44 protein-coding genes and 1 riboswitch (1 of these 45 only partly in view) are annotated in these 57,671 nt (G+C 67.5%); of the genes, 16 read left to right on the top strand and 28 right to left on the bottom strand.

Annotation, left to right across the window (positions count from 1 at the left end):
• The 3 genes from ABD231_RS18475 to ABD231_RS18465 form a co-directional block, all read right to left on the bottom strand.
• Positions 1-397, bottom strand: the start of a protein-coding gene (locus ABD231_RS18475; protein WP_344152994.1) for an ABC transporter substrate-binding protein. Its footprint begins 626 nt before the window's first position; 397 of the gene's 1,023 nt are visible here — the first part of the coding sequence; the start codon lies at positions 395-397; its stop codon lies beyond the left edge, outside the window.
• Positions 398-422: 25 nt separating this feature from the next.
• A riboswitch (cobalamin riboswitch) is annotated at positions 423-603 on the bottom strand.
• Between the two features lie 22 nt (positions 604-625).
• A complete protein-coding gene (locus ABD231_RS18470; protein ID WP_344152991.1) occupies positions 626-1,567 on the bottom strand; it encodes a hypothetical protein in 942 nt (313 codons plus the stop codon).
• Positions 1,568-1,580: 13 nt separating this feature from the next.
• Positions 1,581-2,882 (bottom strand): MFS transporter, encoded by a 1,302-nt coding sequence (locus tag ABD231_RS18465; protein ID WP_344152988.1) that lies wholly within the window; start codon positions 2,880-2,882, stop codon positions 1,581-1,583.
• A gap of 120 nt (positions 2,883-3,002) precedes the next feature.
• On the opposite strand from ABD231_RS18465, the gene ABD231_RS18460 reads away from it, so the two are divergent.
• Positions 3,003-3,806: a hypothetical protein gene (locus ABD231_RS18460; protein ID WP_344152985.1), complete on the top strand. Its 804-nt coding sequence runs from the start codon at positions 3,003-3,005 to the stop codon at positions 3,804-3,806.
• A gap of 128 nt (positions 3,807-3,934) precedes the next feature.
• On the opposite strand, the gene ABD231_RS18455 is transcribed toward ABD231_RS18460, so the two are convergent.
• Positions 3,935-4,276: a sterol carrier family protein gene (locus ABD231_RS18455; RefSeq protein ID WP_344152982.1), complete on the bottom strand. Its 342-nt coding sequence runs from the start codon at positions 4,274-4,276 to the stop codon at positions 3,935-3,937.
• A gap of 83 nt (positions 4,277-4,359) precedes the next feature.
• On the opposite strand from ABD231_RS18455, the gene ABD231_RS18450 reads away from it, so the two are divergent.
• On the top strand, positions 4,360-4,971 hold the full coding sequence (locus tag ABD231_RS18450; protein WP_344152979.1) for a hypothetical protein: 612 nt from the start codon (positions 4,360-4,362) through the stop codon (positions 4,969-4,971).
• On the opposite strand, the gene ABD231_RS18445 is transcribed toward ABD231_RS18450, so the two are convergent.
• The 7 genes from ABD231_RS18445 to ABD231_RS18415 form a co-directional block, all read right to left on the bottom strand.
• Positions 4,968-6,503, bottom strand: coding sequence for an alpha/beta hydrolase (locus tag ABD231_RS18445; protein ID WP_344152976.1), 1,536 nt, complete (start codon positions 6,501-6,503; stop codon positions 4,968-4,970). The two genes, ABD231_RS18450 and ABD231_RS18445, sit on opposite strands and share 4 nt — an antisense overlap.
• Positions 6,500-7,501, bottom strand: a complete 1,002-nt coding sequence (locus tag ABD231_RS18440) for a PSP1 domain-containing protein (protein WP_344153617.1) — start codon at positions 7,499-7,501, stop codon at positions 6,500-6,502. The genes ABD231_RS18445 and ABD231_RS18440 overlap by 4 nt, the downstream gene beginning before the upstream one ends.
• Positions 7,502-7,528: 27 nt before the next feature.
• The gene (locus ABD231_RS18435; protein WP_344152973.1) at positions 7,529-8,611 is read right to left on the bottom strand and encodes a DUF4190 domain-containing protein; all 1,083 of its coding nucleotides are present in this window, start codon (positions 8,609-8,611) and stop codon (positions 7,529-7,531) included.
• Positions 8,612-8,644: 33 nt separating this feature from the next.
• A complete protein-coding gene (locus ABD231_RS18430; RefSeq protein ID WP_344152968.1) occupies positions 8,645-9,313 on the bottom strand; it encodes a DUF4190 domain-containing protein in 669 nt (222 codons plus the stop codon).
• A gap of 109 nt (positions 9,314-9,422) precedes the next feature.
• Positions 9,423-10,592 carry a DNA polymerase III subunit delta' gene (locus tag ABD231_RS18425; protein ID WP_344152965.1) on the bottom strand — a complete coding sequence of 390 codons (1,170 nt, stop codon included), beginning with the start codon at positions 10,590-10,592 and terminating at the stop codon, positions 9,423-9,425.
• The gene (gene tmk / locus ABD231_RS18420) at positions 10,592-12,574 is read right to left on the bottom strand and encodes a dTMP kinase (protein WP_344152962.1); all 1,983 of its coding nucleotides are present in this window, start codon (positions 12,572-12,574) and stop codon (positions 10,592-10,594) included. The genes ABD231_RS18425 and tmk overlap by 1 nt, the downstream gene beginning before the upstream one ends.
• 10 nt (positions 12,575-12,584) lie before the next feature.
• Entirely contained in the window at positions 12,585-13,697 is a 1,113-nt protein-coding gene (locus tag ABD231_RS18415; protein WP_344152960.1) for a pyridoxal phosphate-dependent aminotransferase, read from the bottom strand.
• A gap of 64 nt (positions 13,698-13,761) precedes the next feature.
• On the opposite strand from ABD231_RS18415, the gene ABD231_RS18410 reads away from it, so the two are divergent.
• Together ABD231_RS18410 and ABD231_RS18405 are read left to right on the top strand one after the other, a co-directional pair.
• Positions 13,762-15,183, top strand: coding sequence for an aminotransferase-like domain-containing protein (locus tag ABD231_RS18410; RefSeq protein ID WP_344152958.1), 1,422 nt, complete (start codon positions 13,762-13,764; stop codon positions 15,181-15,183).
• Positions 15,184-15,201: 18 nt separating this feature from the next.
• The gene (locus ABD231_RS18405; protein WP_344152955.1) at positions 15,202-15,372 is read left to right on the top strand and encodes a hypothetical protein; all 171 of its coding nucleotides are present in this window, start codon (positions 15,202-15,204) and stop codon (positions 15,370-15,372) included.
• Positions 15,373-15,628: 256 nt separating this feature from the next.
• Here the strand turns inward: ABD231_RS18405 and ABD231_RS18400 are convergent, their stop codons facing one another.
• The 5 genes from ABD231_RS18400 to ABD231_RS18380 form a co-directional block, all read right to left on the bottom strand.
• Positions 15,629-18,397 carry a glycoside hydrolase family 2 TIM barrel-domain containing protein gene (locus tag ABD231_RS18400; protein ID WP_344152952.1) on the bottom strand — a complete coding sequence of 923 codons (2,769 nt, stop codon included), beginning with the start codon at positions 18,395-18,397 and terminating at the stop codon, positions 15,629-15,631.
• 67 nt (positions 18,398-18,464) lie between these two features.
• Positions 18,465-18,896, bottom strand: coding sequence for a Fur family transcriptional regulator (locus ABD231_RS18395; protein ID WP_344152949.1), 432 nt, complete (start codon positions 18,894-18,896; stop codon positions 18,465-18,467).
• Between the two features lie 11 nt (positions 18,897-18,907).
• Positions 18,908-21,676: a type I DNA topoisomerase gene (gene topA / locus ABD231_RS18390; RefSeq protein ID WP_344152946.1), complete on the bottom strand. Its 2,769-nt coding sequence runs from the start codon at positions 21,674-21,676 to the stop codon at positions 18,908-18,910.
• Positions 21,677-21,808: 132 nt separating this feature from the next.
• Entirely contained in the window at positions 21,809-22,813 is a 1,005-nt protein-coding gene (locus ABD231_RS18385) for an alpha/beta hydrolase (RefSeq protein WP_344152943.1), read from the bottom strand.
• A 116-nt stretch (positions 22,814-22,929) separates the two neighbouring features.
• Positions 22,930-24,249, bottom strand: a complete 1,320-nt coding sequence (locus tag ABD231_RS18380; RefSeq protein ID WP_344152940.1) for an alpha/beta hydrolase family protein — start codon at positions 24,247-24,249, stop codon at positions 22,930-22,932.
• A 207-nt stretch (positions 24,250-24,456) separates the two neighbouring features.
• On the opposite strand from ABD231_RS18380, the gene ABD231_RS18375 reads away from it, so the two are divergent.
• On the top strand, positions 24,457-28,107 hold the full coding sequence (locus ABD231_RS18375; RefSeq protein ID WP_344152937.1) for an NPCBM/NEW2 domain-containing protein: 3,651 nt from the start codon (positions 24,457-24,459) through the stop codon (positions 28,105-28,107).
• Between the two features lie 311 nt (positions 28,108-28,418).
• Positions 28,419-29,876 (top strand): DUF7059 domain-containing protein, encoded by a 1,458-nt coding sequence (locus tag ABD231_RS18370; RefSeq protein ID WP_425554190.1) that lies wholly within the window; start codon positions 28,419-28,421, stop codon positions 29,874-29,876.
• On the opposite strand, the gene ABD231_RS18365 is transcribed toward ABD231_RS18370, so the two are convergent.
• From ABD231_RS18365 to ABD231_RS18345, 5 genes are all read right to left on the bottom strand, one after another.
• A complete protein-coding gene (locus tag ABD231_RS18365) occupies positions 29,870-31,432 on the bottom strand; it encodes a GGDEF domain-containing protein (RefSeq protein WP_344152931.1) in 1,563 nt (520 codons plus the stop codon). The genes ABD231_RS18370 and ABD231_RS18365 overlap by 7 nt on opposite strands.
• A 10-nt stretch (positions 31,433-31,442) precedes the next feature.
• Positions 31,443-33,017: a GGDEF domain-containing protein gene (locus ABD231_RS18360; RefSeq protein WP_344152928.1), complete on the bottom strand. Its 1,575-nt coding sequence runs from the start codon at positions 33,015-33,017 to the stop codon at positions 31,443-31,445.
• Between the two features lie 154 nt (positions 33,018-33,171).
• Positions 33,172-34,116, bottom strand: a complete 945-nt coding sequence (locus ABD231_RS18355) for an ABC transporter substrate-binding protein (protein WP_344152925.1) — start codon at positions 34,114-34,116, stop codon at positions 33,172-33,174.
• A gap of 314 nt (positions 34,117-34,430) precedes the next feature.
• Positions 34,431-34,904 (bottom strand): NUDIX domain-containing protein, encoded by a 474-nt coding sequence (locus tag ABD231_RS18350; RefSeq protein ID WP_344152922.1) that lies wholly within the window; start codon positions 34,902-34,904, stop codon positions 34,431-34,433.
• 1 nt (position 34,905) lies between these two features.
• A complete protein-coding gene (locus tag ABD231_RS18345) occupies positions 34,906-36,213 on the bottom strand; it encodes a cytochrome P450 (protein WP_344153614.1) in 1,308 nt (435 codons plus the stop codon).
• A 343-nt stretch (positions 36,214-36,556) separates the two neighbouring features.
• Between ABD231_RS18345 and ABD231_RS18340 the strand changes: the two genes are divergently transcribed.
• A complete protein-coding gene (locus ABD231_RS18340; protein ID WP_344152919.1) occupies positions 36,557-37,555 on the top strand; it encodes an iron-siderophore ABC transporter substrate-binding protein in 999 nt (332 codons plus the stop codon).
• Here the strand turns inward: ABD231_RS18340 and ABD231_RS18335 are convergent.
• The 6 genes from ABD231_RS18335 to ABD231_RS18310 all read right to left on the bottom strand — a co-directional run bounded on the left by ABD231_RS18335 (position 37,546) and on the right by ABD231_RS18310 (position 44,545).
• The gene (locus ABD231_RS18335; RefSeq protein WP_344152914.1) at positions 37,546-38,337 is read right to left on the bottom strand and encodes a DUF2785 domain-containing protein; all 792 of its coding nucleotides are present in this window, start codon (positions 38,335-38,337) and stop codon (positions 37,546-37,548) included. The genes ABD231_RS18340 and ABD231_RS18335 overlap by 10 nt on opposite strands.
• 108 nt (positions 38,338-38,445) lie before the next feature.
• The gene (locus ABD231_RS18330) at positions 38,446-39,192 is read right to left on the bottom strand and encodes a hypothetical protein (protein WP_344152911.1); all 747 of its coding nucleotides are present in this window, start codon (positions 39,190-39,192) and stop codon (positions 38,446-38,448) included.
• On the bottom strand, positions 39,192-40,166 hold the full coding sequence (locus ABD231_RS18325) for an ABC transporter ATP-binding protein (protein ID WP_344152908.1): 975 nt from the start codon (positions 40,164-40,166) through the stop codon (positions 39,192-39,194). The genes ABD231_RS18330 and ABD231_RS18325 overlap by 1 nt, the downstream gene beginning before the upstream one ends.
• A 209-nt stretch (positions 40,167-40,375) precedes the next feature.
• Complete coding sequence (locus tag ABD231_RS18320) at positions 40,376-41,575, bottom strand: DUF4142 domain-containing protein (protein ID WP_344152905.1); 1,200 nt, start codon at positions 41,573-41,575, stop codon at positions 40,376-40,378.
• 65 nt (positions 41,576-41,640) lie between these two features.
• Complete coding sequence (locus ABD231_RS18315; RefSeq protein ID WP_344152902.1) at positions 41,641-43,947, bottom strand: sodium-translocating pyrophosphatase; 2,307 nt, start codon at positions 43,945-43,947, stop codon at positions 41,641-41,643.
• A 238-nt stretch (positions 43,948-44,185) separates the two neighbouring features.
• Complete coding sequence (locus ABD231_RS18310) at positions 44,186-44,545, bottom strand: STAS domain-containing protein (RefSeq protein WP_425554189.1); 360 nt, start codon at positions 44,543-44,545, stop codon at positions 44,186-44,188.
• Positions 44,546-44,728: 183 nt separating this feature from the next.
• Between ABD231_RS18310 and ABD231_RS18305 the strand changes: the two genes are divergently transcribed.
• The 9 genes from ABD231_RS18305 (at position 44,729) to ABD231_RS18265 (ending at position 55,768) form a co-directional block, all read left to right on the top strand.
• Entirely contained in the window at positions 44,729-47,035 is a 2,307-nt protein-coding gene (locus ABD231_RS18305; RefSeq protein WP_344152899.1) for a DEAD/DEAH box helicase, read from the top strand.
• A 15-nt stretch (positions 47,036-47,050) separates the two neighbouring features.
• Entirely contained in the window at positions 47,051-47,455 is a 405-nt protein-coding gene (locus ABD231_RS18300) for a hypothetical protein (RefSeq protein ID WP_344152896.1), read from the top strand.
• A gap of 404 nt (positions 47,456-47,859) precedes the next feature.
• Positions 47,860-48,627 (top strand): hypothetical protein, encoded by a 768-nt coding sequence (locus tag ABD231_RS18295; RefSeq protein WP_344152893.1) that lies wholly within the window; start codon positions 47,860-47,862, stop codon positions 48,625-48,627.
• Positions 48,628-49,224: 597 nt separating this feature from the next.
• The gene (locus tag ABD231_RS18290; protein ID WP_344152890.1) at positions 49,225-50,643 is read left to right on the top strand and encodes an extracellular solute-binding protein; all 1,419 of its coding nucleotides are present in this window, start codon (positions 49,225-49,227) and stop codon (positions 50,641-50,643) included.
• On the top strand, positions 50,643-51,566 hold the full coding sequence (locus ABD231_RS18285; protein ID WP_344152887.1) for a carbohydrate ABC transporter permease: 924 nt from the start codon (positions 50,643-50,645) through the stop codon (positions 51,564-51,566). Before ABD231_RS18290 ends, ABD231_RS18285 begins: the two co-directional genes overlap by 1 nt.
• On the top strand, positions 51,563-52,384 hold the full coding sequence (locus tag ABD231_RS18280) for a carbohydrate ABC transporter permease (protein ID WP_132412556.1): 822 nt from the start codon (positions 51,563-51,565) through the stop codon (positions 52,382-52,384). Before ABD231_RS18285 ends, ABD231_RS18280 begins: the two co-directional genes overlap by 4 nt.
• The gene (locus ABD231_RS18275; protein WP_344152881.1) at positions 52,384-53,640 is read left to right on the top strand and encodes an ABC transporter ATP-binding protein; all 1,257 of its coding nucleotides are present in this window, start codon (positions 52,384-52,386) and stop codon (positions 53,638-53,640) included. Before ABD231_RS18280 ends, ABD231_RS18275 begins: the two co-directional genes overlap by 1 nt.
• Positions 53,640-54,884: a CehA/McbA family metallohydrolase gene (locus ABD231_RS18270; RefSeq protein WP_344152879.1), complete on the top strand. Its 1,245-nt coding sequence runs from the start codon at positions 53,640-53,642 to the stop codon at positions 54,882-54,884. Before ABD231_RS18275 ends, ABD231_RS18270 begins: the two co-directional genes overlap by 1 nt.
• Before the next feature lie 476 nt (positions 54,885-55,360).
• Positions 55,361-55,768, top strand: coding sequence for a hypothetical protein (locus tag ABD231_RS18265; RefSeq protein ID WP_344152876.1), 408 nt, complete (start codon positions 55,361-55,363; stop codon positions 55,766-55,768).
• 531 nt (positions 55,769-56,299) lie between these two features.
• Here the strand turns inward: ABD231_RS18265 and ABD231_RS18260 are convergent.
• Positions 56,300-56,920, bottom strand: a complete 621-nt coding sequence (locus ABD231_RS18260; protein ID WP_344152873.1) for a response regulator — start codon at positions 56,918-56,920, stop codon at positions 56,300-56,302.
• Positions 56,921-57,671: the final 751 nt, after the last annotated feature.

Below are 57,671 nucleotides of genomic sequence, written 5' to 3'. Positions count from 1 at the left end.
TCTTGCGGCTCCCGAAGCTCTCGTCGCTGCCACCACCAGCGCTGAACACGTCGTTGAACCCGGACAGCACGAAGTCGGGGTTCGCCGCGAGCAGCTCTTCGCGGCTGGGCAGGTTCTTGTAGTACTTCGCCTTGGCCTGCGCGCTCGCGTACTCCGGAAGCACCTCGGCATCCAGGTACGCCGTACCGACCAGGCGATCGGAGATTCCCAGCGCATGCGCCATCTCGATGGCCGGCTGGTACGCCGCGAACACCCGCTTCGGCGGACCGCTGACGGTGACGTCGATCCCGCAGTTCTGCACGGTGATGATCGATCCATGCGGCCTGGCCGCGGTGGACGTGCCACAACCGGCAAGCAGGCTCAAAAGCAGGACAGGGACAACGGATTTGCGCAGCACAGGACCGCTCCTCCAGCACCTCGTGGACGGATCACATGCCGTGGCCGGTCTCCTGGCTGACGGGACTGCATCCACCGGCCTGGTCTTCCCAGCACAGGGCCAGTGACCTCCCTCAAGAGGGACTGCCGGTGAACTCCCGATCACAGTGGCGAGGGCCGCTCCGGCATCACACCGGCTTCCCGAGCACCACGGCGCCGCCACAGTAACACCGGCGACTGAGTCGCAGGTTCAGCGGTACTGCGAGAGCATCGCGAGCGCGAACTGGGTCATCGTGTCCGGATTGACCGCCCGCGCCGGCAACGGCACCAGGTCGACCAGCTTGTTGTCGCCGAGCCGGATCGTGGTCCGCCCGGTCGCGGTGTCCACGTAACCCTCGTCCCCGAGCGGAATCGCCTGCGCGGTCGGCGTCTTCCGGATCGCGGTCATCAGCGCGACCGCGTTCGGCGTACGACGTACTGATGAAGACAGCACGCTGTTCGCGGAAACCCACCCGCAGACCAGGTCTCCGAGCTCGGTCTGACCGTCCCGGCGGATCGACGCAGGCGCCCCCATCACCTTCGCGGCGGCCGACGACCCACGCTCACACTCCGACCGAGTGATCAACGGCTCCGCCTCGGGCAGCCCGGGCGCCTGCCGAACCACCTCCTGCCCCAGTACGACGTACTTCGCGAGCGTGGCTTTCGGCCCGGAGACCTTGTACAGGCGACCGTCGAACAGGAACACCACCGACGTGTCGTTTCCGAAACCTCCCGCACCGACAACCGCGGGCTTCCCCTTGTACGCCTTCTGCGCGGCAGCCAGCGTCGCTTTCGTCGCCGCCTGCACTGACACCCCGACTCGCAGGACTGGTCCGTTCGGACTGGTACTCAGACCGAGCTGACACGTGTCATACGTCGCCGGTACGCCGAAATCGGCCGGCGGTGCCTTGGGCTGAATCTGCACGACCGGTACGGCGAGTGTCGCCTGCACCAGCGGTTGGTCCATCCGAATGCACAACGTGTCGGCCACCTTCGCGGTCGGCGGCGTGCTGGGCGTCTCGGAAGGAGGTGGTGTCGACGGAGGAGTCGTGCTGATCGACACGAGCGGCGGCACGCTCGGTGCGGTCTCCTGCCCGGGTCCCCCACACGCACTGGCGAGCACTGCGACAAAAGCGAGCGGCAGGATACGCATAGTGCGCCAAAGCCTACGCTTCGTCCGCCTCCGCCGCGGCCCGGAGATCGCGTTCGCGCACCGCGTGCTCGTCGGTGCGAGCGTCGTACCGCCAGAAGTCACGCAAGGCCGCGCCGGTGGCCGCGACGCCGGCCACGCAGAGGATGCCGCCGCTGACGATCGACGTCCGGACGCTGGTCAGGTCGGCGACCAGACCGGACCGGGCCTGACCACCGAGCGGGCCGAGCATGTAGGACAGCATCTCGATTCCGGCCAGCCGACCACGCATCTCGTCCGGGATCGTCTGGTTCCAGATCACCGAACGGAACAGGCCGGAGACCATATCCGCAGCACCAGCGAAGGCGAGGAAGACGAGCGCGAACCAGATGTTCGGCGCCAGACCGGCGATTCCGATCGCCGCACCCCAGCAAGCGGCCGCCATCACGACGGCCCGGCCGTGGTGATGGACGCGGCGGCTCCAGCCGCTGGTCAGGGTCGCGATCAGCGCGCCGACCGCCTCCGCGCTGTAGAGCGCACCGAGCAGCTTCGGTTCCTTCAGCACCTCGGTGGCGAACGCCGGGAAGAGCACGATCGGCATCGCCATGAACATCCCGACCATGTCGACGACGTACGTCCCGAGCAGGTCCTTGCGGCGCGCGGCGTACGCGATGCCTTGGCCGATGACGCGCAGGCTGGGTGGTTGGGAGTGCTCGCCGACCCGGTACGGCTTGAGTCGCAAGTACATGAGGGTTGCGATCGACAACCCGGCCAGCTCGATACCGAACGCCCAGCTGATCCCCGCCGTACCGACCAGCACACCGCCCAGCGCGGGGCCGACCAGCTGACCGGCCTGCATGGTCAATGCGTTCAGCGCCACCGCGGCCGGCAGCTCGGAGTGCTTCACCACGCGCGGGAACAGCGCGTCGCGGCTCGGCCGCTGCAGTGAGGCGGCGATCGCGTTCAGGGCGCCGCAGACGTAGATGATCCAGACCTGCGGATTGCTCAACAGCGCGTTGCTCAGCAGTACGGCGCACACCGCGACCTGCGCGATCCCGGTGAAGATGAGCATTTTTCGGCGATCCACGTGATCGGCGAGCGCGCCGCCGTACAGGCCGAAGACGACCAGCGGAACGATGTTGACCAGGCCCATCGCGCCGACCGCGAAGTTCGAGTGGGTCAGCGAATACAGCTGGTACGGCAGGGCGACGTACCCGAACATGCTGCCGAGAAAGAAGACCGAGCCGGAGACCATCAGGATCCGGAAGTCTCGCGAACTACGCCACGGAGTCAGGTCGACACGCAGCCGGGCCAGCCGCGTTCGGAAACTTGCTGCCACCGGCACATCCTGTCAGCAGATCGCCCCGGGCGAAGAACCCTTTTCTCCCTACCGTGGAACCGATTGGTTGCCCTCGGCGTCAATCTCCCTGAATATCCCCAGGACAGACGGAGAAACCGGATGATCTCGACCAAGTCGGTACGCACCAAGGTGTTCGCCACCCTCGCCGCGGGGGCCGCCGCCGGTGCCACCCTGCTTGCGCCCGTGGCCGCCCAGGCCACGACCAGCACCGTCACCGCACCCACCGCGGTCACCAAGGCCGCCGCGGTCTCGGACGTCCTCCTGCCGGGCCAGAAGCTGAAGGCCGGCAACTACATCCGCTCCAAGAACGGCCAGTACACGTTCCTCATGCAGTCCGACGGCAACGCGGTGCTCTACAAGGGCAAGACCGCGCTGTGGTCGACCGCGACCAACCGCAAGGCCTCGGTCCTGGTGATGCAGAAGAACGGCAACCTGACCGTCGTCTCCGGTAAGACCATCGTCTGGCAGAGCAACACCGGCACCAGCCCGAACGCCCGGCTGGTCGTCCAGAACGACAACAACCTGGTGATCTACAACACCCGGAACAAGCCGAACTGGAGCCGCTACATGGTGGTCGGCACGCTCGGGATGAACCGCGTGCTGAAGTACCCGGAGTTCATGACGTCGGTGAACCGCACCTACCGGGCGTACATGCAGGGTGACGGAAACTTCGTCCTCTACAAGGGCAAGACCCCACTGTGGAGCACCAAGACCCAGAGCAAGGGCGCCTTCGTGGCCATGCAGGGCGACGGCAACCTGGTCGTCTACAGCGCCGCCAAGAAGCCGCTGTGGGCCAGCAAGACCACCCGCAAGGGCTCGGTTCTGGTCCTGCAGAACAGCGGCGACCTCCAGATCGTGAACGGCCGCACGGTGGTCTGGCGCACCAACACCGCCGGCCGCTGAGAAAGTTTTCCGCCGATTTTCTTCGGTGAGTGAACTTTCTGGCTTCTCGAAGCGTCTTTACTGGTAGCCGCGGCACCCGGGGCGGGGTGTCGCGGCACCTTTATGCCCAGCAAGATTCCGGCCAGTCATCAACTGGTTACCAAGGGCAACAATGCGCTGAGGTCGGTGCGCTCTCCACTCGCCCGGAGCTTCCCGGTACTCCGCGCCTCGGGCCAGGTGGTTCGGCCGAGGGCGAGCTCGATCCACAACTCGGCCGGCAACTCGACCATCGCGCCCGGCGTACCGCGGGTGTGGCGCGGACCCTCGATGCACTGCACAGCGCCGTACGGCGGGACGCGGACCTCGACCGCATGTCCGGGCGCTTTGGCCACCAGGAGCTTCAGCAACTCCTTCGTCAGCAGTTTCAGGTCGGGCCGCTCGGCCGTGCCCGCGTCGTACCGCTCCAGGGCCTGATCAAAGGGCGTGCTCACGACGAGCCAGCGTACGCGTCAATTGTGATCGCGCCCCCTTCGTGGTCGATAATCAGAACGGAGAAACGGAAGGCGAGGTCGGGATGCTCACGCCCAGGCACCAGGCACTGCTGATGACACTGGCGGGGATGACCGTCGGTGTTGCAGTCTTCGGCACAGTGCTGGCGATCAACGGCAACGGTGACGACAAGCAGTCGAACAAGGTCGTGACCAGTCAGACGCCTCCGACCACGACGCCCCGCGGCGACGGCCTGCAGGCCGACAGCCTGCAGTACACGGCGCAGACCTTCGGCACCGAGAAGAATCCGGTCTCCGCCGAGGTCCCCTCGACCTGGAAGGTCACCCAGGACGGCCAGCGGCCGCGGTTCCTGGACCCGACCGGCGTCTGGCAGATCCGGTTCGACACCCGCGGCAGCAGCAAGTCCCCGGACCGTCAGGTGAGCGACCGCGAGCGCAGCATCCAGGAGCGGCAGCTCAACGTTCTCAGCCGCGACAACGGCACGCTCGTCTACAAGTACGTCGACGACACCCGCGGACCGCGGATGGGTCTGTCGCGCTGGATCTCCACCGACAACGGCGACAGCACGGCCGTCGAGATCACCGTCGGCGGCCGCCCGCAGGACGAGGCCGCACTGCGGGCCGTCCTCGAGCGCGCCACCCAGACGCTCCAGGTGTCGACCAACCGCCCCAGCTAGCAGCTGATATCGGCGGTCGGGGCCTGGCCCTGCAGCAAGTAGGTCTCCACGACGTTGTCGACACACTGGTTCCCGGCCTTGTAGCCGGTGTGCCCGTCGCCGTCCCGCGTGACCAGTACGCCGCTCTCCAGCTGCCCCGCGAGTCCGACGGCCCAGGCGTACGGCGTGGCCGGGTCACGCGTCGTACCGACCACGACGATCGGTTTCGCACCAGCGGCCTTGATCGCGTGCGGCTTGTCCTCCGGTTTGACCGGCCAGTTCGCACAGGCCAATGAGCCCCAGAGCAGGAACGAACCGAACCGCGGGGACGCCGCCTTGTACTTCGGCTCCTCGGACTTGGCCTGCGCGACCGAGGTGATATCCGGGCGGTCCACGCAGTTCACCGCGTAGATGACCTCGTTCTGGTTGTTCGCATAGCCGGAGCTCTCACGCTCGGTGTACTGGTCGGCGAGCGCGAGCAACCGCGCGCCCTTACCCTCCAGACCGTCGAGCACCGCGTCCTCGAGCCGCGGCCACAGGTCCTTCGCATACAGCGGATAAATGACTGCGAGTACGACGATCGCCTGCGTGACCTCGCGGTCGCCGTCCCCCGGCAGCGGGTGCGCGTCGCTGTCGTCGATCAGCTTGTCGACCTTGGCCAGCACATCGGCCTTGCTGCTGCCCAGCCGGCACTGCCGCTGCGCGCACTCCTCGGCGAACGCGTCCAGCGCGGTGTCGAACCCCTTCGCCTGCGCGATGTTGTTGTCCTGCGATGTCTTCGACGGGTCGACGGCACCGTCGAGCACCAGCCGACCGACGTTCTTCGGGAAGAGTTCGGCGTACGTCGCGCCCAAGAAGGTGCCGTACGACATGCCCAGGTAGTTCAGCTGGGCGTCGCCGACGATCCCGCGCAGTACGTCGATATCGCGGGCGGCGTCCTTGGTGCCGACGTGCGGCAGGAGCTCACCCGACTGCTGCTCGCACCCGTTGGCCAGCGTCTTGGCCTCGTCGTTCAGCTCGGTGATCTCGGCGTCGTCGTCCGGGCTGCCGTCGGCGGCGATGAACTTGTCCAGCTGCTCGGTGTCCAGGCAGTTCACCGGCGTCGACTGGCCGACACCGCGCGGATCCCAGCCGATCACGTCGAACTTCCGCAGCAGCGACTGCCCCAGCACGAACCCGGCCGAGGCGGCGAACTCCACACCCGACCCACCCGGTCCACCCGGGTTGATGAACAGGGTCCCGATCCGGCCGACGCGGTCGCGGGCGAGCACCTTACGGGCGCTCAACTCGATCGTCTTACCGGCGGGCTTCGTGTAGTCCAGCGGCACCTTGATCGTGGCGCACTGCTGGTTGTTGCCGCAGCGCTTCCAGTCCGGTCGCTGGTTGTAGAACTGCTCGAGCCCCGCGGGGATCGGACCGACCGGACCGGCCGACGGCTTCCCGCTCGGCCCACCGCCATCGGAGTCCGCATCCTGCGCCCGGCTCGCCACGCCACATCCACTCAGCAGTACCGCGAGAGCGGCCACAACCACGGTCGTCCTGCGGAATCTCACTGCTCAGGTTCTCCCTCTTCGTGGTTCAGGCGGCGCCGGCGGCGGGGTTTGCGCTGCCGCCGCTCCTCGGTCGTCTCCGCAACTGCCTCGGGTTCCACGACAGCGGGCTCGGGTTCCGGCTCCCGGCGTACGGCGGGGGCCGGCAGCTCGACCGGTACGGCGTCAGGTGTCGTCGTACTGGAGGCTTCGTACTGCTGGCGCGGCGAGCACACGTCCGCGCGGCTGCAGGCGCAGCGCCGGCCGGAAGCCGCCAGCCGGACCACGACGGTGTCGCTCGGCACGTTGTGCCCTACCACCACTCCATCACCCGCGGGGGTCTCCACGGCGGTCCCGACGGCCGGGGCCTTCGCGTTGTACTCCTGGTAGAGCGGGTGCTCGTACTTCAGGCAGCACATCAGCCGCCCGCACGCGCCGGAGATCTTCAGCGGGTTCAGCGGCAGGTCCTGGTCCTTCGCCATCCGGACGCTGACCGGCTCGAAGTCCTTCAGGAACGTCGCGCAGCACAGGTCCCGCCCGCACGGCCCGATCCCGCCCTGCAGCCGGGCCTCGTCGCGCGCGCCCACCTGGCGAAGCTCGATCCGCGCCCGCAGCCCACGGGCCAGATCCCGCACGAGTTCGCGGAAATCCACCCGGTGCGGCGCGGAGAAGTACACGATCACCAACTGGTCGACATCGGCCCGCCGGTCGACGAAATCGATCCCGACCACCTTCATCGGCAGGTCGTGCTGGCGGATCAGCCGCTTGGCGATCACCCGCGCATCGGCCCGGCGCTGCCGGTTCTGCTCGTCGCGGTCGAGGTCGGCCGGGGTCGCGATCCCGTCACACAGTGGCAGCCCGCCGATCTCCTCCGTGACGAACTGCGGTGCCCACACACACTCGGCGACCTCGGGACCGTCGTCGGTCGGGACCAGCACCTTGTCCCCGACCCGCGGTCGATGCGGGCCGGGATCCAGGTAATACAGCCGCCCGTACCGCTCGAACGACACCGCCATCACCATGCCCACGCGGTCAGCGTACTTCTCTACCTAACGTTTGGTGCCTTTGACTGTGCCGATCAGGCGCTCGTCGGTCGGCGCGAAGGCGGCACAGACGACGAGCCGGTCGTGGTCTTCCTCCCACAGCTCCTCGTCCGGAACCCACCAGCCGAGGGTGAGTTCGGAGTCGGCGGAGGGCTTGCCGACGTAGGTGCCGAACTCGTCGGCACACCGGTTCTTCCCGGTTCGATCGACCTGGCTGTCGCCCGGGTACGGCCCCTCGGGGAGGGTGACGTTGGAGACGATCTCGCCGTCGTGCGCGTTGGCGCAGTCCTGGCGGGTGACCTCGTCGGTGTCCACGTCACCGTTGAAACACTCACCGACTGCCAGGTCGTCGACGTAGGTGTAGGACGAGGTGGTCGAGCGCGGATACGGGGCACCGTAGTCGTCGTTCTGTCCCTCGGCCCACACGCCAAGCGCGACCAGGGCGACGATCAGCACGGTGTAGCCGATGGTGAGCACGCCGCCGGTGATGATGCCGGCGATCGCCATCCCCTTGCCGTCCTCCTGCGGCCGGCGCTTGAGCTGCACCAGCGCCGCGATCCCGAAGCCGACGCCGAACGGCGCGGAGATCCCGGTCGCGAACCCACCGAGCCCACACACCAGCGACGCGATCGCGAACGAGTTCGTCTTGTTACCGGCCTGCCCCGGATACCCGTACCCGTAGGCCGCCGGAAACCCACCCGGCCCATAAGGCGGTTGTCCCCCGTAAGGCGCCGGCCCCGGGGCCTGCCCATACGGCACCGGCACATGCGCCGGCGGCTGCCCGTACGGCGGCTGGGTCGGCCCGTACGGCGGTTGCGCCGGCGGCTGCCCGCCGTACGGCGTCGGACCGGTCGGCTGGCCGTATGGCGACGTGCCGGGCGTGGATCCGGTCGACGGCTGGCCCGGCGCAGCCCACCCGGACTGGGTGGGGAGCGGCTGGGTCGCCGGAGGCTGCACGGGGAGCGGCAGGGTCGGGTCCGACGTCGGGACGGGTTGGGTCGCGTCGTCGTCCGGGCGTGCGTAGTTCGGGAAGGACCTTGGCGTGTCCTGTGGCCGGTCCGGTGGTGGACCGTACGGTGGTTGACTCACGACTTCCCCCAGGTGTTTCCCCCGCGCACCCTGCTACCGCTGCGATCCGCGCATGCTACCGCTCAACCGGGTCCCCGGCATCCCGACCAGGCACAACACGTTGCCGTCAGCAACAGCACGATCCTGCAGGACCACGTAGTACATGTCCAGCTCCGATTGTTCGTACGGCGTCCCGATGAACGTCCCGAACGCCGTCGTACAGGCACTGGTCGCGATCGTCTGGGTCTCGTCCGTGGTCCGTCCGGCCAGGTCGGCCCGCACCTTCGCGTAGGCCTCGCCGCTGTGCTCGGTCCGGCAGTTCGCGATCCGCGCCATCCGCAGCGTGGCCGCCTCCAGGTCCGCGTCGAAACAGCGCCCGACCTCGACCTGCGCGATCGGGACCGTCCGCCCGATCCCGTCCCGCAGCTGCCCGTACAACCCGAGCGCCACGGCAACCCCGGTGAAGATCGCCCAGCACAGGCACACGATCAGAGCGCCGTACGCGAACCGCTTCCCGCGGCCGCCGCTGCGCTTGATCCGCCGCAACGCGATCCCCGCGAGCACCACCGAAACCGGCACCAGCCCCGGCAGACTCGTCACCAGCGCCGCCACGGCATACCGGTCCTGCCGCTGCTGCGCCGGCGTCGGTACGCCGTCCAGCCACGACTCGGCCGACGGCAACGACGGCCGCGCAGGCTGGATCGGGGAGGGCGGCTGGCTCATGTGGGTCCGTTCGGCGGTTCTGCCGAGCGAGCTGTTTTGCCCGGACATACGGACATCGCGCCGACTACCCTCGGTGTTACAACGGCTGTCCAGTCATCGGACGGCGATCTCAGCCCTCGAACAGGCCGATCGTCATCGCCTCGAGTGCCAGCAGCGGCGCGACGTTCGTCTCGATCGCCTCGCGGCAACCGGTGATCGCGGCCAGCCTACGAACCGTTTGCTCCGGCGTGGTTCGACCGGCCAATGCATCGATCTGCCGGGTCAGTTCGGCGTTGATCAGCTCGGTTCCCGCCTTGGTCTGCACGACCAGCACATCGCGGTACAGCGCCATCAGATCAACCAGCGACCGGTCCAGTACGTCGCGCTCCCAGCGCTTGGCCCGTGCCTTCTGCTGATCCTCGAGCTCCTTCAAAGCCGCGTTCGCCTCGCGCGGCTTGGCGCCCTTGGTGCCCACACCGAGCGCCTGCTCCAGCGCGGCCCGCTCCTTCTCGTCGACCTTCTCCGCGCTCGCCTTGGCCTCTTCCTTGGCCGCCTCGACCAGCTGCTGAGCTGCCTTCAAGCAAGCCCCGAGATCCCGCAACGCGAACGGCACCTCGAGCACCTTCGACCGCCGCGCCCGAACCTCTTCGTCCCGTGCCAATGCCCGGGCCCGCCCGATGTGCCCCTGCGCGGCCCGCGCCGCGAACCCGGCCAGGTCCGCGTCGATCCCGAGCTTGGTCACCAGCATCTGCGCCACCGCGTTCACCGGCGGCGTCCGCAGTACCAGCAGGCGACACCGCGACCGGATTGTCGGTACGACGTCCTCGACCGTTGGCGCACACAGCACCCACACGGTCCGGGGCGCCGGCTCCTCGATGCTCTTCAGCAACGCATCCGCGGCCTGCTCGGTCAGCCGGTCGGCGTCCTCGATCACCATCACCTGCCACCGGCCCTGCGTCGGGCTCATCGCGGCCCGGCGAACCAGCTCCCGGATCTCGCTGACCCGGATCGACAGCAACTCGGTACGGATCAGCGACACATCGGGATGCGCCCCACTGAGCGCCGTACGGCACTCGTTGCACTCACCACAGCCGTCCTGCTGACACTGCAAGGCCGCCGCAAACGCACGCCCCGCATTCGACCTGCCGGACCCCGGCGGCCCGGTGATCAACCACGCATGCGTCATCCCGACCACCGCGGCCCCGGACTCACCCCGCACCACCGCTGAGGCGCCGTTCACCGCCTTCTGCAGTACGGCGACCGCCGGCTCCTGACCCACCAGGTCGTCCCAGACCGTCATCAGTTCACCTTCGGGAGTATTGGCTGCAGGCGGGCGCGGATCTGCTCGGCGATCTGCTCGCGGTCCTGGGTGGCATCGACGACGAGGTAGTGCTGGGGTTCGGCCGCGGCCAGCTCGAGGAACGCCGTCCGAACCCGCTCGTGGAAGTCGGCCGACTGGGCCTCGATCCGGTCCCGCTCGGCGAACCGGCCGAGTCCGTTCTTCGGCGGCAGGTCGAGCACGATGGTCAGGTTCGGACGGAGGTCGTCGGTGGCCCAGCGGTTCACCCGCTCGACGTCCGACAGGTCCAGGTCGCGCCCGGAACCCTGGTAGGCCAGGGCAGAATCGACGTACCGATCGGTGATCACGACCGTGCCGGACTTGAGCGCGGGCTTGATCACCGAGTCCACGTGCTCGGCCTTGTCGGCCGCGTAGATCAGCGCCTCGGCGCGATCCGAGATGTCACCGGTGGCCGGATCGAGAATGATCTCCCGCAGCTTCTGACCGAGCTCGGTCGCGCCGGGCTCGCGTGTCAGCAGAACCTGCTGGCCCTGCTCCTCCAGCCATTTCACGAGCAGCGCGGACTGCGTCGACTTGCCCGCACCCTCACCGCCTTCGAGCGCGATGAACAGCCCGGTGGTCGGATAGACCCCCGGCGTCTTACCGAAGCTCCGCCGCAGATCCCGCCAGAACGGTACGCCGGGTCTGTCGTCCATCTGCCGCCAGGCCAGCAACCCGATCACGCCGGCCACGACCGCGGCGATCAGCATCGTCATCGAGGCGCCGTTGTAGGTCACCGAATGACCGGAGATCGAGTATGTGTGACGCCCGATCGCACCGGCCACGAACGGCGCGATCGCCAACGTGACCGCGAGCACCGTCCGCACGGCCGACTGCACGAACGCGAACGTCCGGCCCCGCACCGCATCCGGAACCTCGAGACCGAGCAGGGTGTACCCCGAGACCCAGGACGCACCGGCGTTGAAACCGAGCAGGATCGCGATCATGGTCGCGATCTCGATCTGCTGGATCAGCGCCAGCCCGGCCAGGCAGACCCCCGAACCGACCAGACCGGCCGCGAACAACCGCCGGCGCGACAACCCGGAGAAGATCCGCGGCGCGAACCCCATCCCGAGCGCGAGACCACCGAAGACGGCTCCGAACAGAACGCCGTACCCGGGGTCGCCGGCTTTGAGGTCCTCGACATACGTGCGGCCGAGGCCGATCACGACCGCACCGGCCGCGAACGCGCCGGAGATCCCGACCACGAGGCCGCGGACGACCGGCGTACCGGTCACGTAGGACCAGCCCTCGACCATGGTCCGCCACAGCGTCGGGTGCTGCTCGTGCTCGTGGACCGCGCGACCGATCTCGCGCACCGACACGATCGCGAGTGCGGAGATGACGAAGGTCGCGCCGTTCACGTAGACGGCGAGGTCGATCGCGAAGTCGCCGGCCCAGCGGCTGACCAGGGTGATCGCGGTGAAGATCGCCGCGGCCGGTAGTGCTGTCCCGTACGTCGTGATCAGGCTCAGCTGGTTGGCCGCCTCGAGGCGGTGCCGGGGCACCAGGTTCGGCACGCTGGCGTCCTTGGCCGGACCCCAGACCAGGCTGACGATCTCGATCAGCACCGTTGCCACCAGCACCCAGGTGAGCGTGCCGACGATCGGGATGCTGATGAAGAACGCGGCCCGGATCAGGTCGCCGATGATCATCGTCGCCCGTCGATCCAGGCGGTCCGCGACCCAGCCGGCCACCGGACCCATCACGAGAGCGGGCAGGACGCGCAGGAACAGCACGCCACCGATGGCGAAGTTCGCCGCCTGGTAGTCGTCACCGGCGAACGACTTCGCCATCGCGGTCAGCGCCAGCAGCCCGATCCAGTCGCCGAGACTGGACAGCCCGAACGCGATCCACAGCCGCCGGAACGCCCGGATCCGCAGCACCGCGCGCACATCGTGCGCCGGTGCAGGATCGGTCAGCGGGTCATATACCTCCGGCACGCCGCCAAGACTAGTCGGGTCGATGGACAGCTTTGTGCAGCGCGGTCGTGAGGACGTCGAGGGCCGCCTTCAGCTCGACCGGCGGCGGGTAGCCGAAACCGAGGCGGAACACCCGCGGCTCGTCGGTGAACCACTCACCCTCGGCGAGCCGGATGCTCAGCTCGTCCCAGGCCGCCCGGAACCTGGCGAGGTCGACCTGCGGGCGGATGCGGACGCAGCACAGCGCTCCGGCGTCCGGGCGGACCCACTCGACCAGGTCGGCGTTCGCTTCCACCCATGCCTCGGTCGCCGCAACCCCCTCCGCCAGCCGAGGACGCCGTACGGCGAGGATCTCGTCCTGCAGCTCGAAGACGCGGGCGGCCAGCGCCTCGGTGATCGGTGAGCCGGTCACGACCGTGCTGAACTTCGCGGTCACCAGGCGCTCGACCAGATCCGCGTCCGTGCTGATCGCCCAGCCGGTGCGGAGTCCTGCGGCGCCATGGCACTTCGAGAGCGAGGCCACCGTCACCACCTTGTCCCCGAGGGTGAGAGTCGACTCTGCGATCGGATCGTCGCCGTACGAGGCGGTGCGGTAGGTGTCGTCGACCAGCAGGTACGCCTCGGGGCAGGTGGTCGCCATGGCTTGGTAGATCTCGCGGAACACGCTGAGTGGTACGGCGACACCGGAGGGGTTCTGGGGACTCGCCAGACTGACCAGCTTGGTCTCAGACGTGAGCTGTTCAATGACATCGGCCGCCTGCAACTGGTAGCCGTTGTCGAAGGTCAGTGGGATCACTCGGACGTCCGCACCGACCGCATCGCAGACATTGCGGGCCATGGGGAACAGCGGTGCGGTCGTAACGACCTGACCGCCGTTGTCTGCCAGCAGAAACGCCAGCAGGAAGATCGCGTGCTGCCCGCCGATCGTGACGACCACCTGGTCCTTTTCGACTCCGTGTGCGGCAGCGATCGCGGCTCGTAGCTTCGGATCGCCCTGACTGGTGCCATAGCCGAGCTCCAGCTCGGTGAGCTCCGGGGTGAGCAGGTCGGCGAGGCGCAGCTCCGGGCCGTAGCTCTCACCGAGGTCGTGCTGCGGGTGGGTGTCGGACAGGGTCTGGATGGGATTGCGCACGAAGTTCGCCATGTCTTCGATGGTCTGGTGCCGGGGCTGGCCATCCCAGAGCCAATCCGGCTAAATTGGTTTGGCAATGAGACCAATCGAGCTCTGCGACCGTCTGGGACGCTGGTCGTCCGGCCGCGGCCCGCTGTACGTGCTGCTCGCATCACGCATGCGAGCGCTGATCGACGATGGCGAACTGCCCGCCGGTGCGCTGCTCCCGCCCGACCGCACGCTGGCCGAGGCACTGGCCGTCGGCCGCACAACCGTGGTCGCCGCTTACGACCTGCTGCGCTCAGAGGGCCGCATCGTCCGCCGCCAGGGCAGTGGGACGCGTGTTGCTGGCACACCGGTGGCGTCCGAGGAGCCGCCGGCCGATCCGATCTTCCTGGGCTCACTGGAGACGCGGGACGACGGCGTACTGCTCGCCATCTGTGCCGCACCCGGCGAACCACCACCTGAGCTAGCCGAGGCTTACACCCGGATCATCCCTGAGCTCACGGCAATCAGCGGCGACATCGGCTACTACCCCTACGGCCACCTCGCACTCCGTACGGCGATCGCCGCCCGCTACACCCAGTACGGCGTACCGACTGTGGCTGACCAGGTGCTCGTCACGAACGGCGGTCAGCAGGCACTGTCCTTGCTGTCGCACGCACTGGTGTCACCGGGTGATCAGGTGCTGTCCGAAGCACCCACGTTCCCCGGAGCACTGGAGGTGTTTCGCGAGCAAGGCGCAGTGCTGCGCGGACTGCCAGTGGGACTGGACGGCTTCGAGAGCGCGGTGCGGGTACGGCGTCCGGCCTTGGCTTACGTGATTCCGACGTACCACAACCCGACTGGCGCAGTACTCCCCCGACTCGACCGACAACGCCTAGCCCGCGCCGCGGCAGCAGCCGACGTACCGCTGATCGAAGACGAGGTCCCCGCAGACCTGGGGTTCCCCGGACAGGACCGCCCGACCCCACTCGCGGCGTACGGATCATCAGTCATCTCGATCGGTTCACTCAGCAAGAGCATCTGGGGCGGCCTCCGCATCGGCTGGATCCGCGCCGCAGCCCCCTTCATCACCCGCCTGGCCCGCCTCCGCGCCGTACACGACCTAGGCGGCAACGTCCCCGCCCAACTCGCCGCAGCCCACCTGGTCCCTCTCCTCGATGGATTGAACGTAGGCGCCACTCTCCAGTCCCGCCACGCCCACCTGACAGCACTCCTCGCGGAGCACCTCCCCACCTGGCACTACCCCACCCTCACCGGCGGCCAAGTCCTCTGGATCCGCCTCCCCACCGGCGACGGCAACTCCTTCGCCCAAACCGCCCTCCGCCACGGCATAGCCGTCCTCCCCGGCGCCGGCCTAGACCTAACCGGCCAAAGCCCTCACTACATCCGCCTCCACTTCCACACCCCCGAGACCACCCTCACCGAATCAGTAACCCGCCTGACCGCAGCCTGGCACGCCTACAAACCCCCCACCACCGCCCCCATCCCCACCCGCCCAGCCATAGCGATCTGAGCTCCTAGGCTGGGCTTCATGAACGACACTCCCGCTGGCGACGACCAGGCCAGCCGCCGGGCCGACCTGACCCGACGCGGCCGGCTCATACCAGCCACCGACCCGGCGCCCATCAAGCTCGCCCCCGGTGAGGTGTCGCCGGACGACTCGACCGAGCACGTCTCCGCCCTCCGCGAGGAACGCCTGTAGCTCACCCGCTGTTGCCCAAGGCACGCCTCGCCCCTCACGGGGACCCCCGCGACATCTTGTGGGTTGACCCACGAGCTTGTGGGTTCCCCCATCGCATGCGAGTCCAGAACCCACAACCTGATGGGTGGACCCACCCGGTGGCTGCCCGGGCACGCCGTACCCCACGCAGGCCGCCCCTGGAGCTCGCCGGGATGTGAGTCAAGGTGCGGGTGGGGCAGCGAGGCGGGCGCTCGGAGGGGGAGCGCCCGCCTGCTGGTTATTGGGTGAAGCGGATGGTGAGGGTGGTGGGGGCTGTGTGGAGTTTGTCCCGGTCGGGGAGGGCTGGGCCGCAGGCGGCGGTGCCTACGCCGGTTTGGGCCAGGTCGAGGGTTACGTAGGTGGTGTCGCGGGGCTTGAGGTCCGCGGCGTGGGTGGCGTTCTCGAGGTCGGCGGTGGTCCAGTCGCGGACGGTGAGGCCGAAGAGCGTGTCTACGGCGTCGATGCGGAGGCCGTCGAGGGTGGCCCAGCGGGTGTCGATGCGCTGACCGTTCTCCTGGGGACGCACGTACGGCGTCTGGAGGTCGGCGACCGTGGACGCGTACTTGCCGACCGCGGCGGCTGCGCGGGTGTCGACGTACGCCTCGTTCGGGCCGGTGCCGAACCACTCGACGCGGTCGACCTTCGGCAGTTCGAAGGTGATGCCCAACCGCGGCAGTACCTCCGGGAACTGGCCCTCCGGTACGACGCTCAGGTCGAGCTGCACGCTGCCGTCGACGGTGGTCCAGCGCCAGGTGCTGCGCAGACCCCACTGGAGCTGCGGCGGCGCGGTCCGGGTGACGACCTCGTAGGCACCGTCGTGTTCACCGGCGGACACGATCCTGTGCTGCACCCGGTGCAGCCCCTGCTCGCGCCAGGCCTCGACGACACCCGGCTGCGCGTCGTTGTCGATCGGCGCCCGCCACACCTCAAGCTTCGCGTTGGACACCGCACCGAAGCTGATGCCGTGGATACCGGCAGTGACTTCTGCAGGCGAACCACCAGCAGCAACCACAACCTCCGCCGGCTCGTCGAGCCGGACCTGGCCCCAGGCGATTCGGTGGCCGGCGTCCGCCCAGGGCGTCGACTCCGTCAGTTCGGCCGTCACCGTCAGCCAGGTTTCGGGCTGGGTAGTGTCGAAGGGCGGGAGGTCCAGCGACACCGTCTCGCCAGGGGCGATTGGGGCGATGGTGAGGCTGCCGGAGCCGGTGCGGTTGCCTTCGACCTCCGTGACGAAGCGGAAGGTCAGGTGGGAGGTGTCGAGGACCTCGTAGTGGTTGGTGACCGTGACTCCACCCTTGCCGTCGGCAACGATTCGGAGGGGCTCGATCACCTTGGTGAACTCGTGCATGCCGGGCGACGGGGTCCGGTCGGGGAACAGCAGGCCGTCGCAGACGAAGTTGCCGTCGTGGATGGTCTCGCCGAAGTCGCCGCCGTACGCGTAGACCTCGCGGCCGTCGATCGTAGTCCGCAGGCCGTGGTCGATGAACTCCCAGATGAAACCGCCCTGGCAGCGCGGGTACTTCTCGAAGACCTCGCGGTAGTCGAGCAACCCGCCCGGCCCGTTGCCCATCGCGTGCCCGTACTCGCACAGGATGAACGGCAGGTTCCGGTACTTCGAGGAGTCGGCCCCGATCTCCGCACACCCGGCCGGGTCGGTGTACATCCGCGAGTAGACGTCGACGAACTCGGCCTCGGTGTCGCGCTCGTAGTGCACCGGCCGCGACGGGTCGATCGCCTTCGCCGCGTCGTACATCGCCTTCAGGTTCTCGCCCATCCCGCACTCGTTGCCGAGCGACCAGATCACGATCGACGGGTGGTTCTTGTCGCGGCCGACCATCCGCTGCATCCGGGTGACCAGGTCGTCGCGGAACCGCGGGTCCATCACCGGGTTCGGCAGGTCCGGCGGCGTCGGCTCGTACCCGAACCCGTGCGTCTCGAGGTCGCACTCGTCGATGACGTACAGCCCGTACTCGTCACACAACGACAGGAAGTGCGGGTGCGGCGGGTAATGACTCGTACGGACAGCATTGATTCCTGCCCGCTTCATGATCAATACATCGTCAAGCATGTCCTGCTCAGTCAACGTGCGTCCACGTTCGGGGTGGAACTCGTGCCTGTTGACTCCGTTGAACAACACGCGATTCCCGTTGACCGTGAAGATGCCGTCAACGATCGCGACCGTCCGGAACCCGATCCGCAACCGGACCTCACCACCGTCGGTCCGCAGCACACCGTCGTACAGCCGCGGGCTCTCGGCACTCCACGGCTCGACAGCAGCAGTCACCTCGACACCAGTCGCAACCGAAAGACCCAGCTCCGGTACGTCGACCGTCCCGGCCACGTCGGCGTCCACGCGCAGCGTGCCGACACCATCGGCGTACGACGAGTGCACGAACACGTCGGTCGCGGCACCCGGTCGCAGCGCCAGCAGGTTGACCTCACGGAAGATCCCGGACAGCCACCACATGTCCTGATCCTCGACGTACGAACCGGCCGACCACTGGTGCACCCGTACGGCGATCTGCGCCTCGGACCCCGGAGTCACCAACGAAGTCAGGTCGAACTCGCTCGGCAACCGCGACCCCGACGACCAGCCGACGAACGAGCCGTTCACCCAGACCGCGAACCGCGAGTCCACGCCCTCGAACCGCAGCACGATCCGCGAACCCGCAAAGTCGGCAGGCACAGAAACCGACCGCACGTAGTCCCCGGTCGGGTTGTCCGTCGGCACGTACGGCGGCTCGACCGGGAACGGGTAGACCACGTTCGTGTACGCCGGAGCGCCGTACCCGCTCAGCTGCCAGTGCCCGGGCACCGCGATGGTGTCCCAGCCGGACGTGTCCGGGTCCTTCAGGTCGTCCGGCGCATCGGCCACACTCGGCGAGAGCCGGAAGCTCCAGTCCCCGCTCAGCGCGACGCGCGCGGTGTCGTCATCCAGCCAGGCGCGCGCCGGCAGCACGTTCTCACCGGGGGCGAAGTCCTCGACATAGCTCAGCTCATCCGTCACAGGTCATGAGCCTAAGCCCAGACCTGCGCACAAATCCACACCGATCAACAGATATGGACAGGGTGAATCAGGGCCGACACTCCTTGCACACGCCGACGAGCGCGACCTGCTCCGGGGCGAGGTGGAATCCGAGCTCGCGGAGGACCTTCTTCCGGGCCGACTCCAGGATGTCGCCGGGAGCGTCGTACACGGTCCCGCACTCCGCGCAGCGCAGGTGCAGGTGCCGCGGGGCCAGATCACCGGCCAGGTGGTACGTCGTCCCGGCCCGGCCGAGGTGGACGTGCGTGACGAGCCCGAACTCGCCGAGCGCGTCCAGCGCCCGGTAGACCGTGGCCCGGTGGATCCCGGGCCGCAACGCCTCGGCCCGCTCGCCGATCTGCTCGGCGCTCAGGTGCTCCTCGGTCCCGGCGAGCACCTCGACGACCGCGAGCCGGGCCGGGGTGACCCGCTCACCCCGATCCCGCAACCGCTGCGCGGACACTTCAACGGCGCTCGTCATGCAGAGCCCCCTCAGGACTTCTTCGCGGCCGTCTTCTTGGCCGCGGTCTTCTTCGCCGGGGCCTTCTTGGCTGCCGTCTTCTTGGCGGCGGTCTTCTTGGCAGCAGTTTTCTTCGTAGCGGTCTTCTTGGCCGCCGTCTTCTTCGCCGGTGCCTTCTTCTTCACCGGTCCGCGGGCCCGCTTGTCGGCCAGCAGCTCGGCGGCGCGCAGCAGCGAGATCGTCTCGACCGAGTCGTCCTTGCGCAGCGTCGCGTTGGTCTCCCCGTCGGTGACGTACGGACCGAAGCGACCCTCCTTCACCACGACCGGCTGACCCGACTCCGGGTCCGCGCCGAGCTCCTTCAGCGGCGGCGCGGCAGCCCGCCGGCCGCGCTGCTTCGGCTCGGAGTAGATCTTCAGCGCCTCGTCGAGGGTGATCTCGAACATCTGGTCCTCGGAGGTGAGCGACCGCGAGTCCGTGCCCTTCTTCAGGTACGGCCCGTAGCGCCCGTTCTGCGCGGTGATCTCGTCACCGCTCTCCGGGTCCTTGCCGACCACCCGCGGCAGCGACAGCAGCTTCATCGCGTCGTCGAGCCCGATGCTGTCCAGCTGCATCGACTTCAGCAACGACCCGGTCCGCGGCTTGGCGCCCTTGGGCGCGTCCTCCGGCAGCACCTCGGTCACGTACGGCCCGAAGCGGCCCGCCTTCGCGACCACCTTCAGCCCGGTGTCCGGCGCGTTGCCGAGCTCGTGCTCGACACCCGACGGCTGCTCGAGCAACTCGGCCGCCTTCTCGACGGTCAGCTCGTCCGGCGGCAGGTCCTCCGGCACGTTGGCGCGCCGCTCGTCCTTGTCCTCGACGTACGGCCCGTAGCGCCCGACCCGGACGACCACACCGCTGTCCGGACCGCCGACCTGGAACGTCGACATCTCGCGGGCGTCGATGTCGCCGAGGTCGGTGACCATCGACTGCAGACCTTCGGTCTCGTCGTCGCCGAAGTAGAACCGGCCGAGCACGCCCTCGCGCTGAAGGTTGCCAGCGGCAACTTCATCGAGGATGTCCTCCATCGACGCGGTGAAGGTGTAGTCGACCAGCCGGGTGAAGTGCTGCTCGAGCAGCCGCACCACCGCGAACGCCAGCCAGGCCGGCACCAGCGCCGTACCCTTCTTGTACACGTAGCCGCGGGCCTGGATCGTGCCCAGGATCGACGCGTACGTCGACGGCCGGCCGATCTCGCGCTCTTCCAGCTGCGCGATCAGCGTTGCCTCGGTGAACCGGGCCGGCGGCTTCGTCTCGTGCCCCGACGCCAGCACCTCGGTGGCCGGCAGGACGTCGCCCTCGGCCACGTCCGGGATCTGCGTCTCGCGGTCGTCGGTCTCGGCGGACGGGTCGTCCGCACCCTCGACGTACGCCTTCAGGAAGCCGTGGAAGGTGATCACCCGGCCGGACGAGGTGAACTCGCACTTCTCCCCGCTCGAGGCCTTGGCGTCGATCTTGATCGAGACGCTGTTGCCGGCCGCGTCCTTCATCTGGGACGCGATCGTGCGCATCCAGATCAGCTCGTACAGCCGGTACTCCGCGCCCGACAGCCCGGTCTGGGCCGGGGTCTGGAAGTTCTCACCGGCCGGCCGGATCGCCTCGTGGGCCTCCTGCGCGTTCTTCACCTTGGAGGTGTAGACCCGAGGCTTGTCCGGCAGGTACGACGCCCCGTACAGCTCGCGGACCTGCGCCCGGGCCGCGGTGATCGCGGTGTCCGACAGCGTGACGCTGTCGGTACGCATATAGGTGATGTTGCCGTTCTCGTAGAGCCGCTGCGCGATCTGCATCGTCTGCGAGGCGGACATGTTGAGCTTGCGCCCGGCCTCCTGCTGCAGCGTCGTGGTCCGGAACGGCGCGTACGGCTTGCGCGTGTACGGCTTGGACTCGATCGAGCGGACCTTGAACGTGGAGTCCTGCAGCGCCGCGGCGAGCGCGGTCGCGGTCGACTCGTCCAGGTGGACCGTGCTGGCGTTCTTCAGCTCACCCGTCGGGGCGAAGTCCCGGCCCTGGGCGACCCGCTTGCTGTCCACCGCGACCAGTCGCGACGGGAAGATCCGCGGCGTCTTGCCCTCGCCGGCGTCGAGCTTGGCGTCCAGGTCCCAGTACGACGCGGAGCGGAACGCGATCCGCTCCCGCTCCCGGTCGACCACCATCCGGATCGCGACCGACTGCACCCGGCCCGCCGACAGCTTCGGCATGACCTTCTTCCACAGCACCGGCGAGACCTCGTAGCCGTACAGCCGGTCCAGGATGCGGCGCGCTTCCTGGGCGTCGACGAGCGACTCGTTGATGTCCCGGGCCGCGCCGACCGCGTCCTGGATCGCCTTCGGGGTGATCTCGTGGAAGACCATCCGCTTGACCGGGACCTTCGGCTTCAGCTCGTCGAGCAGGTGCCACGCGATGGCCTCGCCCTCGCGGTCCTCATCGGTGGCGAGGAAGAGTTCGTCGGCCTCTTTGAGCAGATCCTTCAGCTTGCGGATCTGGGCCTTCTTGTCGGCCGGTACGACGTACAGCGGGTCGAAGTGGTCCTCGATGTTCACGCCGAGCCGGGCCCAGGGCAGTCCCTTGTACTTGGCCGGGATCTCGTCGGCGCCCTTCGGGAGGTCCCGGATGTGGCCGAAGCTCGACTCCACCACGTATCCGGCACCCAGGAAGCCCGCGATCATCCGCGCCTTCTTCGGCGACTCGACGATCACCAGACGTCGACCACCCGACGACGACGTTCCCGTCGCCGCGGCTTTCGTCCCTGTTGCCCCTGCCACCGTGCTCCTCTCGCACCGTCATGTTCCCCCGTGCCCGACCGCTCCGTCCGAGGACAGAGTACGGCGGGCGACAACGTATTTCTTCCAGCTTTCGTCAACGCACCGTAACCGGTCCGCCGCCGGACACCCCTCTCAGGGTTTCAGAAAGTATCCGAAAACCCCTCTTACCGCGCGTCGCACCCGAGCCACCGCAACCGCCGGGTCCACCGTCCCGACCAACGGCTTCAAGTCACCCGAGGGTACGCCGTGCAGCCGGGCAAGGGCCGGGAGTGTGAACTGATAGTCACCCGGCGACCCGTGCCCACCGTCCGGCATCAGCACTTCCCGCTTCCACCCGCGCTGAGCCTTCCAGAAGGATTCCCAGCTCGGATCGGTCGCCCGGGAATGCCCGCCGGCCCCGAACAAAAGGAACGGCCGGTCGAGGCCTTTCCGCGCCACCTCGCTCGGCTGATCACCGTCGTACATGCCGCCGTCGAGGTTGACGCCGGCCCGGATCCGCCGATCGACCAGCATCGCCGAAGCGGCCGCTGCGCCACCCATCGAGTACCCGAACACGCCGGCTCGATGCACCCGGAGCCGATCCAGGACGAACCGGAGGTCGGCAACCCGCGTGTCTCTGGCCGTCCGTTCGGCGACCGGGTCCTCCCAGGGTATACACGGCATCACCACGCGGCCTCCCGGGAACTCCACCGGCGCCTCCCCGGTGTGGTCGACCGTGACGACCAGATAGCCGTGGCTGGCCAGCTCCTCGGCCTGGTTCGTGCCGATGACGCGTGACGTAGCTGACGCCGGCGAATACATCACAACGGGCCCGGTGCGGTCGGCTGGCGCGTTCGGGCGCGCATGCGTCGAGCTGCCGGCCAGATCGACCGTGTCGGCACTCAACCGCAGGTAGCTGGTCATCTCGGTGGCCAACGCGGGCGCGACCGCACTGCCGACGTACGGCGTCCTTGGACCGGGCAGGGGGAGCGCGGGGTACCAGAGGCTCACCATCAGCTCGCGCGGTCCGGACCGCCACGGGTCCGGGCGCGTGTGGTCCACCAGATGCAGTTCTTTGCTGCCGATGGCGTGCGGTCCGGTCGGTGCGGGCAGCTCGACCCGGTAGGGCGTACTTGTCTTACTAACTGGAATTGCCACGGCACCCACGGCACCGAAAAACAGGCGTCGACTGATCATGCGACCAGCCAACCCGCGATCGGGCGCCCGCGAATCAGACCGCGGCCGGAACCGCGTTCACTCCACGGTCGTAGGTTTCACCAGCGAACGTGCACTTCCGGGAACTCCGGCGAATTCTGGGTCAGCAACTGGTCCGGACGCCGGCGCAGAGTGGTGTCGAAGTACGCCGCGATGTACCGGCGCTGCGCCCGCACGCTCTGCTCCGGTTCGACCTTGCCGACCAGTGCGGTCATCACCGACGTGATGATCGGGTCGTCGCCGTAGATCTCCCGGAAGACCTGGTCGAAGACGAACTGGTAGTCGGTGAATGCCTTCTGCTTGGACCCGGCCAGGCTGAGGTTGAGCTTGCCGCCCTTCTGCACCGCCCAGAAGGTCGCCCAGGACAGGTCGAAGTGGTCCTTCTTCGGATCGACGAACTGGGTCTCGTCCGAGCCGAACAACAGCAGAGGCTGCTTGAGTCCCTTCAGCGCGACCTCGGCCGGCGGACCCTTCAGCCGGTCGTCCTGCAGCGTGCCGTCCAGGTTCAGACCGGTGGAGATCCGCTTGTCCGCGCGCATCGTGTCGGCGGTCGCATAGCCACCGAGACCGACGCCGAACATGCCCACGCGACGCATGTCCAGCCCGATGCCGAGACCGGACGGGAGCTCTGTCCCCTCCGCCGCCGGATTGCGGCCGGCCGCGAGCTGCGTGAGCTGGTCGAGCACGAACCGCGCGTCGGCGACCCGCGTCTCGACGTACTGGCGGGTGAAGAGCGGATCGGGCAGTTGCGTGGCCGGTACGCCGGGCAGGAATCGCCCGCCGGGGAATTCGGTCGGGGTCTCGTGGGTGTGGTCCATCGCGACCACCACGTACCCGCGGCTGGCCAGGTCCTCGGCCAGTGCGGTGTTCACGAACCGGCTGTACTGGTAGCCGGGTGAGAACAGCAGCACCGGGTGCTTCATCTTCTGCATGGGCGCGTTCTGGCGGCTGTGCGTCTCGGTGTTCGCGAAGTCGAATGTCCCGGTCGGCAGGGCCAGGCCGTACTCACCTGTCCAGTTGTCGTCGACCTCTGTGGCGGTCCGCTTCGGCATGTACAGCGCCAGCGGCTTGTCGTCCATCAGCGTCGACGGGTACCAGAGGCTGATCATCAACTCCCGCTTGCCGCTGGGCATGGTCGGGTCCGGCCGCTTGTCGTCGATCAGGTGCAGCGAGGTCGTGCCCAGCGACTTCCGCCCACTCGGCTCCGGAAGCCGGAACTTCACCGGATGAAAGTTGGGATCGCCCTTGGCCCGTACGGCGGCATCGCCGGTTGGCGCGGTCCGGCCGTCGGGGTCGACCGGCACGGCGTGCGCGACTGCCGGGAGAGTCAGCCCGAGTCCGGCGGCGAGCCCGCCCACGAGCAGCCCTCGTCGCCCCACCGCGTACCTGGGGGTGTGACGGATGTGACTACTGGGACCTGAGTTGACCATGCGACTCATCGTCACCGCCTGTTTTCACCCTGTGATGGAGACCTCGTCTCAACTTCATGACGGCCGACGTGGTGACAACTCCGGCGCGGTGAGCTTCAATGAGCGCAACTTGTTCATAGATGCGTGAAGTGAGGCCTTGTGAGCATCTTTGTCCGCATGAAACGTTCAGTAGTCGCAGTGGCGCTCCTTGCAGGCGCTCTTGTGAGCACGACCATCTCGGCGCAGGCCGCCGGGACCACCCTCGGTGACATCACCGGGTTCGCGGCCGACAGAGCGACGTACACGCTCAGTGCCGGCACGGCGAAGGTGCGGGTCGTGTTCCTGAAGGACGACGTGTTCCGGCTGTGGCTGGCGCCGGACGGAACCTTCACCGACCCGGCGAGCACGCCCCCGGAGAACCCGGCCGACCCGGCGTCGACGATCGTCACCAAGACCGACTACGGCAGCCCGAAGACCACGTGGCGCGACAGCGGGTCGTACTACGCGCTGACGACCGGCAAGATCGAGGTCCGGGCTCAGAAGAAGCCGCTGAAGTTCAGCGTCTACCGCGACGACCGGCTGGTCTGGGCCGAGGCCGCACCGCTGTCCTGGACCGACACCTCGACCACCCAGTCACTGGCCCGGGGTGCGAACGAGCAGTTCTTCGGCGGCGGCATGCAGAACGGCCGCTTCTCGCACCGCGACGAGACCATCAAGATCTCCAAGGACTTCAACTGGGAGGACGGCGGCAACCCGAACGCGTCGCCGTACTACATGAGCACCGCCGGGTACGGCGTCCTGCGCAACACGTTCGACCCCGGCAGCTACAGCTTCGGCAGCCCGGTAACCGCTACGCATGACGAGAAGCGTTTCGACGCCTACTACTTCATCGGCGACCTCAAGACCTCGCTGGACCGCTACACCGAGCTCACCGGCCGGCCGTTCATGCCGCCGATCTACGGGCTCGAGTACGGCGACTCCGACTGCTACAACCGCGGTCACTACGCGAAGGACCCGGATCCGAGTAACGACTGGAAGGTGAACCCGGACAAGGTCACCACTCTGGACGCGGTGAAGGTCGCCCAACGGTTCCGCGACGAGGACATGCCTGGCGGCTGGATGCTCGTCAACGACGACTATGGCTGCGGGTACTCGGACAACACCGAGTTCGAGAAGGTCGACGGCACATACTGGGGTAAGCGGGATATTCCGGCTCTCAAGCAGACCGGTGACGAGCTGCGCGCTAGGAACATTCAGATGGGACTGTGGACGCAGTCCTCGCTGGACCGGCAGCCGGCCGAGGTCGGCGAGGCAGGGGTGCGCGTGCGCAAGCTGGACGTCGCCTGGGTCGGTCCGGGCTACCGGTACGCGCTCAGCGCCTGTGACACCGCACATGACGGTATTGAGCAGCACAGCAATGCGCGTGGGTTCGCCTGGATGGTTGAGGGCTGGGCCGGTGCGCAGCGGTGTGCAGTGCAGTGGACCGGCGACCACAGCGGTTCGCTGGACGCGATCAAGTGGCAGATCCCGGCCATCACCGGCTCCGGCAACTCAGGTGTCGCCTACAGCGCCGGTGACGTCGACGGCATCTTCGGTGGCTCGGCCAAGTCGTACGTGCGTGACCTGCAGTGGAAGGTGTTCAACCCGGCCTTCATGACGATGTCCGGCTGGGCGACTCCGGCGATCAAGCAGCCCTGGGCGTACGGAGCGCCGTACACGGATATCAACCGCAAGTACCTCAAGCTGCGTGAGCGCCTGCTGCCGTACTTCTACACGTACGCCGCCGAGGCGCACCGGACCGGCGCACCGCTGAACCGGTCACTGGTACTCGAGTACCCGAACGACCCGAAGACGTGGGACGACACCACGAAGTACGAGTTCCTTGCTGGTAAGGAGTTCCTGGTCGCACCGATGTGGGGTGCGGACGAGGTGAAGAGCGGTATCTACCTGCCGGAGGGACGCTGGGTCGACTACTGGACCGGACGGGTCTACCAGGGGCCGACGACGGTCAACGGGTACCACGCTGCACTCGACACACTGCCGCTATTCGTGAAGGCGGGCGCCGTCGTACCGATGTGGAAGCCGGGGATCAACGCGGCCGCCGAGCAGGGTTTTGGCGACCGCCTCACGGTGGACATCTACCCGCAGGGCAAGTCGTCGTTCACGCTGTTCGAGGACGACCGGGTGACCCGTGCGAAGCAGTCGGCGCAGCAGACGTTCGCTGTGGACGCACCGCGAGACGGGCGCGGTGACATCATCGTGCGGATCGGTGCGCTCAATGGCTCGTACGCCGGTAAGCCGGGCTCGCGTCCGTACGAGCTGACCGTGCACACCGGCTCAGCGCCGCACGCTGTGCTGGTCGACGGTCGGCCGGTCAAGTCGACGTACAAGGACGGTGTGGTGACTGTACAGACCGCGTCTGTTTCGACGTCGCGCAGCGCCACGGTCCAACTGCTCGGTACGTCGTCAGTCGGCGGTCCGGATGTCGCCAACACCCTTGGTACGCCGGAACTCAGCAGCCCGGCGCTGTGGAACGCCCCCGGGCAGGCCACCGAGGTCACGGCAACCTTCCGCAACGGCACCAACACCACGGTCCGCAACGTCGACCTCGCGCTGCAGCTACCCGCCGGCTGGACCTCGGCCGGAGCGCACACCTTCGCCTCGGTTCTTCCCGGGCAGACGGTGAGCACGAAGCTGCAGATCACTCCGGGAGCCGACGTACAGCCGGCTAGCTTCACGCTGTCGCTCGCTGCTTCCTATGTTGCTGGGGGCAAGCGATACGTGCAGAACGCGGTTGCTACTGCGCAGCTGCCATACGGGTCGCTGTCGCAGGCTGCGAACACCGTGGGGATCAGCGACGCAACGACGTACGCTAAAGGCAACTTCGACGGGTCCGGGAACAGCTTCAACGGCGAGGCGCTGGCCGCGGCCGGCTACAAGCCTGGAGCAACCGTCACCGTCCAGGATGCGCAGTTCACCTGGCCGACCGGAGCGCCTGGTACGCCGAACCTGGTGAAGAACCAGTCCGCACCGATCCTGGTGTCCGGTACCGGCTCACACCTTGCACTGCTCGGTGCTGGCGCCAGCCTGAATGCACGTGGTGCGGTGACGATCCTCTACACCGACGGCACCCAGTCCCAGGCGACCTTCCAGCTACCCAACTGGTGCTGCCAGGACGCAACCACCGGCGGCGCCAAACTCGCAGTCTCGACAAAGGGCCGCTACACCCCAGCCGGGTTGGCGAACACCACAACCGACTACCGAGTCTTCTACACCGCCGTACCGCTCGACGCAGGCAAGACCGTGCAGGCAATCAAGCTGCCCGGCGGCGGACTCGGCTTCTTCGCAGCCACCATCGCCAACAAGCCGCTACCGCCGGCCCCACGCGGTGAGCAGTGGGTGAGCGACCTGGAGTTCCTGGACTCCACCAACGGCTGGGGCCCAGTAGAACGCGACCACAGCAACGGCGAAGACGCCCCCGGCGACGGAGCCACGCTGACCCTGGACGGAACGACGTACACGAAGGGCCTGGGCACCCACGCCCCCTCAGTAGTCACCGTCCGCCTAGCCGGCAACTGCCAAACCTTCACCGCCAAAGTAGGCGTCGACGACGAAATGGAAGACCGAGGCAAAGTCTCCTTCAAGGTCCTCACCGACGGAGTAGCCAAACACACCTCCGACCTCCTCACCGGCACCTCCCCCACCGCCACCATCGCGGTAGACGTCACCGGCGCCCAAACCCTCACCCTCCAAGTCACCGACGGAGGCGACGGCGTAACCAGCGACCACGCCGACTGGGCCAACGCCAAGGTGACCTGCACCCCCTAACCCCCCACCCCCCGCCCCCGCTCCCGCGGGACAACCCCCCAACTCAATGGATAACCACTCGCATGAGGGGTTGCCCATCGAGAATCTCAGTCGGCAACCCCTCAACTCGGTGGATATCCACCCGGCTGGGGGGTTGCCCGTTGGGGTGGGGGGTTGCCCGTTGGGGTGGGGGGTTGCCCGTTGCGGTGGGGGGTTGCCCGTTGCGGTGGGGGGTTGCCCGTTGGGGTGGGGGGTTGCCCGTTGCGGTGGGGGGTTGCCCATTGAGAGTTTCAGGGGGCAACCCCCTGTCTCGGGGGGCCAGCTGGGGTGGGGTGAAGGGGATCGGGTGGGAGGATGTGGGGGTGGAGCTGACGGGGAGTGTGGTGGAGGGTTTGCGGGGCGCGTTTTTGGGTGCGGGGTACACGGTTGAGGGGGTGGCCGCGCGGCTTGGGGCGCAGGCTGACGGGGCGTTGGGGCGGAACGAGACGACGCTGGCGGTACGACGTACTGGTAGCGGCGATGCGCTGGACACGATGATCCGGCTGTTTCTACTGCAGCAGGTTGTGCCGAAGGAGCTTGTGGACAAGGCGTTTCCGGGGATCGACCTGGTTGCGCTGGGCATCGTTTCCGGCGAGAAAGCAGTACTGGACATCCGGCCGTTCGCGGAGGACGACCAGCAGTGGTGGGTGGTTGCGGATCTGACACCGGGACTCGACGGCCGCCGGGAGCCTATGCGGTCCGACTACGTGCTGGGCATCGCACCGGCCAGCCTCAGCCTCGTCCACCTGACTGTGCCGATCAACGCTGAGCGTGCCCTCGATATCGGCACCGGCTGTGGCATCCAGTCACTCCACCTCGCGAACCGCGTCAACCAGATCGTCGCCACCGACGTCAACCCGCGCGCACTCGAACTCGCCCGCGCAACCGCTGCGCTCAACCGGATAGACCTCGACGTCCGCACCGGCAGTCTGTTCGAACCGGTTGCCGGTGAGCGATTCGACCTCATCATCAGCAACCCGCCGTACGTGATCTCCCCACCGGACTCACAGCTCACCTACCGCGAGACGAGCTTCGCCGGCGACAGTCTGGTTCAGCAGCTCGTTCAGCAGGCCCCACAGCACCTGACCGACGGCGGCTGGTGCCAGCTGCTCGCCAACTGGACCTGCGTCCGCGGACAGGACTGGCGCGACCGCCTCGCCACCTGGACCGGCGACCGCTCCGCCTGGGTGGTCCAACGCGAGCAGCTCGACCCCTCCGAGTACGTCGAGCTGTGGCTGCGGGACGCCGGTCTCCACGGCACACCGGCGTACCAGACCCGCTATGACGAGTGGATGCGCTGGCTGGACGACCAGCAGGTCGAGGCGATCGGCATGGGCTGGATCACCTTGCACAACGTGGCTGGCACGCTAGACGCCGAAGAGTGGCCGTACGAGATCGAGCGTCCGATCGGACCGCATGTACTGCGCCGTTTCGAACGCAAGGAAGGGCTTCCGGCCGACCTGACCGATCTGCATCTGGTAGTCGCCGACGACGTGATCCAGGAGACGACTGGCCAGCCAGGTGCCGAGGACCCGGCAACCATCGTGCTGCGGCGCCAGCGCGGTATGCGGCGAGCGGAGCAGGTCGACACTGTCATGGCCGGGTTCGTCGGTGCGTGTGACGGTGAGCTGATTGTCGGCCAGATCCTGGCTGCGCTGGCTGACCTTCTGGACCGGCAACTGGTCGACGTACTGACCGAGTACCTGCCGCAGATCCGCCTGCTGCTGGTTGAGGGCTTCCTCGACTACTGAGTACGCCGCCGGCGCTTCTCGGCGTACATGCGTTGATCCGCAACGGTCATCAGCTCGTTGACCGGCGTACCGTCCGTGCTGGTCGCCTGCCCGATGCTCAACCGCAGCATGGCGAACCAGGGCTCCACCGCGACCGCAGCCACCCGCTCAGCAGCCGCCTTGATCCGCTCGACCAGCTCCCGCGCCCCACGCTCGTCCGGGTTGTCCAGTACGACGACGAACTCGTCACCGCCCGCCCGAGCCACCACGTCCTCCGCGCGACTCTGCTCACGCAGCAGGTGACCGACGCGACGCAGTACCTCGTCACCGCACGCATGTCCGTAGCTGTCGTTGATGACCTTCAGGTTGTCGACATCGATCGCCAGCACCGCGATAGACCGCCCGGCATCGTGCGCAACAGACATGCGCTCGTCCAGTGCGCGCCGATTGCCCACTCCGGTCAGCGGGTCCTCCCGTGCGGCTCTCCACTCCGCGTCATGGCGGATCGAGAGCTCATGGTTGGCCAGTGCGCTCCGTACGGCGTACAGACCGCGCAGGCGCTCGGCCCACCAGCCTCTGGAGATCGCTCGTGCGTACTGCAGTCCTGTCACCGCTCCGGAATCACCTGCCTCCGCAGAGATCTGCACCGCGGTGTGACGCACCAGAGCCTCCACCGGCGGATCAGATGTCGGCGGCAGCTCACTCCCGGCCCGCTGTGCGGCCTCAACCGCGTCATCGAGTCGCCCAGTGACGGCGTACGAGCGAGCGAGGTAGGTGCCCGCAATCGCAGCCAGCTCCAGATCACCAAGCTTGGCCAGTTGGTCCCGGCAGTCCTTGAGGATAACTGCCGCCTCACCCGCATCCGTCAGGTCGTTGCTGGCGGCCAGCCACATCCGCCCGGCGATCGGCCAGTAGCCGATCAGGTCCGCACCGACGATCACATCGACCGCCTCACCCGCCCAGCGATGCGCGGCATGCCGCCGTACCTGGATCTCTTCGTCGTACGACGTATCTCCGAGCCGCTCGAGCTCGTGCGCCCATCGCAGGTTGGACTCGGCCAGGTTGAGCCGGTTGATCGCCGGCGCCTCGGCCAGCCCGAGCGGGACGTGATCGCCGTCCGCGGCCAGCTCGAAGTGCGGAATGCACAGCTCGTACAAGCGCAGCAGGTCGTAGGCGTAGCCGAGCCCGGTGTGCGCCCAGCCGGCCAACCCGAGATCACGGGTCCGGGAGAGCGCGTTCTCGGCCGCGACCAGGTCGGCGACCGAGTCACCGCCTTCACCGGTACGGATCAGCGTGACGATCCGGATCGCGATCGCATTCGCTTCCCAGCCTGGCTCGTCGATCGCCCGGGCCACCCGGATACAGCCGTCGACCGCGTCCAGCGCCTCCACCGCGTCGGTCGCGTGATGCGCGGCGACCGCCCGCACGTACTCCGCGGCGGCTCGCTCGTGACTGGGTTCGGTCCCGAGTTCAACTAGCAAGCGATTGATTTCCAGCCCGGCTGCTGCCGGGTTCCCGGACTGTGCCCGGGTCATCGCCGCCGCGATCCGCGCCGTCACCCCCGACGTCTCGCGCACCGAATCTCCTTCACTGCCTCACTTTGTGCCGGCGCTTGTCGTCGTACAACCGCCGGTCGGCGGTGGCCACCAGGTGGTCCACGCCGACACCTTCCGCCGTCGCGGCGTACCCGATACTGAGTCCCAGCTGCCGCAACCACGGCTGGTCGGCCGTCGCCGCGATCGCCGCGACCGCGATCCGGATCCTGGTTGCCAGCTGGGCGCCGCCCTTGGCATCCGGCTGATCCAGTACGACGAAGAACTCGTCGCCTCCCGATCGAATCACGGCATCGGTCGCTCGGGCCTGTTCTACCAGGAGATTGGCAACAACCTGCAGCAACTGGTCTCCGCAGGCGTGCCCATGCGTGTCGTTGACGACCTTCAGGTCGTCCACATCGATGGCCAGCAAGGTGACTGCGCGCCCGGAATCGCGGGCCGCCGTCAACCGCTCGTCGAGCGCACGCCGATTCCCCACGCCTGTCAGAGGATCCTGCCGGGCCGCATGCCACTCCGCGTCGTGCCGCGCGGAAAGGTCGTGACTGACCAGTGCATGCCGTACGGCGTTCAGCGCCCGTTGCCGCTCTTTCCACCAACCGCGGGCCACCGACCGCGCATATTCCAACCCTGCAAGGGCTCCCGGCTCATCACTCGCCGCCGCGAGCTCGGACCGCGTCTGCAGTACCAGGAGATGCGTCGACGGATCCGCCAGCGGAATCAGGTCCGCGGCCGCCCGATCAGCCGCCGCGCGGGCCTCGTCCGGATCACCCTTCGCCGCCAACGCACGCGCCAGATAGGCGCCGGCTATCGCCAACCGCTCGGTCTCACCCAGCTTGCTGATCTCGTCGCGGCACTCACTCAATTCCTTGACCGCCACCGCCGGATCCGACTCCGCCGCCGCAGCCGCGACCCACAGCCGCGCGCTCAACCGCCAGTACTCCTGGCTCTCGTCGTCGACCACCACACGCTCAGCCTCACGAGCCCAGTACGCCGCCGAAGCCTGCCGCTCGCGAATCTCCTGCCCGTACGACGGATCGCCCAGCCGCTCGAGCTCATGCGCCCAGCGCAGATACGTCTCGGCCAGATTCAGCCGGTCGATCGCTGTCGACTCAGCCAACTCGAACACATCGTCTTCCAACTGCGCCGCCTGCTCGTAATGCGGAATGCACAGTTCGAAAAGCCGCAGAACGTCGTACGCATAACCCAACCCGGTATGCGCCCACGCGGTCAGCCCGGCATCCCGCGTCCGGCTCAGCGCGTGTTCCGCCGCCACCAAGTCGTTGACCGTGTCGCCGCCCCGCCCACTGCGCGCCAGGTTGATGATCCGGATCGGCAGCGCATTCGCTTCCCAGCCTGGCTCATCGATCGCCTGCGCGATCTCCACCAGCGCATCCACCGCCCGCAACGCCTCATCCGCGTCACTCGCATGATGTGCGGTCACCCCACGCACATACTCAACGGCAGCCAACTGGTAACTCGGTACGTCGCCCAACTCGGCCTTCAGCAGGTCGATCTCAGCCGCCGCCGTCGCATGCCCACCGGACTGGGCCGCCGTCATGGCAGCAGCGATCCGGGCGGTCAGCGCGCCACTCATCGCCACCTCGCCCATCACCGCCCCTAGTCACCACAGCCAAACCGGACCGCCCATTCTGGCCACCCACCCCGCCCCCTGTCACGCCCCGAACCAGCCACCGGCCACTTAGTGCCACAAATTCCACACGTCCGGTAATAGTTGGGCAAAGATTTCTTCCCGAGTGTCCGGCTCACCCGGTATGCAAAATGCGAAACTGCCCCGCTTCCAGCTCAACCACCTGGATCGCCGGCCACCGCCACTGCCAGATGCCTTGGTCACGCTCGAACGTGATCGGTCCGCGACTCCCCTCGACCGCAACCGTCGACCAGGAACCGTTGGTCCGGAACAACTCCGCCAGCACGGTGATCGCGTCGTACCCCTCAAAGGCAACAAACGAAGCGTCTTCCCCCAGCTCTGCCCGAACCCGAGCCCCGAGTGGGCTCAATTCCTCAGGCAGGTAACGCAAGAACGGGATGCCCGTCAGCCCCGCCCACTCCGGTTGCCCCGCCGGAGCCCCGATCAACACGTCAGCAAGGCGCCCATCCGCCCGTACAGCCTCAACAATCGGTACCGCCGGCTCCGGAGTCCCCACCAGCAACAACAACGCGGTAGCCCCACTCTCCGCCAACTCATCACACACCGAGTCGACGCTCACCTCGACAACCTCACGCAGGTGCTCCCGCAGGATCCGCACCCCAGCAGCCCAATACACACTCGCCTGCGCCACCACAGCAACCCGCTCGTGCCCGATGCTCACCAGATACTCCGCAAACACCCGCCACCCCCGCGACTGCACCGGCGCAATCCGAGCCACCCAGTCCGTTGCCTCCGCAACCAACTCGTCAATCACCGCAGACGAACACAAATACGGCACCCCCACCTCCGCCGCCCGCCCGGCAACCGCCCGAGCCACCACGCTGTGATACTCCCCAGCCAACGCAGCAACCCCCAACCCCACCAACTCATCCACCGCCGCAACAGCCGCCACCGGATCAGCCCGCGTATCCCGAACCACCAGCTCGATCCCCACCTCGCGAGCCGCCACCTCAGCCCCCGCAACCAACTGCCGCCCCGCCGCCGCCCACCCCGGCAAACTCAAAGGCGCCAAAACCCCAACCCGCACGTCGCTATCCATCCCGCCATTCCACTAGACCCCCACCCCACCAACCACCCGCGCAACCGCCAACAACCCACCGTTTCCCGCAACCCAAGCGCCGCACCGCGACCGAAGCCACCGTGCCCGGAGACTGCGAGTGTGCGGAGATTGCCGCCGGCAAACGATTGCGGGCGACACACTCCCACCACTCGAGCTCAGGCAGCCCCACGTCGGCTCCTCGTACCCAAAGGTGGGTCGCCTTCTCTTTGTGCACGAGGTCCCACTTTGTGTACCCACCAGTCATTTTCGCGAGCTCCGCGTGGTTGGTGGGTACACAAAGATGCTCGGGGTGCTCACACCGTGACTCGTACGCCGTGGTTGCAGAGGAGGGTGGTTCCTTCGCGCAACGCCTCGAGGGCTGCGGTGATGCGGCCGGCCATCTGAGGTCTGAGGTGGCGGTCGGCTTCGGCGACCGTCATGAAGTGGGCGGAGCGGATCTCGCCGTCGGGGAAAGTGGTGGGGGTGCTCGCGAGGTGGCCGCCGTCGAAGATGAAGTTGATGCCGTCCGGGCGGTCGTCGTACGCGTGCACGTGGTCGACCACCAGCAACCGCCCGAGGGGGAGCTCGAGGCCCAGTTCCTCGACCACCTCGCGGGAAGCGGCGGCCCAAGGCGACTCGTCGGCTTCGACGATGCCGCCGGGGAGCTCCCAGTTGAGCTTGTACGTCGGCTCCAGCAGCAGCACGCGGTTGGCCGCGTCCCGGATGAGAACCGCGGCCGCTAGGCGTTTGCGGGGCATCCGGGCGATGTAGTCGGGGACTGCAGTCACGTCAGCCGGCGGCTTGGTGGGATTTGGTGGCGTTTAGTTGGACGGGGAGGGAGTCCAGGCCGTAGACGATGGAGAGTTCGCGGAAGCGGAGCTGCTCTTCTGGTACGGCGAGGGCAAGGTTGGGGAAGCGGTGAGCCAGGGCCAGGAAGGCGGCTCGGAGTTCCATGCGGGCTAGTTCGGCGCCTACGCAGCGGTGCATGCCGTGGCCGAAGGCGAGGTGAGCAGCCGAGGAGGCTCGGCGGGGGTAGAAGTCTTCGGCGTCGTCGCCGAAGACGTTCTTGTCGCGGTCGGCTCCGGAGAGGGAGACGGCTACCAGGTCGCCCTTCTTGACCGGTTTGCCGAACAGCTCCTGGTCGTGGCGGGCGAAGCGGGGGAAGGCTACCTGTACGACGGTCAGGTAGCGGAGGAGTTCTTCGACGATGTGGTCGACGGCGCCGGGTTCGTTGCGGATCCGCTCGAAGTTCTCGGGGTTGCGCAGCAGCACGAGGGTGCCTAGAGCAAGCATGCTGGCCGAGGTCTCGTAGCCGCCGAGGAAGACGCCGTCGGCGAGACCGCCGAGCTCGACGTCGTCGAGGTCGTCGCCCTGGGCCTTGATGATCGAGCCGATCAGGCCGTCACCCGGGTTCGCGCGCTGTTTGCGGACGATCTCGAAGAGGAAGTCGCGCGACTCACTGGCCGATCCGAACAGGCCGATCCCACCGGCGGACACGTCGAACCGCGCCGGGCCGAGGGCGCGGAAGCGGTCGCGATCCTGCTCCTCCACGCCGAGCAGGTCGGCGATCAGCAGGAACGGCACGTTGAAGGCGAAGTCGGAGACGATGTCGACGACCGGGCCCTTGGCCTCCATCAGGTCGAGCTGGTCGTTGACGATCTTCTCGATCACCGGCTCGAGCCGGGCCAGCCGGCGCTTGGTGAACTCCGGGGTGAGCAGCTTGCGCAGCCGGGTGTGGTCCGGCGGGTCGGTGAACCCGAGACCGCCGATCCCCTCGGACGGCTTGTTCGGGTCCGAGCCGATCAGGTGCCGGACGTCGTTGCTGAAGTTCGTGGTGTCGGCGAGCACGGCCTTGGACTCGGCGTGCCCGGTGACCAGCCAGACGGTGATCCCGAAGACGTGCACCAACCGGTGCACCGGATCTGTTTCGCGGACCTCGCCGAGCGCGGGCTGCGGGTCCACGCCCTCCCGCCGCAGCGGCAGCGTCACCTCGCTGGGAAACACCCGCAACTTCAGCAGGTCGAGACCACCGCCCTTGCGGGTGGTCCTGCTGAGGATCCGGTTGCCGACCCATCTCTTCAGGTATGTCGCAACCATGACTTCCACGCGCCCTCTCTGAAAACTGCTGCCCCCGACTGCTTCCGTCAACCAAAAGTTAACGGTGCCGAGGACCAGATCTTGATGGTGTAGGCACTACTTCCGGTAGTGGCGTTGGCACCACCCTGGGAGGGGACCAGAGTTTGTGCCTGCTTCGAACCTTGTCACGGACAACGGTTCTGCAGCCACCGGAATCTACCTGTACCGGGCCCGGGCCCACGGCACGCCGTACCTAGGGGGCAGTTCAGGGAAAACCCAGCCGAAAGTAGGATGCGCGAACCACCCGTCGGCTGATGCCCTGAGAGGGATCCGGACTCCATTGAGCAAGGGTAGCCTTACCCGCATGCCGTACGTCGCCAGCCAAGCCACCCTGGGCCGCCGGGGATTCACCGGCCTGCTGAGTGCGGCGGTTGTCGCAGGCCTCAGCGGATGCGGCGCGGGCGGTGACATCCGGCCGTCGATCGCCGCAACCCGGAACGTGCAGCATCCACTCGGCAACACGAACATCCCGGTCTCCCCGCAACGCGTGGTCTCCCTGGACGCATCCGGCGGTCTGCAGGTCAGCCTCGAGGTCGGTGCACCGCTGGTCGCTTCCGAGACTCTCGACGGTGCCGTCTCGGTGCCCGGCTACCTGCCGCGGCCGGCCGCGGACTTCCAGTCGCTCGGCTTCAACCAGCCGAACCTCGAGAAGCTGGTCAAGCTCAAGCCCGACCTGATCATCGGCAACCTGCAGCGGATCAAGGAGCTCTACCCGCAACTGTCCGCGATCGCCCCGACAGTCCCGTACGAGAACGCCGGCAAGGGCAAGCCCTGGCAGGAGTCGGTACGACTGATCGCCGACCTGCTCGGCGAATCCGGCAGACAGGACGCCGCGCTGGGCAGCTTCAGCGAGCGCTCCCTCCAGGTGAAGACCGAGCACAAGGCCTTCCTGGCAAAGCACTCCGTCGCGCTACTGCGCTTCACGAACGACGAACTGCGCATCCTCCGTGGACCGATCTTCGGCGCCACGATTCTCGACGAGATCGGCGTACGACGGAATCGGTCGACCACCACATCGGGTGGTACCGAGACGTACTACCCGATCGGTCGCGAACACGTCGGAGTGCTCGCGGATGCCGACGTGATCCTCTACTTCCTCGGCGGCGGTGCTTTCAACGCCGGACCGGACCAGACGTTCAAGTCGTATACCAGCAACGCGATCTGGACCCAGCTGCCCGCGGTCAAGGCCGGTCGGGTCGCGCGGCTGGATCCGACAGCCTGGTGGGACGGGTACTCGGTCTCAGCCGCCAACACCTGTCTACAGCAGTTCACGACCGTGCTGCGTGCGATGCCTCAGAAGTAGCTCCGCGACACCAGCCGGAGTACCTCGACCAGCTGCGCCTTGATCTGCACAGCATGCGGGAGCTGCGTGGCCTCACTCGCGTCAGGTAGCCGCACACCGCGGTCCACGAACACATAGAGCGCCCGCAACGTCCGAGTGGTGTTGGTGTTCACCGGACTGACCGATAAGCCCGCCGGAACGATCCCAGTGAAGGCTGGGACCAGCCACTCGGTCGCATCCTCCGCAGTGAGCTCAGAACGCGTCAGAGTCGCCGCCAGCGCGTAGGCGAGCCGGTCGTCCTCCATGTCCCGCAGAACGTACTCAGTGGGCGTCAGCAGCCGCCCGATGCCCAGTCGCAGCATCTCCACCGGCTCCACCGCCGGATAGAGCCCCAGAGTCCCCAGCAGGTCGGCCCCGTGCGCCACTGCGTGCAGCCAGCCCAGCTTCGCGTCAAACCCGCGCAGATCCGTCTCAGCGACGTACCAGCGCTCGAACGGTGGCACCCAGCTCGCCTCGAAGACTCCTGCCGACACGATGCAGTCCAGGATCAACGGTGCGAACGTCCGCGTCTGAATCTCGGTGTCCCCGAACCGCCGCGCCATCTCGTCGCCCAGCTCACGCAACTGCCCCTCGGACAGCACCCCACGCCCGATCCACGTCGCCAACGTCGAGTACGCCACCCGATCCCGCTCGATCGGATCAGCCGACCGCAACAGCTCCGACAGCTCACCCACCAGCTCGTCCAGCGGCCGATCAGCCGGTACGGCGAAGTCGTCAGCTCGTACGGCTGTCCAGTCAGTCATGCGGCGGACCCTAGACGAGCCACGAGGTCAGCACAAAGAGAACGGCCCGTGGAACGCGAAGTTCCACGGGCCGTAGCGACCAGGACCCCTCAGCCCGGCCGAGCTTTGTTACGCGTCGCGCTTCTTCGCGACTGCCAGTGCGATCGCCAGCAGACCGATGGCCCACGCGGCGAAGTAGAACAGCGACAAGGTCGGCGACATCACTGCATCCGACGGATCGCTGCCCGGCTGCTCACCGCCCAGGAACCAGCTGACCCGCGAGAACGGGCCCCAGTCGGCCAGGAACTCGCCGACCTTCGGGATGGCCAGGCCGATGCCCTCGAGCAGCAGCGGCCAGCAGATCACGATCGCCAGTGCACCGGCGCTCTGCCGGACCAGCGTGCCGATCGCGACGGCCAGCACCGCAGCCAGTGCGTAGACCAGCGGTACGCCGAGAACTGCGCGCCACTCGGCGCCGGAGTTGATCGCGAGGTCGGCATCGGGGACCAGGACGTAGCCCAAGCCCCAGGCCGCGAAGGCCGAGACCAGACCGACCAGACCGCTCAGGACAGCGGCGACCAGCGTCTTGGACAGCAGCACCGGAATCCGCTTCGGGACCGACAGGAAGCTGGTCCGGATGGTGCCGAACCGGTACTCCGTGGTGATCGCGAGGCAGGCCATCGCCATCATCACGATCATGCCGAACAGGTAGGTGCCCTGCGTCGCGGCCGGGGTGAAGGTGGCCTTGACGTCGTCCGGCGCGAAGAGGAAGCCGAGCGTGATGAAACCGTCGGCCAGGGCCAGCGCGATGATCATGCACCACCACGGCGACCGGGTGCTGAAGAGCTTGATCCGCTCCACGGTGACCAGGGACATCAGATCTTCTCCTCTTCTGCCACGACGACCTCGGTCGGCGGCACCGGCCCCGCCTGGTCGTGCGCGTGGTACTGGACCGAGTCGCCGGTCATCTGCATGAAGGCTGCCTCGAGCGAGCCGCGCTGCAGGGTCAGCTCGTGCAGCACGATGTTGTTGGCGGCGGCGGTTTCACCGATCTGGTCGGTGCTGATCTTGCCGTCGACGAACAGGACCTTGCCCTCGTCCTCGACATCCTCGATCCGGGTGCTGATCGGACCGCCGTTCAGCAGGTTCTGCAGCTGGCCGAGCTGCGGGCTGCGCACCTTGATGCTGCTGCCGCTGGCCTGGTCGACGAACTGCTTGGTGCTGGACTGCGAGATCAGGCGGCCGCGGCCGATGACCACGAGCTCCTCCGCGGTCAGCGCCATCTCCGACAGCAGGTGGCTGGACACGAACACGGTCCGGCCCTCGTCGGCCAGCCGGTGCATGAACTTGCGGATCCAGACGATGCCCTCGGGGTCGAGGCCGTTCACCGGCTCGTCGAAGAGCAGGATCTCCGGGTCACCCAGCAGCGCGCCGGCGATCCCCAGCCGTTGCGACATACCGAGCGAGTAGGTACCGGCGCGCTTACCCGCGACCTCGGTCAGGCCGACGATCTCGAGCACCTCGTCGACCCGGTTCTTCGGCAGCTGGTTGGACGCCGCCATCCAGGCCAGGTGCGCGCGGGCGGACCGGTTCGGGTGCACCCACTTGGCGTCCAGCAGGGCGCCGACCTTGGTCAGCGGCCGCTTGAGATCGCTGTAGTGCTGGCCGTCGATCAGCACGTCGCCGGCGGTCGGGGTGTCCAGACCGAGGATCATCCGCATGGTGGTCGACTTGCCGGCGCCGTTCGGGCCCAGGAAGCCGGTCACCTTGCCGGGATTCACCTCGAACGACAGATTGTCTACGGCAACCGTGGCGCCGTATCGCTTGGTGAGGCCGTGTGCCTCGATCATCGCCGTACTCCTCGTTCGGGTGGCGCGCCAGTTTGGGCTGTGTCGTCTCAGTATCGATGCCCGACCGGTCCAGATCATCGGACCCGGGGCGGACCCGGTGTGTCCACCCGTGGGTTGATTCTGGCTGCCGATCAGTGCGGGGCGATATCGGTTGAACCCCTGAGCGGGACCCCGAGCACCCCCGAGAACGGGAGTGACTACCAGTTGGGTCAGTCGAGCGGGACGCCGTACAGGACGAGGTTGTCGCTGTACCGGTGGGCGGCGTGGTCGTAGGCGCCGGTACACGTCACCAGCGCCAGCCGCGGTTTCTGCGAGCCGTTGAAGAGGTCCGGCGGCAGGTTGTTCTGCCGGTACGTGCGGCGCGCGACGATCTTGTACCAGTGCTGCTCGCCGGCTCCGTCCGTCACGGCCACTCGCGTGTCCATCGGGACCTCGGACAGCTTGGCGAAGACGCCCCGTCCGCGAGCGGTGTCGACATGCCCCGCGAGGAGCACCGTCCCACCCTGGGCGCCGGGCGCTGCACCGGCGGCCCACCACCCCACGTCGGCGGTGGCCGGGACCTGCAGCCGGCCGTCCCCACCGGCCGCGACCGGCCGCACCCGCACGGTCAGCAGGCCCGGCACCTTCAGCTCGACGGGTGGTACGGCGGCCTCCCGCTCCTGCGGGCCGGCAGCGGCCTTCGGTACCTGGCCGGTGTCCTGCACCGCACCACCGAGCAGCATCACCAGGCCGACACCCAGTGCGCCGATGCCGAGCAACCGCCGGCGGACCGGGACGGACTTGCCCACCAGCAACAGCAAGAGACCGAGGACGATCAGGCCCAGCGCGGCCCGGGAGCGCGCTTGCCGGGCATCCGCCACCATGCCGCCGGCGCCGGTGTCGACGGACGGCGTCGGCGTCGCGGCCTTGCACTGGCCGGTCACCATCCGCAGATCCATCTCGATCACCGGTTTCGCGCCGGCGGCTACCGACTCGACCGCAGGGGACGCCGACTTCGGGATGTCGCCCGTGACCAGCTTCAGGTACTCCTGGTGCTGTTCCCGCTGGAACTGCAGCCAGGCGGCGTCGTACCCCTTCTTCCCGGCCTTCGCGGCCAGCGCGACCAACTGCCGACGCTGGTCGGCCGCCACCGTCGTCGCCAACTCTAGATCGAGCCGGGCGGCGACCGCGTTCTCCTGGGCGGCGAGTTTCCGATGGTCGCGTTCCAGCCGGCCGGCGACCTTGCGGATACAGGACGACGTACTTTGGCCGGACGCCGTGTGGGCGGCGGCGATGATCGTCAGGTTGAGCGCGTGGGCCGGGCTCAGGTACTCGGCATCGGGCTGCGTCGCCGCGCCGGCGGGCTGGGCCGTTCCCAGCACGCCCGCCGCGACGAGCAGCAAAATAGCCGGCACTCGCGCAAGTCTCACAAGTCAACCGTAAACGGAACGGCCCGCCGGGACACGTGGTCCGGCGGGCCGTTACGGGTAGTGCGTCAGGCAGCGATGTTCGCCTCGGCGGGGGTGTCGGCGATGACCGACTCCCGGCGCTTGGAGACGACGACCGCGGCCGCCAGTACGACGACCGCGGCGATCGCGATGCCGAGTCGCAGCGGCGTGTTGGCGTCCTCGCCGATGGCCGACAGGCCGACGACGGCCGGGGCGATCAGCACCGAGACCAGGTTCATCACCTTGATCAGCGGGTTGATGGCCGGACCGGCGGTGTCCTTGAACGGGTCACCGACGGTGTCACCGATGATGGTGGCCTCGTGCGCGGCCGAACCCTTGCCGCCGTGGTTACCGTCCTCGACCAGCTTCTTGGCGTTGTCCCAGGCTCCACCGGAGTTGGCCAGGAAGACCGCCATCAGCGTGCCGGCGCCGATCGCACCGGCCAGGTAGCCGGCCAGCGCCGCGGCGCCGAGGCCGAAGCCGACGGCGATCGGTGCGGTCAGCGCCAGCAGACCCGGGGTCGCCAGCTCGCGCAGCGAGTCCTTGGTGCAGATGTCGACGACCTTGCCGTACTCCGGCTTGCCGGTGCCCTCCATGATCCCGGGGATGTCCCGGAACTGCCGGCGGACCTCGTAGACGACCGCGCCGGCGGCCCGGCCGACGGCGTTGATCGCGAGACCGGAGAACATGAACACGACGGCCGCACCGAGGATGATGCCGACCAGCGTGCCCGGGTTGAAGACCAGCGCGTCGGCCTCGAACTTGGCGTAGTTGTCGGCCAGCGAGGTCCGGATCGCGTCGGTGTAGGAACCGAACAGTGCGGTCGCGGCCAGTACGGCGGTCGCGATCGCGATGCCCTTCGTGATCGCCTTGGTGGTGTTGCCGACGGCGTCCAGCTCGGTGAGGATCTGAGCCGCTTCGCCGTCCACGTCACCGGACATCTCGGCGATGCCCTGCGCGTTGTCGGAGACCGGACCGAAGGTGTCCATCGCGACGATGACGCCGACGGTGGTCAGCAGACCACAACCGGCCAGCGCGATCGCGAACAGTGCCACGACACCGGAGCCGCCGACCAGGAAGGCGCCGTACACAGCTGCCGCGATCACGACGGCGGTGTAGACGGCGGACTCGAAGCCGACCGAGATACCGGACAGGATGACCGTGGCCGCACCGGTCAGCGACGTCTTGCCGACGTCCTTGACGGGCTTGTCCTCGGTGCCGGTGTAGTAGCCGGTCAGCGCCAGGATGATGGCGGCCAGCACGATACCGATGATGACCGAGACGGTCGCGATGATGCGGGGGTCGCCGTCGTTGTTGGCGATCGCCGTACCGGCCGCGCCGGTCAGGTCCGCGAAGCTGCTCGGCAGGTAGACGAACGCTGCCACCGCACACAGGAGTCCGGAGATCACCGCGGAGATGTAGAACGCCCGGTTGATCGTGCGCAGACCGTTCTCGCCGGTCCGCGGCCGGGTCAGGAAGACACCGATGACCGCGGTGATGGTGCCGATGGCCGGCACGATCAGCGGGAAGATCAGGCCCTGCTCGCCGAAGGCGGCCTTACCCAGGATCAGCGACGCCACCAGCATCACGGCGTACGACTCGAACAGGTCCGCGGCCATACCGGCGCAGTCACCCACGTTGTCACCGACGTTGTCGGCGATGGTGGCGGCGTTGCGGGGGTCGTCCTCGGGGATGTTCTGCTCGACCTTGCCGACCAGGTCGGCGCCGACGTCGGCGGCCTTGGTGAAGATACCGCCGCCGACTCGCATGAACATGGCGAGCATGGCGGCACCGAAACCGAAGCCCTCGAGCACGGTCGGGGCGTCACCCTTGAAGAGCAGCACCACCACCGAGGCGCCGAGCAGACCGAGGCCGACGGTGAACATACCGACGGTGCCACCGGTCCGGAACGCGACCCGCATCGCGGGCTCGCGACCTTCGTCACGAGCGGCCGCGGCGACCCGGACGTTGGCGCGCGTGGCGAGCCACATGCCCAGGTAGCCGATCAGCGCGGAGAAGCCCGCACCGACCAGGAAGAAGACGGAACGGAAGATCTTCAGGGTCGTCGCGTTGTCGCCGTCCGTGTGCGCGGGCAGCAGGAACAGCAACAGGAACGCGACCACAGCAAAGATCGACAGCGTCCGGAACTGCCGGCTCAGAAAGGCCGATGCACCTTCCTGGACCGCGGCGGCGATCGTCTTCATGTTCTCGGTGCCATCGTTCGCGGCCAACACCTGGCTCCGGAAAACCATCGCAATGGCGACCGCGAGGATCGCGATCACTCCGACGACGATCACCAGTGTGGTGTTGCTCGACGAAAGATCCACCGCTTGTGGTGCAAGCAGCGCGGACATCCGTCCTCCTTGTAGGCAACCCATCCAGGCTTGACGGCCCCCATCTGCCGCAACCGAAGGGTTGGGGAAAATAACAAACAGCGCCAAGGACATGACGCGGTGGGTCACTCTAGCGGCATCGCGACCAGACCTGCAGGCAGGGTGGTCTACGCCATACCGGGGCGCTCAGGCGGCAGTGTCACGCACAGTGCCGATGCGGACACCTTTTCGCTTGTGGTCCAGGCCATTCACGGGCCGTTCAAATGGCTGATGCGACGTCCGGGTGGATGTCGAACACCTTGGTCAGACCGGTGATCCGGAAGATCTTCAGCAGCCGTTCCTGGGTACAGACCAGCGCCAGCGAACCGTCGTGCGTGCGCACCCGTTTCAGTCCGCCGACGAGGACCCCGAGGCCGGTGGAATCCAGGAATTCCACGCGTTCCAGGTCCAGGACCAGGTCGTAGACCCCGTCGTCGACGAGCGCTGCGATCTTCTCGCGGAGCTTCGGTGCGGTGTAGACGTCGATCTCCCCCGCCACCTCGATGACGGTGCGCCCGCCCTCGGCGCGCGCGGTCAGCGACAGATCCACTTCGGCCTCCGATCCCGTGAACTGCTGCATTCAACCATGTACGGACCGTGAGAAGGACCGTTGTGGAAAACTCTTTCATCCCGCCGCATCGAAAGTCGATCTCCGTCCACAAAAAGCCGCGTGCATCCGCACGCGCATCCGGTGGGTGCACGAATCCGTGCACAACGACTGGACCAGAACTCCACTGTCCATGGGGCCAACTAGGCTCACCGCATGCGTGAAGGTGAGGCGGCCGCCGTACTGCGACGTCTCGCCACCGGCCGGGCCGATCGGCTCACCCATGTGGAGTCGGTGCCGGCGCGTCCGGGGCGGACGTGCGAGTGGCCGCGCTGGGTTCCACCCGAGGTGCTGGACCAATTGGCCGACGCCGGGATCGCGGCGCCGTGGATCCACCAGGTCGCCACGGCCGAGGCGGCGTACTCGGGTCGTCATGTCGTGGTCGCGACAGGGACGGCCTCCGGCAAGTCACTGGGCTATCTCTTGCCTGCCTTTGCGACGCTGAGCATCGCGCAGGCTGCTTCACCGCATCGGCGGACCGCCTCGGTGCTGTACCTCTCTCCCACCAAGGCGTTGGCGCACGACCAGTTGCGTGCAGTCTCGGCGTACACGGTGCCTGGGCTGCGTCCGACGACGTTGGACGGCGACTCCGAGCGCACCGAGCGCGACTGGGCTCGCGACCACGCCACCTATGTATTGAGCAACCCCGACATGCTGCACCGGTCCGTCCTGCCGAACCACCAGCGCTGGGCTCGCTTCCTCGGCTGCCTGCAATACGTCGTGATCGACGAGTGCCACCACTACCGCGGAGTCTTCGGTGCGCATGTGGCCGGCGTACTGCGTCGGCTGCGACGGGTCTGCGCCCAGTACGGCGCCAATCCGGTCTTCGTCTGTGCATCCGCGACGGTTGCCGAGCCGGCGGTGTCGGGTGAGCGGCTGACCGGTCTGCCGATGGTGGAGGTCGTCGACGACGGTTCACCGCGCGGCGGTATCGCCTTCGGTCTGTGGGAACCAGCGCTCACCTCTTTGCATGGTGAAAACGGCGCCCCGGTACGGCGCTCTGCTCCGGCCGAGGTGGCCGACCTACTGACCGACTTGGTCGTGTCGGGCGTCCGGACGGTCGCGTTCGTCCGTTCGAGACGTGGCGCCGAGACGGTGGCGATGACAGCTCGCGACAACCTGGCCGAGGTCGACCCCACGCTGATGGACCAGGTGTCGGCGTACCGGGCTGGTTATCTGCCGGAGGAGCGCAGGCGGCTCGAGAGCATGCTGCAGAGCGGCGAGCTGACCGGAGTCGCCGCCACGAACGCCCTGGAGCTCGGAATCGACATTGCCGGGCTGGACGCCGTACTGCTGTCTGGCTGGCCTGGCACGCGCGCATCGCTCTGGCAGCAGGCCGGTCGCGCTGGTCGGGCCGGTGGGGACGCTCTGGCATTGCTGGTGGCTCGCGACGATCCGCTGGACACCTATCTGGTTCGCCACCCGACCGCAGTCTTCGGGCGACCAGTTGAAGCGACCATCTTCAACCCGGAGAACCCTTACGTCCTCGGACCGCAGCTTTGTGCGGCTGCACAAGAGCTGCCGCTCACTGCGGCGGACTATGAGGTCTTCGGCAGTACGACGCCAACGGTGATCGCCCAGCTGGTTCGGCAGGGGGCGCTGCGCGAGCGACCGCATGGCTGGTTCTGGACCCGGCGTGAGCGCGCTGTCGACGCCATCGACATCCGCTCGGCCGGTGGCAAGACAGTGCAGATCGTGGAAGACCAGACGGGTCGTCTGCTCGGCACTGTGGACGGCGGCTCGGCGCATGCTTCGGTGCACGAGGGAGCTGTCTACGTGCACGCCGGTGAGTCCTATCTGGTTCGCACGCTCGACCTGGAGGGTCACGCTGCGATCGTGGAGCCAGCCGCGCCGGACTACACGACGTTCGCTCGCGACGTGACCGAGATCAGCGTCTTGGCAACCGAGGAGACCCGCGGCTGGGGGACGGCCGAGCTGTCGCGTGGCTGGGTCCAGGTGACCAGCCAGGTCATCTCGTTCCAGCGCAAGCTGATCTCGACCGGCGATGTCCTCGACGAGCAGCCACTCGATCTGCCGGAACGGACGCTGCGGACCAAGGCGGTCTGGTGGACGGTGCCCGACTCCGCGGTCGAGGCGCTCGGACTGGACGACGTACCGGGTGCTGCGCATGCCGCCGAACACGCCTCGATCGGACTGCTCCCACTGTTCGCCACCTGCGACCGCTGGGACATCGGCGGCGTCTCCACCGCCCGGCACGCGGATACCGGCCGCCTCACCGTCTTCGTGTACGACGGCCACCCCGGCGGAGCGGGTTTCGCAGAGCACGGGTACGCGGCAGCTCGCGAGTGGTTGACCGCGACACGGGATGCCATTGCACACTGTGAGTGCACGGATGGCTGCCCATCCTGCGTACAGTCACCCAAGTGTGGGAACCAGAACAACCCACTCGACAAGAGCGGCGCGGTGGCGCTGCTCACCGCACTACTCAGTAGTGAGGCCTGAAAGGCAGCGTGCGCCATGTTCGTCCTCGGAATCGTTCTGATCGTCATCGCCGTACTGTTCGGCCTGGGCGTCTCGGTCTCGTCGACCGAGTCCACCACCATGACGGTGTTCGGCATCGACTTCGGCGTGAATGTGCCGACCTTGTTCTTCCTCGGCGCGGCCGCGGGCGCTGCCCTGGTGGCCGGACTGTGGCTGACGAAGAAGGGTGCGACCCGCGGCTGGCGCCGGCACCAGGAGGTGCGCGCACTGCGCGCCCAGGTTGCCACCAGGACCCAGCCCGCTGTGACCGAGCGTGACGAGACTCCGGAACTGACCGAGGACCGCGACGCAGAGGTAGCTGACGAGACAACCGGTTCCGAGCGACTGGCCACCGAGCAGCACGTGGCCTCCGACACCACGGACACCAAGCAGCCCCACTGACAACTCTGTTGCCCAGGGCATCAACCAACACAGTGGACTACCCCAGTATCCGTTGATGTCCGGAACATCTCGATCAAAACACAGCCCGGGCACGGCCACCCCGCAGCCGGATTTCGATGCCCACCGCAACGACTTTTTGCTGGCAGTTAGTTGCCATTGGCATCAAGTTCCGCCGTCTTGCCATCACCAACTCCGACCGAGCTGTGCATTACTGGTCGTGGCGTCAACGTCGCGTTGAGTCACTGTCGGCCTTCCGGGCCACACCGCCTCCTCACGGGGGATCGACCCGCAACCCGCCCACCGCGCAAGGGGTGGCGAAGCGGTTCCCGGAAACACGGACCGGCTCTCGTAACGGGGTCCCGACGACCTGACGCCGCGAGATGGTACGACCTTCGGAGGTTGTCTTGATCACCCGTAAACTGTTCAGCCGTACCGGCGTGGTAGTCCTCGCGGTCAGCGTCGCACTGGCCACGGCGATCCCGGCCCAGGCCGCGAACGTGGCCACCGAGCGTGGATCCACCCCGGGCGTGGAGATCGGCGTGGCGAAGCAGATCGCCACCCGCGCCGACACCCGCTACTGCCTCACCTTCGTCGCGGCCGCCTCGGTCCCGATGGCGGTCATGATGGCCTGTGCTCCGGGCAAGGAAGGCAAGACCCAGGAGTGGATCTACACCGAGTCCGGCCAGCTGCAGGTCGCGATGAGCAAGAGCGTCGGTGGCGCCCTTGCGAAGACCGGAGCCTGCCTGGACAGCGGTGCGGACCTGGCCAAGGTTCCGGCCGCGGCCCCACTGCTGGTGCTGCCGTGCCGTAGCGGCGACGGCCAGAAGTGGAGCTACGACGAGAGCGCCGGCACGTTCGTGAACGACGCGAGCGGTCTTGCTCTCACCTCACTGCTTGGCAAGGGGAAGGCCAAGCAGGCACAACCGACCGGAAGCATGGGTGCGACCGGCACACCGGTCCAGGGCTGGAGCGCACTGCCGCTGCCGGGTCTGGACATCCTGGGCGCAGTCCTGGCTCTGGTGAACGCGCTGCTGGCATCGCTGGGCCTGGCCCTGCCGCTGCCGATCGCGAACGCCGCAGGCAGCCTGCTGGAACTGGTTCGGCCGAAGCTGCCGATCCCGGCCCAGATGACGGTGCTGCCCAAGCAGATGATGCAGCTGGCACAGAAGTAACGCTGTAGCACCAACGGACAGCCGGCCCCGACATTGTCGGGGCCGGCTGTTTTCTCACTCCTTAGAGATCGACACTGCTTTCAGTTGTGAGATCTGGCGATCCGTCGTCGGTCAGGTGGTTCGGTGCTCGGGGATCGGCGCGGGATTCCGCTGCTTGCGCGTCAGCGGGAGCCGTACGCCGTCGTCACCGTCCGGGCCCTCCCTCAGCAGGACTCACCAGTCGGTGCCTGTCACCACCAGCACCAGTGGCCGTGATGCCAGTGCCCGAACAGCAGGTCGTCTACCAGGTGAAGAACCGAATACAACATTCGCAGTCACCTCCGATCCGATGAACCGAACGGCAAGACGCTACAACGCGACTTCACGTTCTGTATCTACTCCACTACCGGTTGCGACAGAACCTTGAGCGCACTTTAACGGACCCGCAATGCTCCCCGGCGGACTCCGACTTGACGCCGGATCGCGACTCCCGGTAACCGCCGCCGGAGCGGCGACTACCCGCCGTACACCGTTTGGGCAATTGTCTTCACAAAGCCGCCGCGCAGTGTCAATGTTTGACCGGCACGCGCAGAACTGACCCTCGCAAGGAGCCCTCTGATGCGATCACTCCGGCTGTCCACGACCGTTGCCCTCGGCACCACAGCCGCCCTGCTGCTGACCGGCTGCCTCGGTTCGTCGGGTTCCGGCGACCAGGACGCGAACCGCAACGCCGACGCCAAGAAGGTCGAGCTGACCATCGGCTCGAACGCGGTCAAAGGCGGTAAGAGCAGCGCCGGCGCGACCTTCACCGAGGACGTGCTGATCCCGAAGTTCGTCGCCGACCAGAAGGCCAAGGGCGTCGACGTCACGGTCAAGTTCCAGGGCGACGGCTCCGACGACGAGGTCTACAAGCAGAAGCTGTCCCTGGACCTGTCGAACAAGTCCGGCCCGGACCTGATCTCGATCGACGGCATCTGGGTCGGCGAGTTCGCCCAGGCCGGGTACATCAAACCGCTCACCGACACCGTCGGCGACGCGGCCAAGGTGGACAACTGGGACGGCTGGAAGCAGATCCCCGAGTCGGTGCAGCAGCTCGGCACCTTCGAGACCAAGCGGTACGGCGTTCCCGGTGGTACCGACGGCCGCGTTCTGTACTTCAACAAGAAGCTGTTCCAGCAGGCCGGGCTCCCGGCGGACTGGCAGCCGAAGTCGTGGGACGAGATCATCCAGGCCGGTCAGAAGCTGAAGGCGCTGTCCGGGGTGACGCCGATCCAGATCAACGGCGGTACGGCGATGGGCGAGGCGACCACCATGCAGGGCGTCCTGCCGTTGCTGGTCGGCACCGGCGCGGCGATCAATACCGACGGCAAGTGGCTCGGCGACACCCCGCAGCTGCGTCAGGTGCTCGACTTCTACCACCAGATCTACAGCTCGGGACTGGGTGATCCGGTGCTGCAGCGCGAGGCCAAGGGCCGCGACAAGTCGTTCGCCGAGTTCGCCGCGAACAAGATCGGCATCCTGCTGGAGAGCGACTACTTCTGGCGCAGCGTCGTGGAACCGAAGGCCGGCGTCGCCAAGATGGCCGACCGCGACAGCGCTGTCGGCTACGCCCTGATCCCGGCTGCCAAGCCGGGTGGCGGCGTCAAGGGCCAGGACTTCGTGTCGATGTCCGGTGGCGGGGCGACGGTGATCAACCCGAACACCAAGTTCCCGCAGCAGGCGTGGGAGCTGCTGCAGTTCATGAACTCCGCCGAGATGGTCAAGGAATCCCTGAACGGCGCCGCCAAGATCACCCAGCGGACCGACGTCAACACCGAGGTCCTCGCCAGTGACCCGATGCTGAACTTCGTTGCCACCAAGGTGCTGCCGATCACGCAGTACCGGCCGGGCCTGGCGGAGTACCCGAAGATCTCGGCTGCGCTGCAGCAGGCGACCGCGGACGTGATCGGCGGCAAGACCACCGATGTTGCTGCTAAGGCCTACCAGAAGTCTGTCGAGACCGCGGCCGGCGGCAAGGACAAGGTCACCACGAACTGATGACCGCCACCTCCTCACCCGTGCCGGCCGAGCCGGCGCGGGGACGCACCCCCGCGCGGGACGTGGCCGGGCTCGGCATCGGCCGCGCGCTCGCCTTCGTCGCTCCAGCGCTGCTCTTGATTGCCGCGTTCCTGGTGTTCCCCGCGGTCTGGACGATCTACATCGGCATCACCAACTACCGGCTGACCGGCATCGAGGCGGTCTCCCCGTCGATGGTCGGCCTGTCGAACTACACCCGCGCGCTCAACGACGCCCTGTTCCACAATGCGTTGTGGCTGACAATGCTGTTCGTCCTCGGTTCGGCGATCATCGGCCAGAACATCCTCGGCTTCACCCTCGCCTGGATTCTGCGCCGCGCGCGCCCGGCAGTACGCCGTACCGTCGAGGCTTTGACGTTGCTGGCCTGGATCCTGCCGTCGACCGTGGTCGCGTACCTGTGGGTCGCGTTCTTCGACCGGGACACCGGCACGCTGAACAGCATCCTCGGTACGACGGGGACTGCGTGGCTGATCGACTATCCGATGGTGTGCCTGGTCGTGTTCAACACCTGGCGCGGTACGGCGTTCTCGATGATGCTCTATTCGTCGGCCCTGCAAGCGGTTCCGCCATCACAGTTGGAATCGGCACGGATGGTCGGGGCGTCGGGCTGGCAGACGTTGCGGGATGTGGTGTTCCCGCACATCCGCGGTCACGTACTTACCAACACCCTGTTGATTTCCCTGTGGACAGCCAACGACTTCTCGCCGTTCCTGCTCACCAAGGGCGGACCGAACCACGAGTCCGAGACCGTGCCTGTGTATATCTACAACGTCGCGCTGCAAGGCGGTGAGCTCGGCTACTCGTCGGCCATCTCCTTCCTGCTCCTGCTGGCGAACCTGCTCGTCTCGCTGATCTACCTTCGGCTGCTGAGGAGGCGCGCATGACACCGGCCTACGTGGTACGGCGGATCGGTTTCTACGTGCTGATCTGCGCGATCACGGTGTTCTTCGCCGTACCGATGTTGTGGATCGCGTCCGCGCCGTTCGACAAGAATCCGGGTCTGGGCGTGCATTGGCCGGACTGGACTTTTGAGAACGTCCGGAAGACCCTCGACCATCCCTATGCGCTGCACTCGATGGTCAACTCATTGATCATCTGCATCACTACCGCGTTGGCTGTGACTGCTTTTGCCGCGCTGGCCAGCTATGCGTTGTCGCGGGTGCGGATCCCCGGTCGGGACGCGTTGCTGTACGGGCTTCTGCTGCTGTCGTCGGTCGTCACCGGTACGGCGGCCATGGTGCCGATCTTCGTGATGATCTACCAGCTGGGGTTGATCGACTCGCGGTTCGGTGTCGCGCTGGTGATGACCGGCGGACTGTTGCCAGCGGCAATCTTCATCCTGAAGGACTTCGTCGATGCGGTCCCGAAGTCTTATGAGGAGTCGGCCCGGGTCTTCGGCGCATCCACGCTGCAGATCCTGCGCGACGTCGTACTGCCGGTCGCCCGACCCGGGCTGGCCACGATCATGGTGTGGGCATTCGTGAACTCCTGGGGCAACTTCCTGGTGCCGTTCCTGCTCATCCGGTCGATCGATTTGCAACCTGGCGCCGTACTGATGCAGACGCTCACCGACGAAGGCGGCAGCGTGAACCTGCAGGTCCTGCCGGTCTTCTCGCTGCTGTTCTCCATCCCCGTCGTCGTTCTGTACCTACTGGTGAACTCGCGCTACGGGTTCCGCTTCCACGGAGGGATCAAGTCCTGATGGCCGGTATCGACATCGAGGGTCTCGCGACCGTCTACCCCAACGGCGTCCGCGCCGTCGACGGACTCGACCTGCACGTCGCCGACGGCGAGTTCTTCGCCCTCCTCGGCCCCTCCGGCTGCGGCAAAACCACCCTGCTACGAACCATCGCCGGCCTGGAGTCCGCCTCCGAAGGCACCGTCCGCATCGACGCGGCCGACGTCACCCGCACCGAACCCGGCAAGCGCGGAGTCGCCATGGTCTTCCAGGACTACGCGCTCTTCCCCCACATGAGCGTCGCCGAAAACATCACCTACCCGTTGAAGGTACGTCGAGTCGCCGCCGCTGTGCGTACCGAGACTGCTGAGCGCACCGCCGGCGAACTCTCCCTGGACGGCCTCCTGGAACGCCGCCCCGGCCAACTCTCCGGCGGCCAGCAACAACGCGTCGCCCTGGCCCGAGCCATCGCCTCCCAAGGCAAGGTCCTGTTGCTCGACGAACCCCTCTCCAACCTGGACGCCCGCCTCCGCCTCGAAGCCCGCACCTTCCTCAAGAAGCTCCAACGCGACCTGGGCATCACCACCGTCTTCGTCACCCACGACCAAGCCGAAGCCCTGGCCCTCGCCGACCGCATAGCCGTCATGGAATCCGGCAAACTCCGCCAACTAGGCACCCCCCGAGAAGTCTTCGCCCGCCCCACCAACACCTTCGTAGCCAACTTCATCGGCTCCACCCCCATGAACCTCCTCCCCGGAGTAGTCGCCGCAGCAGCAGACGACACCCTCGCCGCCTCGCCCACCGCGGCAGACGACACCATCCTCGCCACGCCGGCCGATCACGCCATCCCAGCCGACGCCGCCGCCTCCTCAGCCACCGGTTCGGGGCCTGCGAGCCGCCCCCTCCGTGCTCACCACAGTTCGATCCGGAACGGCGTAGGGGTGGTTTCAGTCGCCGGCGGAAGCTTGCCAGCAGCAACTTATTCCGTCCCCGAAGGTGCTGAGGTGACCGTCGGCATCCGGCCCGAGTACCTCACCCTCAGCACCGGCGACGCCGTCGGACCTGGGTTGCGGGGAACTGTCGTGGTCGCCGAGAACCTTGGCGTTCAGTCACTCGTCAGCGTCGACTGCGACGGGACGTTGATCGGCGTGACAGTCCCCGAGGAACAGGAACCCGAGCCCGGTAAGCCCGTGTTCCTCACGGCACCACCCGACCGCGTGCTGTTGTACGACCGCGAGTCCGGGGAACTCCTCGCCCGCCAGCCCACCACGGTCGCCTGATGGCAATCACGTCGTACCGTCGCCGCTGGACACTCGACGACCGCGCCGAATCCCCCTGGCATTCGCTCCCGGTCGACGTACCGGCTGACTGCCCCGGACTCCTTGTCACGTTGACGATTCCGCCGATCGACGGCGTCGTCATCGACATCGGCCTCGAAGGCCCCGACGGCTGGCGCGGCTGGTCCGGAGGCGCACGACAGACCTTCGCGATCACCCCAACCGCGGCAACCCCCGGCTACGTCCCCGGCGAACTCGAGCCCGGCACCTGGTGGGTCGTCCTCGGCCTCCACCGCCTCCCCACCGAAGGCGCCGAACTCATCGTCGAGGCAGTCACCGGACCCGTCGCCGACATCCCCGGTCTGACCTCGTACGCCGACGCTTCGGCCGCGATCGCCGTACCGGAGCGCCCACCCCGCCGTACGCTCCCGGCCACCCCAGGCCTGAAGTGGATCGCCGGTGACTTCCACGCCCACTCACTGCACTCCGACGGCAGTACCCCGATCGCCAACCTGGCCGCACTAGGCGTCGCCGCCGGACTCGACGTACTCGCGATCACCGATCACAACACGATCGCCCACCACCGCGAACTCCCCGGCCTGAGCGACCGCTTCGGCATCGGCCTGATCCCCGGCCAGGAAGTCACCACGGACACCGGCCACGCCAACGCCTTCGGCCACCTCACCGCCATCGACTTCCGCCAACCCGCCTCCACCTGGGTTACCGAGGTAGCCCGCCAAGGCGGCCTCCTCTCGATCAACCACCCCCTAGGCGGCGACTGCGCCTGGCGCCACCCCCTGACCGAACACCCACCACTAGCCGAAATCTGGCACTCCTCCTGGCTGGACCACCACTGGGGCGGCCCCATCGCCTGGTGGCAAGCCTGGGGCCTGGACACCGTCGCCATCGGCGGCAGCGACTGGCACAACCGCACCAGCCCCACCCCCATCGGCACCCCCACCACCTGGCTAGCCGTAGACGCCGCAGCCGAAACCCCCGCCGAACTAGTAGAAGCCACGCTCCAAGCCCTAACCGCCGGCCGCACCGCCATCTCCACCACCTACACCGCCCCCGTCCTCCTCCGAGTAGAAGACACCCTGCTCGCCCTGGACGCCCCCAACACCCTCGTCCTATCCCCCAACGGCACCCGCCACCCCATCACCTCCCCCCACCACCAACTCCCCGCCGCCCCCGGCCCTCACACTCTCGTAACCCACACCGGCCAATTCCTCTCCAGCTGCACCTAGCCCCAGTCGCCCGCCGAAGCATCAGCGCGGTGGAGCAGGACCCGGGACGTCTGGAGTAGCCCGCACCCAAGGCATCAGGTTCGACACCTGCGCGCGCCAGCACGCTCGGGTCGGGACAGCCTGCTGACCACGTTGAAGGAGCGCAGCGACACGAGGCCGCCGCTGCACTCGCCGCAACTGTCCCAGGGCGCGGGCGATCCACCTGCTTCTGAGTCGGACCTGCGGCACTGGCCAACCGCCTCCACCGACGGTCGGCCGGCGGCGGTTGAGCGTGTCTCGCGGAGGTAAGTGGCATGGTCCAGCCCACTGCGTCGCGTCCAACTACTTCTCAGCGGCGCCCGGCACTCACCAACCCCCTCCAACCGCAGTCGCCGGCCTGAGGTTGAGCGTGGTGGAGCAGGTGCCACAGGAGTTGGTGAGTGGCGGCGGTCCGCGCCATGCGGTCTGGTTGTCTGGGAAGCAGGCAGACTGACGACATGAGCAGCCCCGACGAGCAGGTCATCGTGGTCGACGCCGCCAACGTGATCGGTTCCCGCCCCGACGGCTGGTGGCGCGACCGCCCCGGAGCCGCCCGTCGCCTCCTCCTGAAGCTCGCCCACCTCCAGCAAACTCTCCCCAGCACCACCATCGCCGTAATCCTCGAAGGCGCCGCCCGCAAAGCCCTGGACGGCGACCCCCTAGACCTGGCCCCGCTCCGCGTAATCCTTGCTCCCGCCTCCGGCGACGACACCATCACCGAAGTAACCGCGGACTACCTGTCCCTCACCACCCCACGCACCGTCACCGTAGTAACCGCCGACCGAGGCCTCCGCCAACGAGTACAACCCCTAGGCGCCACCACCACCGGCCCTAGTTGGCTCTGGACCCAACTAGACAACCTCTAGCCCCACCGCACTTCCTGCCTCCGCCCATCCGCGATCTTCCGAAGAACAGGACGTATAGACCTACTGGGTGTCGCCGGCACACTCACGTCCGACAACCGGGCACGCCGACAGGCCGTATACGTCCTGTCCGTCGGAAGATTCAGCCGGCGCCGCAGCAATACCCCTCGTTCTGTCCGTCGGAAGATTCAGCGGGCGCCGCAGGGGTACCCCTGCGTTCCGCAGCGGGAACGATGTCGCGAATGACACGTAGTAGTGCCCCGCCAGCGCCCCGGACGCTGGCCTCCAGGCGTGGAGACTGCCGTCCCACTCGACTACTACGTGTCCTTACCGACGTCGATGGACACGTAGTGCCTCGCCGTCGCCCCGGGCGCCAGCTCCCAGGCGTGGAGACTGCCGCGCCACTCGACTACTACGTGTCCTTACCTACATCGAAGGACACGCAGTGCCTCGTCGGCGACCTGGGCGCCGACTTCCAGACGCGGAGAACGCCGCGCCACCGGACTACCTCAGGTCGGTGCCGACATCGGCGGGTCAGTCGAGGAGCCAGCCGTTGTGTTCGGCGATGTGGATGGCGTCGGAGCGGGTTCGGGCGCCGGTCTTGCCGATGGCAGACCAGAGACGGCGCCGGACGACGCGCTCGGAGACATGGAGTGACCGAGCGATCATCGCGACCGAACCACCGTCACGGGCCGCGCGGAGGGTGTCGGTCTCGTCGTGGCTCAGCGGGGTGTCGGAATACCTGAGTGACTCGGCAGCGAGGTTGGCGTCGACGACTCGCAGACCCAGGTGCACCCGACGGACAGCATCGGCCAGTTGCGGTGCCGGCGAACCCTTGAGTGCGAACCCCTTGGCGCCCGCCTCGAGCCCACGCCGAAGGTGATTCGGACGGCCGTACGTGGTGAGGATGACGACCCGGCACTCAGGGATCAGCGTGCGAAGCTCGGTGGTGACGGAGATGCTGGCGGTCCCCGGACCGGCGGCGTCCAGCAGAGCGACGTTCGCACGGTGCTGTTTCGCGGCACCGACGACATCGTCGGATCTGTTGATCTCGGCAACGATCTTGAGGTCGCGTTCGCGCTCCAGACCGTTCCTGAGGACGCCTCGGCTGAGGATCTGGTCGTCGACCAGCAACAGCCGGATGGGGTCGGGCAAACGAGCCTCCGGGGTCACCGTCCGGGCGCCGGGGAAGTGCGTCCGGGAGATAGTGGGCAGAACGTCGGTTCCAGATCATGAAGGCCGCCGCCACACCCCGTCCAGATCAACGCGGCATCTCTACCAGATTGCGACCAGATCGCGACCGCCCCGGCACCCCCAGTCACCCCGGCCCACGGTGTGCCGTGTCGCTCACCCCTCACCGCTGCAGCTCCGCGTCACCCACCCCGAACCAAGCTAGGACCGAGCCACGTCACTCGCCCATCACCCGAGTGCGCCCCTACCAATCACAACGGACTCGAATGGCACCACCCCAAGGCCGGCTGGCTAAGGCAGTCTTCGGCGGCGTCAACCGAGCCAGCCGCGACCTAACTCCCCAAACCGGTCCGGGGAGCACCACCACGCTGCATGCGACCGGGGAGCGCTACCTGCCGATTCGGTGGGGTAGCGCTCCCCAGCGGCGCCGTACAGCACCGCTCTTGACGCCAACCCGAACCGCTCAACTAGCCGGCTTGGGGCCACCCCAGGAGGTCGAGGCGTGCCATCCCCCCGAGCACGGTGGGTCGGCGGTGGCCCGCTCGCACGGTGGCGCACGGACCCGCGGACGCGCGGTCGTGGGTGGCACGGTCGTGGGTGGCTTTGGCGTCCGGGGGCGCGCGGGTGTGGTGCGGGGAGCGGGGTGGGCGGTGTTGTGTTGCGGAGTCGGGTGGGGTGGTGGGTGGGTTAGCGGGGTGGGTTGGGGAGGGGGCCT

Origin of the sequence: Kribbella yunnanensis, assembly GCF_039529655.1 — a bacterium.
GTDB lineage: Bacteria > Actinomycetota > Actinomycetes > Propionibacteriales > Kribbellaceae > Kribbella > Kribbella yunnanensis.
The sequence above is the reverse complement of the archived record's forward strand: the minus strand, read 5'-3'. Positions and strand labels throughout refer to the sequence as shown.

Coding starts and splice junctions, on each gene's coding strand:
- ABD231_RS18470 (WP_344152991.1), bottom strand. CDS start 1,567: ATGCGTATCCTGCCGCTCGCTTTTGTCGCAGTGCTCGCCAGTGCGTGT.
- ABD231_RS18460 (WP_344152985.1), top strand. CDS start 3,003: ATGATCTCGACCAAGTCGGTACGCACCAAGGTGTTCGCCACCCTCGCC.
- ABD231_RS18450 (WP_344152979.1), top strand. CDS start 4,360: ATGCTCACGCCCAGGCACCAGGCACTGCTGATGACACTGGCGGGGATG.
- ABD231_RS18440 (WP_344153617.1), bottom strand. CDS start 7,501: ATGGTGATGGCGGTGTCGTTCGAGCGGTACGGGCGGCTGTATTACCTG.
- ABD231_RS18430 (WP_344152968.1), bottom strand. CDS start 9,313: ATGAGCCAGCCGCCCTCCCCGATCCAGCCTGCGCGGCCGTCGTTGCCG.
- ABD231_RS18425 (WP_344152965.1), bottom strand. CDS start 10,592: ATGACGGTCTGGGACGACCTGGTGGGTCAGGAGCCGGCGGTCGCCGTA.
- ABD231_RS18415 (WP_344152960.1), bottom strand. CDS start 13,697: ATGGCGAACTTCGTGCGCAATCCCATCCAGACCCTGTCCGACACCCAC.
- ABD231_RS18410 (WP_344152958.1), top strand. CDS start 13,762: ATGAGACCAATCGAGCTCTGCGACCGTCTGGGACGCTGGTCGTCCGGC.
- ABD231_RS18405 (WP_344152955.1), top strand. CDS start 15,202: ATGAACGACACTCCCGCTGGCGACGACCAGGCCAGCCGCCGGGCCGAC.
- ABD231_RS18395 (WP_344152949.1), bottom strand. CDS start 18,896: ATGACGAGCGCCGTTGAAGTGTCCGCGCAGCGGTTGCGGGATCGGGGT.
- ABD231_RS18375 (WP_344152937.1), top strand. CDS start 24,457: ATGAAACGTTCAGTAGTCGCAGTGGCGCTCCTTGCAGGCGCTCTTGTG.
- ABD231_RS18360 (WP_344152928.1), bottom strand. CDS start 33,017: ATGGGCGAGGTGGCGATGAGTGGCGCGCTGACCGCCCGGATCGCTGCT.
- ABD231_RS18355 (WP_344152925.1), bottom strand. CDS start 34,116: ATGGATAGCGACGTGCGGGTTGGGGTTTTGGCGCCTTTGAGTTTGCCG.
- ABD231_RS18345 (WP_344153614.1), bottom strand. CDS start 36,213: ATGGTTGCGACATACCTGAAGAGATGGGTCGGCAACCGGATCCTCAGC.
- ABD231_RS18340 (WP_344152919.1), top strand. CDS start 36,557: ATGCCGTACGTCGCCAGCCAAGCCACCCTGGGCCGCCGGGGATTCACC.
- ABD231_RS18335 (WP_344152914.1), bottom strand. CDS start 38,337: ATGACTGACTGGACAGCCGTACGAGCTGACGACTTCGCCGTACCGGCT.
- ABD231_RS18330 (WP_344152911.1), bottom strand. CDS start 39,192: ATGTCCCTGGTCACCGTGGAGCGGATCAAGCTCTTCAGCACCCGGTCG.
- ABD231_RS18325 (WP_344152908.1), bottom strand. CDS start 40,166: ATGATCGAGGCACACGGCCTCACCAAGCGATACGGCGCCACGGTTGCC.
- ABD231_RS18315 (WP_344152902.1), bottom strand. CDS start 43,947: ATGTCCGCGCTGCTTGCACCACAAGCGGTGGATCTTTCGTCGAGCAAC.
- ABD231_RS18310 (WP_425554189.1), bottom strand. CDS start 44,545: ATGCAGCAGTTCACGGGATCGGAGGCCGAAGTGGATCTGTCGCTGACC.
- ABD231_RS18305 (WP_344152899.1), top strand. CDS start 44,729: ATGCGTGAAGGTGAGGCGGCCGCCGTACTGCGACGTCTCGCCACCGGC.
- ABD231_RS18300 (WP_344152896.1), top strand. CDS start 47,051: ATGTTCGTCCTCGGAATCGTTCTGATCGTCATCGCCGTACTGTTCGGC.
- ABD231_RS18290 (WP_344152890.1), top strand. CDS start 49,225: ATGCGATCACTCCGGCTGTCCACGACCGTTGCCCTCGGCACCACAGCC.
- ABD231_RS18285 (WP_344152887.1), top strand. CDS start 50,643: ATGACCGCCACCTCCTCACCCGTGCCGGCCGAGCCGGCGCGGGGACGC.
- ABD231_RS18280 (WP_132412556.1), top strand. CDS start 51,563: ATGACACCGGCCTACGTGGTACGGCGGATCGGTTTCTACGTGCTGATC.
- ABD231_RS18275 (WP_344152881.1), top strand. CDS start 52,384: ATGGCCGGTATCGACATCGAGGGTCTCGCGACCGTCTACCCCAACGGC.
- ABD231_RS18270 (WP_344152879.1), top strand. CDS start 53,640: ATGGCAATCACGTCGTACCGTCGCCGCTGGACACTCGACGACCGCGCC.
- ABD231_RS18265 (WP_344152876.1), top strand. CDS start 55,361: ATGAGCAGCCCCGACGAGCAGGTCATCGTGGTCGACGCCGCCAACGTG.